This window comes from Pelosinus sp. IPA-1 (genome assembly GCF_030269905.1).
Taxonomy (GTDB): Bacteria; Bacillota; Negativicutes; order DSM-13327; family DSM-13327; genus Pelosinus.
Genome location: NZ_BSVC01000012.1, coordinates 1 through 57,671, shown reverse-complemented (window position 1 = coordinate 57,671; position 57,671 = coordinate 1). Strand labels below are relative to the sequence as shown.

Below are 57,671 nucleotides of genomic sequence, written 5' to 3'. Positions count from 1 at the left end.
TGGAACCGGTGAGACTTATATATATAAAGCCAGACGGCCAAATCAAAGAAGAACTGCTGACATGGAAAAAATATGATGCAAGCACAAAAATCCAATATGTGCATGATGACAGCAAATTGTTTCTCACCAATAACAGCTTTCCTTCCTTGGAGGAAATCCCCAGTGATGTACAATATATTCATTCAAGTTTATTATATTTTTTTCGAACAATCGCCGGGCAGAAAGTCGCTGTTTTGCACGTGCGGCAGTTTTATAATTGGGATACGAATGACCTAGACTCAACTTTTGAAAAAATACTTGCAGGACATCCGGAAATTTTAGTAATTGATCTGAAGGATTCTGCAGGAGGACAAACAAAGAACATGATAGCTTTGTCTTCTATATTAAATATACAAAAAGATTATCGCGTATATAAAGAAACCATCGCCGTAAAAACCGGTAATAAACATAGTCGCATGATTAATTTTTCAGAGGAGGTTGCGGAAAGCTACGACCTAGATTTTAAAAACATTTGGCGAGGTAAAACCATATTAAGAATAAATTCCATATGTGGAAGCTGCGGTGATCAGTTTGCCCGATGGTTTCAGCTAAACAAGCGGGGTCAGATAATCGGGTTTCCTTCAGCTGGACGCTGGGGAGATTGTAATACATACACCCTCAAGAATACAAAAACCAAAATTGACTTTCCCTTTGGAAATGAATATTCCTCCGAAGACAAAAGCATGGAAGGGATTGGTGTGAAGCCGGATGATATAACCGGTGACACACTTGATTCAGCGTTGGAAAAATTAATAGGAGATAATTGAGACAAAGAATCCTTGGCTGACGACATGTTGACCTAGAAAGAATTCTTATTTTGAACACCAGCTTCCTTTTTTTTGCATTGCTCATTGGCACCTAATGGTACAAAAGTCGCAAACAATAAGATTATTAGCGTCCGATAAATTACCATTATGTAAATAATAAAACCCAGGATTTTCGCTCCTTGGCGGTGTCCTGGGTTTTGTATGGGCAAATATACAGTTTATGCAAAGTTGATTTGTTAGGCTTATGCAAGAAAAAAGGCTTAATACGAATAAAATTCCATTTACTTTTCAGTACATGACACGGATGCTGATACTACCCCTACATGCAGAATCAGAGTAGTTTTAATTGAAATAATCTCTTAGCGTGCTATAATTTCCGAATTCTATCGTGACCCCAACAAACGCAAAAAGATGTTTTGTACAATGATTTTAAATTAAACTTATTTAATAGTGTTCAGTAAGTATACTTTGATGAACATATAAAAATCCCACTGTTTTACGTTCGATAAAGTCTGTAAAAGTATTTATAAACGTTCATTAATTATCAATGACATTTACGAACGAAAATAATACAATAGGCACAAGAAGTAAACAGTAGGGGGCGTACATAATGAATTTAGGATATGTAAGGGTAAGCAGTAAAGATCAAAACGAAGGGAGACAATTAGCCAAGATGCAAGAACTAGCAATTGAAGATAGATTCATATTTGTTGATAAGCAATCTGGTAAGGATTTTGACCGCCCCCAGTATCAAGCCATGAAGCAAGTCATTAGGGCGGGTGATGTGATCTATATTGATGCATTGGACAGGCTAGGGCGTGACTATGATGGCATATTAACAGAATGGAAACGTATTACAAGAGAATTGAACGCTGATATAGTTATATTAGAAAATGAAACATTGTTCGATTCAAGAAAGTTTAAGGCTATGGGCGATATTGGCAAGTTAATGGAAGATCAATTCTTGTCCATGCTGTCCTATGTGGCTGAACAAGAGCGGAAAAAGATCAAGCAACGTCAAGCCGAGGGGATAGCACTTGCTAAGTCAGAGTGTAGACCATACGGTAGACCGAGGGTAGAAGTAGATGAATCTTTCAAGGTTATATATAATAGCTGGAAGAATGGTGAGATAACGGCAGTCAAGGCAATGGAATTATCAGGATTAAAGAAAGTTACCTTCTATGCACGTGTTAAAGAGATTGAAGGTAGGGCGTAAATACTTAATTTCTAATGTATGAAATATATATGTTATTCCTAATCGAAAGTTAAATGGAAGTATGCCGTCCGATATTGGACGGCTCTTTTATTTTGTACCTATCTAAATTTCGTCCTATATGTACGGATAAAGAATGAGAAATTAATTTGCATTCGCTGGTTGATTTTATAGTTGCTATGGAATGTACGTTAGTGAAAGCTGATATACAGGAAACACACAATTTTAATTAGAGTTCCTCGGCTATGTCGGTTTTAATAATAATAATGGAGGTAATAATTTATGTATGAAGTTGATCAGTACACAGTGTCTTTATTGCATTTTGATGAAGGGTTGAAGGATGAGTGTGGGAAGGTCTGGAGTCCCTTCAATGGGGCTACAATCAGTACTGTACAGAGTAAGTTTGGAGGCGCTAGTCTATATTTAAATGGAACGGATCAATATTTGACGATGCCTAATAGTACAGATTTCGATTTTGGGACAGGAGATTTTACGATTGACTGGTGGGAGTATCGACCAGAAGCGTCACCAGGTCTTAGTGGTTTGTTTTCTCGTGGAAGTAGTATTGATAATTCTCCATTTAGGATTATCTCGGATAGAAGTTCTGGCAATGTTTCTTTTTGGGGTACAAGCAAAATGTCGATTTATAACAATAGTAGCTATGATATTGCACAAGGAGAATCATGTGGGACATGTGATCTTAATCAATGGAATCATATTGCTATTGCGAGAAAAGGAAATAATTTTTATACATTTAAAAATGGAGTAATTCAAACTACATTTACAAATAGTGGCGGATTTCCAGTTGTTAATGATGCGCCACTAATTGGGAAGGATGCATATCATGGCACTTACTTCGCTGGTTACATTGATGAGTTTCGTGTGTCGAAAGGAATAGCTCGGTGGACTTCCAATTTCACCCCTCCTAGTGCTATTAATGCACCAACTAATCTAACAGCAACAGCAGGCGACTCCCAAGTAAGTCTCTTGTGGGCTGCATTAGTTGGCGCAACTGGCTACAATGTAAAACGTTCAACAAACGCAGGTGGCCCATATACTACTATTGCGACCAAGGTAACAGATACAAAGTATGTAGATAATACAGTAACAAATGGCACTACCTACTACTATGTAGTTACTGCAGTTGATGCAAGTGGGAATGAAAGTGCTAATTCGAATGAGGCATCTGCAACCCCACAGGCTTCAAGTGGAAATGGCTTGTTACGGATTACCATGAGTGATTCTAGTGAAAGAGAATATAGGTTATCTAAAGCTGAAATTGAAAGTTTCATTAAATGGTGCGATCGTACGGTCAGTACTGGTAACACTGTCTATACGTTTGATGATACTATTGATCGTAGCAAGGAATATTTATTATTTGATAAGATTATTAGTTTTAAAGTGATAGCTATAAAAGACTAGTTTGCTAGCCGTCTTACCTTTCGAGGTGAGGCGGGTTTTTTTGTTTGGTTAAACGTACTACTTGATTAGTTAAATAGCGGAATAAACAAAAAAGGGGCATATTTGCCCTTTTATGATTTATTAGCTTTATAACTAGATATTAAAAATATAACACCTGTGATGGCCGGCATAGGTTAGCGACAAACTGAATGGTTTATTTGTGTATGTGGGTTATTGGGTTGTATTATCACAATAGCATTACAGGTATATGATCCATTGCCAGCAAAAGCTATAGGGATATGATTGGATTATTACATAGCCAGATATTTTAATAGTACAGGTAGTCATTTGATAGTTTATGAGTGGTTGGTTGCCTTTGTGATGCCAGATAATTAATGTCAGGCTTCTTTGTTATTGCTTAGAGAATTTTACGTCTACAGACTTTATAGAGATAGAGGAATAGAATAAATGCACTGCTCACTTAATAGGCAGCGCATTTATAGTTGAATCTTTATACACTCATGCAAGTTGCTATATTACAGATCGGCAAAGTGTATTTGTATCTGCTCCAACTTAAATTACTACAATGATCTTAATGTACAATAAACTGGAGTTATCGCTCCGACTTATGCACTCGCGCAAGTTGTTACGTTAAAACAACTGCTTGCGGTGCACGCTCAACCGCTCCAACTTATCTATTCGTGCAAGTTTTGTTACAGAGAATAATGGCAAGCCAGTATTTAATTGCTTTGTAGTATCATTTTGCGCGAAAGTATAATGTTGCCCCGCATTTCGCAGGGGTTTCTGGCGAGCGTTATCCAATAGCTAAAGTATTGGGTACTTCTACGCCTTACGGTTAAACGAGCAAACCGAAGAGTTTGTTTTGTGCGAACCTTTTAGTTTTTTTGCGATTGCGGTTCGCGGGTTTTTTAGATACTGGTTGAATACCAACGTCCTTAATTGTAGAAACAATAATTTCTGCAATGCCTTCTGTTGCAATGTTACGAGCAGCGTTATAGTCTGCATTAATTATCAGATGCTTTGTAGGCTCACCACACTTTAAACAAACTCCTGCTTCTTTTTGTTTTGCACTACAAGAAAAACAGTGATGTAAGTTACCATAGCCACAATTCGTACAGACGAAAGTTGCTTGACCAGATCGACTAGCTTTATCAATATGTCCACAGTCGCTACAGCGTTGCGAGGTATACTGAGGGTCTATTTTTCGAACTTCAATACCATATTCTGCTGCTTTATTAGTTACTTTTGTTTGCAAATCATAGTATGACCAGTTTTTAAGGAATTTACTTAAATTACTTATATCCGTAAGATCTTCCATTTGGATTATTCCGCATTTCATCTGCAAAGCTTCATCTACGATGTGTCTAGCATAACGCTGATTACAAGTATCTCTAAAATTTGCTTCTTTTTCACTGAGTACGTCTACAGGAAGAAGGCGTCTTGAAGTACCATGCCCACTACGTCCATTACCACAGTATTTACCTTGATTTTGAATATCTATTCTACGTTTTCTTACTCTACGCCTAAATTCTTCGATTTCACTGCCAACAATCCAGCCACGCTTATGAGAGCCACTAAAAGCCCAGTAGGCTGCTTTAGTAATACCAAGATCTACACCCATTATATTGGTTTTCTCAATATCGTAATAACCAACCTCGAAACTGTATGGAATGATAAAATACCACTTTCCTTTACGATCTATAGTAATCTGGGCTTCACCTTGTTTGTATTCGCCGCTAATGATTCGGTCTAATATGGTTTTTGTTGATTTATCATTAGCAGCAATGATGAATTGGTATCTAGTAGGCTTGTGGTTTTGACTACGTAATTGTGCATCTATGATGTAAGTAGCATCGGTATTTTGTACTTTGTAACTTTTATTATGCAAATGAACTGGTAGACCTTGTTTAAAAGTAGGGAGGGATATTCTGGAGTTCAAAATATCTTTAGCATGCTGAGACCATTTTTTCTTGGTTGATGTTTCTATCGCATTAAGGATGTGACCGGGAATGTCAGGGTACATAGCTTTCAATTGAGGGTAACAATACAATTTTGTAATTGGTTCTTCATTGTATTTTGCGATGGCATGGAGGTAACTTAGAAATTGAAGATCCCAAACTCAATGCGAAAATAGACTCTATGGCAGAGGAATGGCAGATCACGCCAGATGAAACCGTTAATTTGATAATAAAACTTAGCATTGGACAAGTGGTTGAAGATTATGCAAGGAGTAAAGCTATAATCGGTATTTAATAGGGGTGTATAGGCAGGAGGCAATGCTCCTGCTTTTTTATTTGTCTAAATCTAAAGGATAATATTACCTTTTTATAGAAATATTGATTATCCTGTAATTCATTTTAATGCTGCTTTGCTATAGGCACCATTACGATTTACTTAAGGTGGTCAAATATATGTAAATGACTATGGGAAAAGTGGCAAAATCAGTGTAGAGATAGGAATTTGGTTATAGTCAAAATGGGAAGGGGAGTTAACTTATATGAAAGAAGGAATGTATATTTTATTCAATAAAACAAAAGGGGTTATATATGGCAATAAAGCCATGGACATTAAGCAAATAGATGATATAGTTCATGATCGCAGAAGTAAAATTGAATGGCAAGTAATACCTTTTAAACCTATAGATTTGCAACATCCCGGTAATGGGGATTATTTAATTGCAAATAAATAAGACGCTGCAGGACCAGAGTCGCGAAAGAAATAGCAGAAAATGAGTGAGAATTTTTTAATGATAAACCGGAGGAAAGTACAATGAACCTAAAGCGTATCGTAATATTTTTTATTCTCCTGTTATTAGCAGTTATAGTAAATGGATGTGCTAATAATAAAGAAATGCCAACATCAAGTGAAAAAGGTTTCAACCCTGTTTATACTGTACTTGGTGAGAAAGATGTATCAACAGGATATGCAGTCAGAAGGATTATTCGTATTTCCGTACCACTAGGCTTAGAAAAGAAAGTTTTAGAGGACAACATTCAACATGCTGCCCGAGACGTTGAAAAAAGATATGCTAAAGCAGACAGGGGACTCGCAATTGATGTATATACTTTTACTGATGAGGATGTTAAGTTACTAAATCAAGGTGAATACGTTAATACAATTGCTGATTGTACTTATGCTCCAAATGGTGAATGGACAAACTCAAATATAAAATACTCTCCTTCAAACATGAAAGCTAACATTACAATTAAAGATGATTACTTCAAGAAACAAAAAAAATAACAATTAGGTATAGACAAAACGGATGACTTTGAAAGGAGAATATAAAAAAAGTATAAGACAAGGCTATTATCGTTTTTACGTATAAAAATCACCCTCCATATTTGCGTTTTAAGAGGTTTTATTATGTAGGTGCGATAGTTTGTGTTATTGTTTTAGTAGTATAAGGGATAATTGATAGCAGGGGGAGACCCTGCCTTTTTTATTTTTCCACAGGAAAATACAGAATCCTTGACGAAGTATAGTTGTAATTTGCATAGTATGCGGCAGTTGCATCCATTACTAAGGAGGAACACCATGACTGAAAAATTAATCAAAGAAGAATTAAATCAAGAATCAAAGCATAAAGCTATTAGCATTATAGTTGAGTCCTCAAAACTTTTTACTACTATTTCAATTGCACTTTTTGCTGCATTAATAGCTTTTGGCGCAAAAACTGAAAACATCCTAAGTACATGGATTAATAAGTTGAGTTTCGGTGTTTCGGCTATTTGTTTTTTCTTATGTGCAATATCCAGTATATGGTTAATAGATCGTTGCATACGGCAAACATATGATAATGAAATAAACATAGACCAGCCATTTTTTGCAAGATTACACAGTATATCTTTTTATTCATTTATGATAGGGCTAGGTTTAAGTATTATCCTTGCCGTAATGGTGCTTTATTAAAAATATACGGTAAAATAATTGAATCTGTTGGTATTATTATACTAATTGTTCCTAGGTCAGGAATGCTTGGAGGAGTGGCATCTAAGTTTTACCCGACAAAAACAGGGGAAATGATTTTAGAGTTTGTAAATCAGCATTATAATTTTCTTAAGGCGCAATAAAAAAGACCCTCACGTGGTCGATGAATAAAAGCTTCGCAGATATTGATTTTATTGGATTTATAAATTATGTCAACTGCGCCTTATCTTGCGCCTTAACGAAATAAAACAAGGCGCATTATAAATAGATAAAAAATAACATAAATAACTATAAACCCAATAGAATTAAGATTTTTCAGAGATACATAAACTGGATTAAATGTGCTTCTTCTGACTCTTAATCAGTAGGTTCGGGGTTCGATTCCCCGGTGTGTCACCAGTAAATTATAGCCTTCCAGCGATTTTCGTTGGAAGGCTTTTTTATGTTTTGGGATAGTTTGTTGGGATACTTTAATATATTTTATTCTTCCGGTAAGTATTGGCTGGGCACTTGCTGCATTAATTGCATCTATTAGTGGCGCGATAAGGCTAAAAAGGAAAGCGGAATTATTATTTGGGTTAGGGTTAGTCGGTCGGGCTAGCGATGGAGCAATATACTTCCTATAATGGAATTTTGTTTTCCTTTGCAAAAATTACTCCAATACAAGGGTATTGCCTATGGGTACTTTACCGCCTGGCGTTTAAAGAATCTAAAGAGACAAACCGTTTTTTTTAAGATAGGTCTATTATGTCTTCCGCTTGTTATGATGTTAGCTACTCAAACCTATGCCGGCGACTGGCACGGCAATGAAATAACAATTGTAAAATTAAACATTTAACATTCTTCTTATAAATTAAGACACAGCCTGCCCATGTTAGTATTGGAATAGGCTGTGTCTTCTAATTTATCCCTATTCCAAATCGAGGAACGAATATTCGATAAAATACTACAAAATAATCACAGTGCATTCATCTTGTAATGAAATGACACTGTGCTTTTTATTAGTTACCATCTGCGGAATGGGAAAAGCAGAAAAGAAATGACTTGCAAGAGAAATACAGGAGACGATTAAAAGAGAGAACGTCTCAACGAAAGAAGAATAGCATACCAGATTATTTGTTAATCTTATCAGCCTTATTTGATTTCGACGTGATCAATTTCTTCATAATCAATTTCGTACATTGAGTCATCACTATAAGCTGCGAAAGAAAGACACTTTGGAAGCTCTTCATCGCTTTCACATTCATCAATGTTTACGTATTTAATACCATCATTCGAAAGTTGTTGAGCCGTTTTTAAAAGTTCAGAAACTTTTATAGTAACGATCTTAATCACCTCCCTTTTAAGTAACACTTCGACAAAATCCAGAAATTTCCTATATGGAAATTAATCTCAAATAAATAAAATAAAAAACAGCTTACAACTACGGTAGGTATGTGGCACAACTTAGCGCACTTTATGGGTTTGGATATCAAATAGATCCTGAGGAAGAATCCCTTTTTGAAAAATCTCGGCAGTGGAGTGAGAAGACAGAAAAACTCATGCAGTGGGGGCGTGGTAAGTAGATTGGGCGGGATTATGATAGCGTAAAAGGAAAAAGCCCTCAAAAGAGGGCTAAAAGAAGGATAGATTATGGAATTTTGATATTATGCCTAGTTAATTGGAGAATATACGTGATTAGAGGGAATTAGGTAGAACTTACCTTTCTGCTTAAGATAAGGTAAGCGTGGACAAAATATTCTATTACACTTAGCACTGCGGCAGTGATAATAGCTCCGCTAATCGTAACGTATGAACTCTGTATGAAGCTTTGACTAAAATAAAGAAGAACTGCAGCTACAACAAAATCAGCTACGGTGCTTATCCAAAAAGTTCCTTCTCTAAGCACAAATAACTCCATAACATGAGCCATAAGAGCTAATACAATTCCCACTCCAATTGCCTGATATATAGTAGGGTAGTAGATCTGCGGTAGTAGTTGAGTGGCTAATACAATTAGTATAAGACAAGCAATTAATTTCATGATAAGTCCCGTCATAAAACCACACCTTTTTATTAGATAGAAAGAATAGATATTATGCATACGTATCTGCTTTCCACACGATTAGTATGTCCGTAGAAATTACGTATATTCACACACACTAATGAAGTTATGGAGGTATAAATCAAAACCATGAGGTGACGCGCATGACTCTTAATTATGAAAAGTGATTTAGTAGATACAAAAATTAGTGGAAGAAGTTAACTCTTTTTCGGATAAAAAAAGCTCTCAAAATGAGAGGAAAGAGGGAGAAACCATTGAAAAGTGGTAATATACCCATCTGTTTGAATTAAATACCAAGCTATGAAATAAAAAAAGGCCCTCTAAAAGAGAGCTGAGAGAAGAATGGGAAAGATTGGTTAGCGACGTGAGTATAACGTCAACATAATTATACCCAATAAGTAGGGGTTATATACATTAGAGCGTGAGGGAGGGGGGGAGTATGGCAGAGCCTGTACTAAGATGGCCTGGACGCAAATGTTATTTGCATTTAGAAGGGATGGATAAATTAAACAAGTATGTCTTAAACAGCATTCCTACTGTTGTTCCATAGGCAGTGGCTCCCAATAGGTGGACATAATAATCGCTTATTGGTCGTAGATCGATAAAACGGCCTTCGATAGTTGCCGTAAATATCATTTCAGAAAGAAACCAGAAAAAGAGACTTACAGCTGTACTTTTTACAACTAGGTAATCTCGCCCTATTATGTTAAGAGCGTAATAAAAAGCAATGCCAATGAAGCCGCCAATTATGCAATTAACTATTAACCCTATGATTTCTGTGGGTCTATTGATTGTAATAGTCAAACTAATTAACTGATATACACTATACTTACCAAAACCTAACAAAATCAAAGCTCGCGTTACAACCTCACCCGTTATTGTAGATGCTGCTCCGATAACGCATGCTACTAATGGTTTATCATATTTCAAAAAGCTCTCCCCTTTTGTCGAACTATTTCCGAAACGTGATATCACGCTCGTGTCGTCTACCAACTGCAATAAAAGGACGCCTGACATGCCAAGGCACTATCAGTATTCCCTAAAAATAGGGAGCAATACATAATGAGAATACAGCCTAAACAAAAAATAAAACCATTTACCGTATCCTAGTACGTGTAATATATGAGAATGGTAGGAGAGGTTATATTGGGGGAGGGGGGGGCTAATGGAATTCTTAGTGAGGTTTCCCATCTTTATAAAACCATTTATGGAATGAATACCAAATAAACCAACTGATTAGCCATAAAATATAAGAGTAATACCAATTGTAACCATTGTGATAAACAATCATGTTGGTATATTTTTCAGCCAAATATTCAATTCCTGTTAAAATCGTTGTCCAAAGAAGAGTCCATTTTATTCTAGACATAGGAGAGTATCTTACCCAAAACATAGCTAAGATTGGTACGATAATGACATTTGTGGTAAAAGAAATGTCTCGTACACCAGGTAAAACTCTAATGGGAAACTCCCACCATTCAAAATAATTTGCAACATAGCACACAATATTTGCATAGAAACTAGCAAACAGTCCAACAGGGATAAATCGTTTCAATTCTTTACGAGCAACTATCACTGCAATTATAGCAATAAGTATAGATATGTATTGTATTAATAAATCAATAGACATAACATCATCCTTTAGTTAGAGATACCCTTTAGACTATGCAGTTTGAATTAATTTAACCAAAAAAATATGGAAGGGTTATTATGAGAGGGCGGGATAAGGTTATGGTAATATCTAAAGAGCAACTAACTGAGATTCGTGGGCGGGTGGATAAGGTAGTACAAGGGTCATAAAAAATGGCCATGGCGAAACTATCGTATCCTATCCATATCATATATGAGGATGGTAGGGGGATGTTATTTTGGGGAGATACGAAGATATTCTTTATAACTGATAGGTAGATGTCCTATTGCCAGTGTGAATGCTGCTATAAACATGGGGGACGATTTAAGTAACCCTGCAGCCAAAAAGAAATAAAGAATGGGGGTAATTGCCATGGGGATTGGTATATGCCATAGTGGTAGGAATAAGAGCATATGATTCCGGCCTTTTTGGAAAAATCGGAACCAACCAGCATAATAGACCGTGAGTAATAACAGCATAGCAATTATATAAAAGCGGTTTGAAATATTATTCATTGTAATTGGATAAAACAGAGGAATAATGGTTACACCGAATCGTCCTATATTCTCAAAAACAGTTAGAATAACAGGTTCATTATCTTCTTGTAGTGGTATGTTGATTGGCGGGAAAAGTAACCACAATAGATTAGGAATAAGTATTATTATAGGGATAATCAAACTAGACGAGTAAAGCATGAAATCAAACATTTTAATCCCCTTTTATCAAGAAAATTCGTAAATATAGTATTCAAGGTTAACGTGTAAACTCCTGTAACGAAACAGTAAATTATAATCGATCTTAAGGTGCAAGAATTGAAAACTTTTAAAGGTTGATAGGTTTAATCTCCGCAGACATTGGAATGTATTTGTTTTGTAATGCCAGATTGTAGGACGGTCCGTTGCGCGAATCGATTAAGAGCATCATTAATGAGCTAGACAGGTTTGCCGATAATAGGGAAAACAGCCAAAGGCGAGAAACGGCAATCCGGCAGATTAATGAAATATTAGACTGGCGACGTATTTTAGTACCCGGGGCGCTCATAGGATGGATTATCGATGCGGAGGTGGCCGCCCCGTCCGTAAGATGCTGAAAGCGGCAGGAACACCTGATTTAGACAACGAGGAGGAATAGATAATGATAAAAGGTATTGACGTATCCCATCATAACGGTGTGGTCGATTGGCAGGCGGTGGCTGCTGCTGGAATTGAATTCGTGATCATCCGCAGCTCCTACGGTCTGCAATCAAAGGATGGAATGTTTGAACAGAATGTAACCGGCGCTAAAGCTGCCGGTCTGGAAGTTGGCGCTTATCACTACTCGTATGCATTGAGCGTCGAAGATGCAATACATGAAGCAAAAAATTGCCGGGAGGCAATAGACAGTACAGGACAGCTATTAGAATTACCAGTGTTCTTTGACATGGAAGATGCGGACGGCTATAAACGACGTAAAGGCTTTGCATTTAACCCGGTAGAAATTACAGCCATGTGCAAAACGTTTATTTGCAATATAGGTCTAGACTGCGGCATTTACGCCTCTTACTCCTGGCTGACTGATTATATTGACTGGCGTAGCATTGGTTGTGCCGTATGGAATGCCCAATGGAGCCGGAGTGACGATATTAAAGGTTATATGTGGCAATACACTGACAAAATGGAAATAAACGGGAAGTTATTTGATGGAAATATTAAGTATTAGTAGGGGTGAGCTAATGGAATTTGCATTTGTATCATGTCGTGCTACGACAGCAACCCATATCCTTTCCACCATATCCCCCTCATACTGAAAATATGCCGAAAATACGACTCTTAATCAGTAGGTTCGGGGTTCGATTCCCTGGTGTGTCACCAGTAAATTATAGCCCTCGCAGGTTTGCGAGGGCTTTTTTATGTCGGTAAACTATAAAATCACAGCAAAAAAGCGGGTGTATGAAACGCCCGCTATGGATGGATACGCTTATCTTAATGTAAACCTGTTATCTCTAGGGTGCCAGCCATGTCTACCAATGAATATTTGATTGCTAGCCATGTCATGGCCGTCTTTATTGACATCAAAAGTTAAGGTATCTCCTCCTCTTACTTTGAAATCTAATTCATCAATCCCGCGACCTGTGAAATGGAAGCGAATTGTATTACGGTCACGGTCTACTTTAACGAAATCACCATTTTCCAGATCTCTGTCGTCAATGTCGTAAAAACGTCCATCAGTTCGAATCACGCCAGAAAATACATGCTGATTACGAAAGTTAGTTGTTTTTACATGAAACTCGTCATTTCGATTATGCCAGACAGACAGGCTAGGGGGATTTTGTTGTGGACGGCCCTCGGAACGGTCACTCCAGGCAAAAGCGGTTCCTGATAAGGTAATCAGGAAACAGGTAAGTAATGCTAAGCAAGATAATTTTTTCATATGTAACATCTCCTCAGATCTTGATCTGATATTACTATATTACAAAATCTTGACAACAATATGACAATGGAAAGAATTAGATGAAATTATAAATATGGAGGATATCTAACTAATTGACAATGATTATCAAATAGGGTATAGTATAATCATTGAAGGATGTATTGCAATCACATCTAAGACCATGTCTGAGGAGAAAAACTCTAGGGCATGGTTTTGTTTTATTAGGCACATAGATACCAATTTTATTGGTGGAAATCCTTTGTTAATGGAGACTCTACGTTTAATTTTTCTATATGGTCTATAAGCTCTTTTAATATAATATCTTGATGAACTAAGTGATCCATAATTACTTTTATCTCTTCTTCTGCTTTTATGTTTATTTGGTAATCATGTTCTGCTGCCAACCGGTCTTTTTCATTCTGCCTGTTTTGACTCATCATTACTACTGGACCCGTGTACGCAGCTTGAAAACTTAGAACAAGATTAAGCAGTATGAAAGGATATGGATCCCAAGAATGAAAAAAATCTGCATCGCTAACTGCTTTATAAGTTAAATACACGTTTGTTGTCATCCAAATTACGATTACAACACTTTGATAAATAATAAAGGGCCAACTACCAACCACTTTAGCTAACCAATCAGCTATCCGCTGACCAGATGTCAATCGAGTGCGAAATTCTTTGTTTATATTTTTTATAACATGATCGTCATGCCGATAAGTTGCCGCTGGACCTTGGAGTTTAGAAGTTTTCATAAATCCTCCCTGTTCTGATTTTATCATATAACTCATATACCACAAATTACATTAGATTCCTGCAGTAGCTATGAGAAGTTGTTAGATGTATCGTGCATAAATAATAGACCTGTGTAAAGGCTCACAGTATCAAGGACGAGTTCGTTGACCTCTGCGAGGTGTGGATGATGAATATAAAATAAATAGGAAATAAGTATACATTGTTATTCTAGGTTATGTTGTGTCATAATAGGGTAATGCTAAGTATAACGATTTCTATTATATTTTTATGTAGTTATCTTAAAATAATAAGTGGACTATCAAAAATATTAATATTCTTATTTCGAATGGGGGGGGACATTACAATGTCAACATCTAAGGAATTAACGAATGAAAAATATCAGTCTATAAAGAAATTAGGGAAAATGTACTTATATTTATTGATTGCAACACGTTTAGTTTTTCTTATGGAACACGTACCCCATGTTGTAAATGCGCCGATTGGTAACGATGTAATTGATGTTTCTAAATATCTATTCCAATTAGTTATAGGGAATGAATTTGTAAAAAGAATTAGTATTTTATTTTTAGCTCTCTATAGTATGTTCGTAGCTGTAGAAAGTTTTTTAGTGTTGCGTACTTGGTTCATGTGGCTTTACTCCAAGGTTACTAGGAATAAGATGATTGAATAATAGATAACGGAAAAGAGTAAGAAGTGATATCTTTGCGATAAAGATATCACTTCTTATTTTTAAATTATTTATTTATAACGCTCAACGTAATTTCCCAAATTTCTCGCGCCTTTATTTATTTCTTCTAAGTTAGCTGCGATCTCTTGAGTAGATGCCGCCTGTTCTTGGCTAATTGAGCTAGTAGTTTCGATTGATTTATAGATATCGGAAACAGCCTTGCTCATTTCCTGTAATGTTAACTGTATTTTCTTTGTTGCTTCTTGCGATTGGTCAGCAAGTTTTCGAACTTCCTCGGCTACAACGGCAAATCCTCGGCCTTGTTCTCCTGCTCTAGCTGCTTCAATCGCCGCATTTAGTCCTAAAAGATTTGTTTGTTGGGCTATGTTACGTATAAAACCAATGACCTGAACTGTTTCTTCATTCCGTTTTATCAAATCACCTGCTAGCTGAATTGCTTTTTGCCCCGCACTTGCTAGTTCGCTTGCACTTTGAGCAACCTGCTCGACACTTGCTGAGGCTAATTCTGTTGAGTTCGCCAATTTTTCAACAGTATCAACTAATGTAAGACTATCATTTAAATCGATCCCAGAACTTAATGTTCCAATAACTTCCTTATTAACACCATAGATTGGAGTGAAGATAGTCTTTATAGTACGACCATACACTTCAGGAGGAATATCTGCAAAAGTATCTTTACCTGTGCTAATACAGTCTTCGATAGTACTAATTCCTTTGATGGGCTTACCAGCAGGTAAATCAAGCTCAAACTCTTTTGCACGGAAGTAGGATAAATATGCCGTTTTGTCCGTTAATCCAACAGCCATATCTTCCCGGACGATTTTGTTTAAGTAGGGAAGAACAATTTTAAAAGCCTCAAGTATTTCTTGATTGGTGAGTTGCTCCATTTTACTACCTCCTAACGATTTCAGATTATCAATTCTATATCAAAGAACAAAAAGCCTTTAAAAAAACAGTGAAAATTATCGAAATTTGTAATATTTTTATAATAAAATCCGAAAAAGTAAAAGGAAGACGGAGCTAAAGGATTTGTCCCTGTTGAAGGACATAAGGTGATTGCAAACTTGACAATCTAAATATTTAATAATACTATTTAAATAGCGACTTATTCTCAGGGCGGGGTGAAAATCCCCACCGGCGGTATCTCAGTTTTACTGAGGAGCCCGCGAGCGCTCTTCTATAGGAAGAGGTCAGCAGAACTGGTGAGAGGCCAGTGCCGACGGTATAGTCCGGATGAAAGAGAGTAAGGCAGTCAACCAAATTGATTCTCAGAAGGAATCAATTTTTTATTTATTTTAAAGTTGAACTGTCTTTTTCTGTGCCCTGATTCTGGTAAGTCCTACTAAATTATTAGGAGGAATATACTATGAATCAAACTTTACTAACTCATTTTGGAGACACTGACAAACGGGTGGAAAATGCTCTTGCTGCATTGCGCAGTGGTCGCGGAATCTTAGTTACCGACAATGAAGATCGGGAAAACGAAGGTGATATTTTTTTTGCAGCAGAGTCTCTGACAGACGAACAAATGGCAATGTTAATTAGTGAGGGCAGTGGAATTGTCTGTTTATGTTTGACTGAAGAAAGAGTGCAGGCATTAGAATTGCCGATGATGGTAGATGTTAATACAAGCAGTTTTGGAACACCTTTTACTATTTCTATTGAAGCTGCGACCGGGGTTACTACGGGTGTATCTGCTGCCGACAGGGTGACTACAGTGAAAGCAGCGATTGCGGATCCTGTAAGTCCAGAGCAACTGGTGCGTCCGGGCCATGTTTTCCCATTAAAGGCCAAGCAGGGCGGTGTACTGGAGCGACCTGGGCACACAGAGGCCAATGTAGATTTAATGCGACTTGCTGGGTTGAAGCCATATGGCGTATTGTGTGAATTGACAAATCATGATGGTACAATGGCAAGGTTACCTGAAATCATTGCATTTGCAAAGAAAAATAACATGCCAGTGGTTACGGTCGATGATGTAATTGCGTATCGAAAAGGTAGAAAAACATTTGCATCATAAAGTCTAGTCCAAACTTCGGACCTAGGATGAAAGATCTTACGGTTAATATATAATATAAACACCTGCAAAGCAGTTAGCTTTGCAGGTGTTTATATTATATATTATGTTGCAAGTTGTAATGATAGACAGAAAAAAATGCAGGAAAATGACAATTAATGTCGAAAAGTTGTAAAATAATTACAAGACAAAAAGGGGAAAAATAATGGATTTTTTTAAGAATATGAAAGTTAGTCTGAAGTTAGGTGCCTTAATTTTTATTGCCATTATATCGCTAGGAGTTATTGGGTATACAGGCTATCATTATCTTCAGAGGGCAAGTGTAGATATGAATTCTATGTTTGCAGATAACTTGGTACCAGTACAGCTTATCAATGAAAATCAAGCTCATATCAATAAGGTAAGTGCAGCAATAATTGAATTGATGATTACAACAGATAGCAAAAAAAATGAAGAGCTAAAAACACTTATAAGTGATCGAGCTAAAAAATTTAATGCAAATATAGCTGAAATTGAAAAAGCTAAATTAGACGATAAAGAGAAACAGAAATTAGAAGATCTCAAAGCAGCGATGAAAAAGTACAGAGAAGCTCGTACTACAGTAATTGATTTGGCAGCACAGAACAAGAATGCAGAAGCTTATGCATTGTACCTTTCAAGTGTAGCACCTTTAGAAACGATTGCTCTTAATAAATGTATGGATCTCTCCGAATATTCTATAGGAGTAGCAAGAAATATTAATAGTACGAATGAGGCTTCATTTAGAACATCAACTAAAATTAACATTGGAATCTTATTAATATTTACTACAATATTAGGCGTAAGCGGATTCTATATTACACGGTTGATCACTAAACCTTTACATGCTATGGTCTCATTTTGTGGGGGATTGTCTGCAGGTGATTTTCGTGATAAGCCTCGTACTTTTGTTAGAAAAGATGAATTTGGTCAATTGGCAGATTCTTTAGTAGATATGAAAAATAATCTCCGTATACTAATGAAGGATATTAACAGTTCTGCCGAACACCTAGCCGCTGCTTCTGAAGAATTAACAGCTAGTGCTGATCAATCAGCTCAAGCTGCTAATCAAGTTGCCGATTCTATTACTGAGGTAGCAACAGGTGCAGAACAACAACTAGAAGTAGCAAACAATACTTCCAACGTGGTGCAGCAAATGTCAGAAAGTATCCAACAAATTGCTGCCAATGCGAATGAAGTGGCAAGTCAAACAGCTCAAGCGGCTGATAAAGCAAAGGAAGGAAACAAATCAGTAAATAAAGCGGTAACTCAGATGGCGAATATCGAAGAAACTGTTACCTCCTCTGCTCAAGTAGTAGCCCAATTAGGAGAGCGTTCTAAGGAAATTGGACAAATTGTGGATACAATTTCAGGCATTGCCGGTCAAACGAATCTATTAGCTTTAAATGCAGCTATTGAAGCAGCCCGAGCTGGTGAACACGGGCGCGGCTTTGCTGTAGTTGCAGAAGAAGTTCGCAAACTTGCCGAGCAATCACAAGAAGCTGCTAAGCAAATAGCCACACTAATTAGCGAGATTCAAGGTGATACCGATAAGGCTGTTGTAGCTATGAATAATGGAACGCGAGAAGTTAAGCTTGGAGCAGAAGTAGTGAACGCCTCTGGAGTTGCTTTTCAAGAAATTGTAGTTATGATAAGTAACGGGTCGAGCCAAACGAAAGAAATTTCTGCGGCAATCGAACAAATCGCTACAGGCAGCCAACAAATTGTCGAATCGGTGAAGCAAATCAATCAATTAAGTAAAAATGCATCTGCCGAAGCACAAACTGTATCCGCTGCAACCGAAGAACAATCAGCATCTATGGAAGAAATCGCTTCCTCAAGCCAAGCGTTATCAAAACTTGCCATGGATCTTCAAGAATCTGTCAGCAAATTTCGAGTTTAATTATAGCAACTCTCGATTTTAACGAGTGTTGCCTTATTCTTAGGCTCTAAATAATTATTTGAGTGTTATAATAAGAAGACTTACTTATAGGAGTTGTTTTAAGGAAAACGTATCGGCGTAATGCTGATACGTTTTTTGTACATACTAAATGTGATAGAATAGCATCAGTCTTTGAAGATGTTTTTGTAGAAAAGGCACTAAATGATACATCAAAAGGTTGCATTCAAGGATTTGTGAAATTTGTAGGAGATTTAATTCCAGTACATGCTAGGGGGAGAAAATGTTGAAGAGCTTATTGGAAAGTAGAGCAACAGTGAATAAAAATTCGATTTCTTATGATTCTTATGAAACAATGGCGGAGTATTATTTTGAGTGTGTCGACACGAAACCATTTAACGCCTACTATGAAAGACCAGCGACTTTATCATTACTTCCCGATGTTGCAGGGAAGAAGGTGCTAGATGCTGGGTGTGCTGCAGGCTGGTATAGTAACTGGTTGCTTACTAAGGGAGCTAATGTAACAGCGATAGATTTTAGTCCCAAAATGATAGAAATGACAAAGAAAAGAGTTGGCGATAAGGCTGATATTATAAGAGCTGATCTCAATGAACCTCTAAATTTTATAAAAGATAAAACCATAGATATCATATTGTCATCTTTAACTCTTCACTATGTTCGAGATTGGAATCTTGTAATGGCTGAGTTCAATAGAGTATTAAAGCCATTAGGTTCTTTAATACTGTCTGTACATCATCCATTTATGGACTTTACATATTTTAATAGAGAAAATTACTTTTTAACAGAGATTATAGAAGATGAATGGGAAACGAATAAGGGGAAAGTAAAAGTTCAGTTTTACAGAAGACCTTTATCTAAAATAGTCTCGCCTGTATTAGACGCAGGATTTATCATTGAAAAGTTAATAGAACCTATGCCAACAGAAAAATTCAAAGAATTACATCCTAAAGCATACGAGAAGCTAACCCAGAAACCTCAATTTCTTTTTTTGCGAGCAAAGAAGAGTAAATGAATATTGTCACATGTAGCACTTTGGTTTGTTATTATGCTACAATATTTCCTTTGCATTGATGAAAGTGGAATTAAAACAATACTAAAGAACTTGTCTCTTCGACATAAGGACGAAAAAAAGTTTATTTAATGAAATAAACTTTATTCTAGAACGATAGTTCGACACAATTTGTAAGAGGTTATACATATAATGGATAATGTGCTGAAAATAAAGAAAGAATGAAGGGATTTTGTAGTGGAAAATTTATGGTGTAAGATAGAGTACTTGCGGCATGAAATGCACGTAATGGCACTCGAAAAAGGAATATCACATCCCGATGTGTTATTCGTTAGTCAAAGATTAGATGAAGCAATAAATGAATTATATAGAGTTGACTCCATTCAAAAAGCTGGATAAGTGAATGAGGGAAGTTCTTAAAAATAGGATAGGCTTTTTAAAAATGTATTGTGTCAGTATTTTTATTAATGTATAATGTGAAATTATACATTAAGGGAGTGGTATAAGTGATTTATCGTAAAGCTACATTTAAAGATGTAGAAAGTATGTATAATTTAGTTAACGCTTATGCTGGACAGGGTCTGATGTTAGGGCGTTCGCGTAATATGTTATATGAAACATTGCGAGATTTTATTTTGGCAGAAGATAATGGAGAAGTTGTTGGCATTGGGGCGTTGCATTTAGTATGGGATTCACTGGCGGAAATCAGAGCAATGGCAGTTGCCCCCCATGTTATTAAATCAGGTATCGGCCGTAATATTGTACAAGGTCTAATTGAAGAAGCGAAAGCTTTAGAAATTAAGACAATATTTACGTTAACATATCAGCCTAATTTTTTTATTAAACAAGGTTTTACCGAATTATCAAAAGACCAATTGCCACATAAAGTATGGAAAGAATGTATCAACTGTACTAAATTTCCTAACTGTGATGAAATTGCTCTAAAGATAGAAATATAACTAAATAGGGATGATTCAAGAATTTTATCATGGGCTTGACATAAGAAAGAAGGGCTTGCCTTATTGGTAATGTGATATAAAAGCAATGTTGATCAAAAGGGCATTACTCGCAAAGAGTGATGCCCTTTTAAAATAAGACGTATTAAGAATTAGAAAGTGATATTTGGAAAGACAAGTAGATGTTGTATAGCGTAAAATAAAAGCAAGCAGGTACTAGGGGAGCAGATGAGAAGTTGGGAGGTAAAACCATGAGAAGTATATTTTTCTATCAGACAGCCATTGGTAAGATTGGAATTATGGAAAACGGAAAGGCAATTACAAATGTAATTTTTCGAGAAGATAACGTTCCCAAGGACGCCATTGTAAAGGAAACCTCATTAATAAAGGAAGCCGGCCAGCAGCTAAATGATTATTTAGCAAGTAAACGTAGGTCATTCTCACTGCCTCTTGCCCCCGAAGGTACAGAATTTCAGCAAAAGGTGTGGAAAGCGTTGCAAGACATTCCCTGTGGTGAAATACGAAGCTATGGAGAAGTCGCAAAGCGGATTGGTCAGCCGAAAGCTGCTCGTGCCGTAGGCATGGCAAATAACAAAAATCCTATTTTGATATTTATTCCGTGCCACCGTGTAGTAGGGGCAAATGGAAAATTAGTCGGATATGCTGCAGGGCTGGACGTGAAAGAACATCTTTTGAAACTGGAGCGTTAAAATAAGGTTTTTTATGGTTCTATTGCTTCGATTTAATGAAATTTATCATTATAAGTAAGGTCGGTGACAATTATGGCACTAAGTAAAGAGGAAAAGTGGAATGCTGTCGTTCATTGTGACAGTTCCTATGATGGCGTGTTCTTATACGGTGTGAAAACAACGGGCATCTTTTGTCGGCCATCCTGTAAATCGAAAGAACCTAGGATAAATAATGTTGAGTTTTTTGACGAAATTGAGCAGGCTTACTCTTATGGTTTACGACCTTGCAAAAGATGCCGACCGGATTTGATTGAGTTTAATCCGATGTTAGTCCTAATAAAAAAAGCAAAAAATATTTTCGATACCTATTTTGCTGACCGAGAGAAGCTTTCAGCCGCAATAAAAGAGTTAGGTATTAGCCAGAATCATCTCATCTATTTGTTTCGTCAGCAATTTCATGTGACACCTACAGAATACATTAATCAATTGCGTGTACAAAAGGCAATGCAGTTGCTTATAAATACAGATATCAATATATTAAACATCGCATTACTATGTGGATTTGGTAGCCTCTCGAATTTCTATGAATTCTTCAAAAGACAGGCCAAGCTTACTCCGAGCAAATACCGGAAGCAAAGTAATGGTGATAAGGAATGATTATAAGCGCCAGCAGACGAACGGACATACCAGCATTTTATTCAGAATGGTTTATTAATCGTCTAAAAGCAGGTTTTGCTTATGTTAGAAATCCACGGAATCCAAATCGCATAATGAGCGTTTTGCTAAACACTGATGTGGTCGATTGTATTGTATTCTGGACCAAAAATCCCAAGCTAATGCTAAGTAAGTTAGAAACCATTGATAAAATGGGGTATCCCTATTATTTTCAGTTTACGATTACGCCATATGGGCATAAAGTAGAAAAAGGCCTGCCTAGGAAAACGGAGATTATGGAAACTTTTAAACAATTAAGTAATAAAATTGGAAAACACCGCGTTATTTGGCGCTATGACCCAGTAATCGTCAATGAAACGTTTTCAGTGCAGTATCATCTTGATGCTTTTGGGAAAATGATTGATATCTTGGGTGATTATACAAACAAGTGCATTATTAGTTTTGTCGATCTATACACCCAGGTCCTCCGAAATGCAGAAAATGTTGTGAGTTCTGAGGTAAACACGATAGATATGAATAAAATTTCTCAGGGGTTTTCTGACATTGCGAAAAAATACGATGTCTTGCTAGAAACCTGTGCTGAGGCCATCGATCTAAGTCCGTATGGTATTCATCGCGCATCTTGTATTGACCTAAATCTGATTGAGAATATCATAGGATATCCGATTCATGGGAAAAAAGACCCTAATCAGCGTCCGGTCTGTGGCTGCATCAGAAGTATTGATATTGGAGCCTATGACTGCTGCTCTCACGGCTGTGTATATTGTTATGCTACTACCAACGAACACATGATACGAAAAAATATGTATCTGCATGATCCTCACTCACCAATGTTAGTAGGTCATCCTCGTGGGGACGAAATCATGACAGTCAGAGAGGTAAATTCACTAAAACTTAGGCAATCGTCATTGTTTTAAATTATGTATATGTTTATTGCTTTATAATTAGATATAAGTTTAACAAGTATTCTCAAGGGAAATACCATTTAGCCAATTAAATAAGCTATAATCTGTGAAACAAATAAATTGGAACGATATATCAGTTGATAATAATGATAATTTCAAAGTAAAGAACAATTAACAAAATTTTCATGCAATATTGAAAAAAACCTATTGCAGTTTACTAGAAAATGGGTTACTATACAAATAATACAAGATTGAAACGTTACAAAACGGCTAAGTATTTCTTTTACTGCGTGATGAATGATTGAATTATTCTGATAAAATACTGCAAAAAAAGAGCTACTTGCTTTTTTTATGACAAATTATGAAACGTTTCAAAAATGCGGTTGTATGAGAGTTAGGTAGATCTGTTTTTGAAGGGGTGATGACGCACAACGGTTACTCAATAAACTATTTAAAAAATTAGGTGGTGAAATATTTGGCTGAATTAATAAAGATGGAGAATATTTATAAGACTTTTCCCGGAGTTAAGGCATTAACCGATGTAAGTTTTGATCTTAGAAAAGGTGAACTTCATGCGATGTTAGGTGAAAATGGTGCGGGGAAATCCACCCTAATGAAAATTCTAACTGGCGTATATACTTGTGATTCGGGAAAAATCATCTTTAAAGGTGAAGAAGTTAGTATAAGGAAACCAAAAGACGCACAAAGTTTGGGGATTAATATTATTCATCAGGAATTTAGTTTATTTCCTGATCTTAGTGTATCCAATAATATTTTTATCGGTCGTGAGCCTAGAAATGAAGTCTTTAACTTTGTAATAATGGAAAAAAAACTAAAACAAAAAACAAGAGAGATCTTGGAATCTCTTCACCTCAACATTGACCCTGATACTTTGGTTAAAGACCTTAGCGTAGCACAGCAGCAGATGGTAGAAATAGCACGTGTATTGTCCATGAATTCAGAAGTTGTGGTAATGGATGAACCAACAGCTGCTCTTACTGAAAAAGAAGTAGAAGAATTGTTTCGAGTTATAAAAGAACTTAAAAGCCGTGGAATTGGTATTGTATATATTTCCCACCGTTTAGAAGAATTAAAACATATAGCAGACAGAGTAACGGTAATGCGTGACGGTCGGTATATTAAGACTGTTGATTATGATGAATCATTACTCGAAGATTTGATAGCGTCAATGGTTGGTAGAAGCCTAGAAGATAAATTCCCGCCTCATCATAACGTCAGTAAAGGAAAAGTTATACTTGAAGTTGAGCATATGGCTAGTAAAACTATCCACGATATTAAAGATTTCAAACTATATGAGGGAGAAATCTTGGGGATATATGGGTTGGTGGGAGCTGGTCGCACGGAGTTTGCAAGAGCATTATTTGGTGCCGATGAAACTGCTACTATGACTGTTAAAATTCATGGAGAAAATGTAAAAATTAAAAGTCCTAGAGATGCCATAAAAAATGGGATTGGATATTTAACAGAAGATCGAAAAAGAGATGGCTTAGCATTAGGGTTATCGGTTGAGGATAATATGGTCTTAGCAAATATCCCTGAACTATGTAGGATGGGCGTAGTGAATGTTAAAGAATGCCGTGAAATAGCCGAACGCTACACCGCAGATCTTAAAATTAAAACTCCTAATCTTGAGCAAAAAGCCAAATTTTTAAGCGGTGGTAACCAGCAAAAAGTTATCTTGGCAAAATGGTTATGCCGTAAATCTCATGTATTAATTTTTGATGAACCTACAAGAGGAATTGATGTAGGTTCTAAATTTGAGGTTTATGAGCTTATGAATAAGCTTGTGGCATTAGGAGTAGGGGTCATAATGATTTCTAGTGAGTTACCTGAAGTATTGGGGATGAGTGATCGAATACTAGTCATGCGTGGTGGACGTATTACTGGTGAGGCAATAAGAGAAGTAGCTACCCAGGAAAAATTGTTGGCTCATGCTGTCCAGTAATAGGAAAGACATTGTTGGAAAGGGTGATAATGTGAGTGTAGATATAGTTAAAGTTCAGTCAGGGAAACAAACAGTATTTAATAAAAAATTATACAATGAGTTAGGCTCTTTTGCAGGATTATTATTATTAGGTTTTGTGTTTTCCATAGCAACAGATACATTTCTTACGGTAAATAATCTATTAACCGTGGCATTACAGACTGCAGCAGTCGCTATGCTGGCAATGGCAGAGACATATGTAATAATAACCGCAGGTATTGACCTTTCAATTGGTTCGATACTAGCTGTAGCTGGTATCGTTTGTGGTAAAACCTTATTAGCTGGTTTTGGAATACCGCTAAGCGTGCTAGCAGGAGTATTAGTTGGTGGTGTCTGCGGCCTGGCTAATGGATTAGCTATTACTAGATTGGGGATAGCACCTTTTATTGCGACGTTAGGCATGATGAGCATCGCCAGAGGGATTGCTTATGTAATAACAGACTCGTTACCTGTATCTGGACTGCCAGAAGATTTCTATTTTATAGGTGGTGGAACTATCCTAGGTATTATACCAGTACCTGTAGTAATAACCATTCTCATGGCATTATTATTTGGATTTATACTTAACAAAACGGCGTTCGGAAGATATATCTATGCATTAGGTAGTAATGAAGATGCAGCCAGATTATCGGGTGTTAATATTGCTAAAACATTGAATGGTGTATATATCGTATCAGGTTTATTATCGGGTTTGGTTGGTGTCATGTTAACAGCAAGACTCGTATCAGCACAGGCGCAAGCAGGTATTGGGTACGAACTTGATGCAATTGCTGCCGCAATTATCGGCGGTACAAGTCCTTTAGGGGGATCTGGGACAATTTTAGGAACGATGATCGGTGCCGGTATTATGGGGATTTTACGCAATGGACTTAATTTATTGAGTGTTAACGCTTTCTGGCAACAAATAGCGATTGGTTTGGTAATTATTGTTGCCGTGTATATTGATAAAATAAGAAGAAAATAAATTAGCGCTAATTTATATCGTAATAGTTGGAGGAATTCTCGTAATTTGAGAGGGGGAATAAAGGCACGTATAGGTCAGCTGTAGTCACTAAATCAAAGAGGGGGAGATTTGTTTGAAAAAAGTAGCTAGTATTTTCTTGGCAGTCTTAATGGTAGCCTTGTTATTAGTGGGTTGTGGAAAGTCAGATACGAAAGCTGCAGATGCTACGAAAGGTGCAGATGCTGGTGTGAAGAAGAAAGTTGCAGTGATTGTAAAGGGAACCGAACATGTATACTGGCAGTCTGTTAAAGTTGGTGCTGAAGCAGCAGCAAAAGCTGGCGGGGTTGAAATGACATTCACAGGTGCTCCGGGTGGGGAATCCGATATCAATGGTCAGGTTAATTTGATTGAGAATGCGATTAATCAGAAAGTTGCTGGTATCGTACTTGCTGCGTCAGATGCAAAAGCATTAGTACCTGTTACTGAAAAAGCGATTGCGGCAGGTATACCTGTAGTTATTATTGACTCAGGTCTTAATACAGATAAATATAAAAGCTTTCTTACAACCGATAATGTAGCTGCTTCTGCAGCAGTTGGCGAATCCTTGGCTAAAATGCTGGATGGCAAAGGAAAAGTAGCTATTGTAAACTTTGTACCAGGTGCTCAGACTGCCATTGAGCGTGAAAAAGGCTTTAGAGATGTTATGGCTAAATATCCTGGAATTACAGTATTGCCAACTCAATTCTATAGTTCTGACAAACAAAAAGCACTTTCTTTAACCCAGGACTTAATGACTGCAAATCCTGATTTAGCTGCAGTTTATGCTTGTAATGAGCCAGGTACAGTTGGTGTTGGTAGAGCATTAAAAGAAAAAAATAACAAAACAATTATTGAAGTTGGTTTTGATGCTTCTGATGATGTTATTCCACTTATAAAGGAAGGCTATTGTAAAGCAGCTGTAGTTCAGATGCCATACAATATGGGCTTTAAAGGTGTTCAAGCAATTGTTGATATATTAGCTGGTAAATCTGTTGAAAAGAAAGTAGATACTGGGTTTACCCTTGTTACTCCTGAAAATATGACTAGCCCAGAAAGTGAAAAAGCATTATATCCAACTGGTAAAAAATAATTCATTTATAGTACGTATGTACAATAAGTTAGTATAATTCATGCTAACTTATTGTACAAAAAATAAGTAATGCAGTTCATTCTAATATTAATATAGGCTATAGCTCCATAACGATCATTCGTTTAGTAAATCGAGATTATTTTAAACTAGTGATCATTTTTATTAGAATAATTATGAAACGTTTCATTACCTATATTTATATAGCTAAGAGTAGGAGTGGGTATTTTATGCTAAAAGGAATTCCAAAGATTATTTCACCCGAGCTGATGAAAGTATTAATGGAGATGGGACATAGCGATGAAATCGTTATAGCTGATGGTAATTTTCCGGCCGGTACTTGTGCTACTAACTCTTTGGTGAGATGTGATGGACATAATGTGCCAGAGATATTAGATGCGATCTTATCATTATTTCCTTTAGATCCTTATGTGGAAGCTCCTGTAGCACTTATGGAAGTTGTACCGGGTGACAATGTAAAACCCGTTATATGGGAGGACTACAAACTCATTATTGATAGACATGAAAAAGGTATCAAGATTGAAAATATTGAACGTTTTGCCTTCTATGAACGTGCGAAAAAAGCATATGTGATAGTGGCCACTAGTGAAGAGGCATTATATGCTAACGTCATTCTAAAAAAGGGTGTTGTAAAATAGTGAACACCGCAAGTTTAGATAAATTATTACTAGGTATAGACCTTGGGACATCAGCATGTAAGGTGTGTATATTTAATCTTGATGGCAGAGTAGTTGGGCAAGCAAGTAAGCCTTATCCAGTGTATTATCCAGCACCAGATTTTGTAGAACAAAATCCTGTGGAATGGTGGCAAGCTATTTGTGAGGCCATTAAAGAAGTATTGCATAAAGGCGCTATTCAACCTCATTCTATTGCTGGTATAGGTATTGATGGACAAAGCTGGTCCTGTTTACCAGTAGACCGTGAAGGAGAACCACTGCGAAATGCTATGATTTGGATGGATAGAAGGGCTGTGGTGCAATCACAAAAAACTGTAGATAAACTTGGTTTTAAGCGGATCTTTGCTGTAAGTGGCAATTCCTTTGATCCTACCTATATTACACCAAAAATTTTATGGCTGAAAGAAAATCAGCCACGTGTTTATGACAATACCTATAAATTTCTGCAAAGTAATGCCTATATAGCTTTTAAATTAACAGGTACAATGACGCAAGATTTATCACAAGGTTATGGTTTTCATGTTTTCAATGTGAAGACCGGTACTTATGACTCAGATTTATGTGAGGATATGGGAATCGAACTCTCAAAGCTTCCAGACATATTCAATTGTCATGATGTCATTGGTCATGTTACGAAGCAGGCAGCAGAGGCGACAGGTTTAGTAATGGGTATTCCGGTTGTGGCTGGTGGACTGGATGCTGCATGTGGGACTTTGGGCGCTGGAGTTATTGAATTTGGACAGACGCAAGAACAAGGTGGTCAGGCTGGTGGCATGAGTATCTGCTTAAACCAAGCGTTAGCTCATCCAAAACTTATATTAAGTAGTCATGTAATTCCAAATGCGTGGCTCTTGCAAGGGGGAACGGTGGGCGGTGGTAGTCTGAAATGGTTTAAGCAGGAGCTCGGAGCTTTTGAAGCCCTACAAGAGAAAACCACGGGAGAAAATGCTTTTGATCTACTGGTTAACCAAGCAGCAGGTATTAAGGATGGCTCAGAAGGGGTAATTTTCTTACCATATATGGCAGGAGAAAGATCACCAATTTGGGATAAAAATGCGAAAGGCATATTCTTTGGTCTTGGCTATGACAAGGGGAGAGGGCACATGGTGCGTTCTGTATTAGAAGGCTGCGCTTATGCGCTTCATCATAATTTAAAAGCAGCTGAAGAAGTTGGCGTTCAAGTTGATGAATTAATTGCTATGGGTGGAGCAGCTAATAGCCATTTATGGACACAAATTAAAGCCAATGTAACCGGAAAGGTGATAAAAGTACCATCATCGGATACTGCAACTACATTAGGAGTAGCTATGTTGGCGGGAGTGGGAACGGGACTATATAGAGATTTTAAAGAAGCAGTAGATCGCACTGTTAGTATTACTAGGGTTCATGAACCAGATATGAAGGCACATAGGGTGTATCAGAAATATTACGAAGTATATCGTGAAATATATGAAAATTTAAAAGATACTTTTGCAAAAGGTGAGGTTTAGCAATGAAAGCTGCAGTTTTACATGGAAAAGATGATTTGCGGTATGAAGAAGTTCCGATGCCCCAGTTAAGTGATGGGGAAGTTTTAATTAAGGTAAGGGCTACTGGTATTTGTGGTTCCGACATCTCAAGAGTCTTGGGTAATGCGGCTCATAGCTATCCAATTGTATTAGGACATGAGTTTTCAGGTGATGTGGTGGAAGTTGGTAAAGAAGTAACAGGGGTAAAAGTAGGGGATCGCGTTTCTGGAGCCCCCTTAGTGCCATGTATGAAATGTGATGATTGTGAGCAAGGCAATTATTCCCAGTGTAGAAAATATACATTTATTGGCTCAAGAATACAGGGCAGTTTTGCCGAGTATGTCAAACTGCCAGAAAAGCATGCGATAAAATTTGATCCGTCGATCAGTTACGAACAGGGGGCTTTTTTCGAACCGTCAACAGTAGCGTTACATGGTATTAATTGTGCGAGATATCATGGTGGAGAAGATGTAGCTATTCTTGGTGGAGGCACTATTGGTTTGTTTACAGCGCAATGGGCTAGAATCTATGGAGCCAAGAGAGTATTCGTTTTTGATATTGATGATGCTAGATTAGCTTTAGCTAAAAAATTAGGTGCGGATATAACGATGAATACCTTAGATAAGGAATTTAAAGAAACCATCAAAAAACTTACCCGTAATAAAGGTTTTGGTTTTGTATTTGAAACAGCAGGTGTCGATGTAACAATGAAGTTAGCTTTTGAGATAGCAGCTAATAAAGCTAGTGTTTGCTTTATTGGAACCCCAAGTAAGGAGTTGATCTTTACTCCAGCTCTATTTGAAAATATGAATCGTAAAGAGTTTACACTAACTGGTTCTTGGATGTCTTATAGTGCTCCATTTCCTGGCCAGGAGTGGCAGTTGACAGCTCATTATTTTGGCACAGGGGCATTGAAATTTGATGAAAGTCTAATTTATAAAAAACTGCCACTTAGTGAGAGTAAGAATGGCTTTGCTATGTATAAGACACCTGGACTCGTAAAAGGAAAAGTTATGTTTGTTAATGAGTAAGGAAGCTATTTTAAGAATAAACGTAGAGGGAGAGTGAATTGATTTATGGAAGAAAAAATATTGACTCATGTTGGTAGCGATAGTATTGATCCAAGTACAGTTCCCCAGAGAACACTATATACTGGTGCGAAAATTCCAGCAATCGGTATGGGGACATTCGGCTCGGACCGTTTCACGGCAGAGCAAATAGCAGCAGCTGTAAGAGGGGCTGCCGAAGTAGGATTTAGACTATTTGATTGTGCAGCTGTTTATGGAAATGAACATTTAATTGGCCAGGTTTTCCAAGATATTTTGGCGACAGGAATTAAGCGGGAAGAGTTATTTATTACCTCTAAAGTTTGGAATGATATGCATGATAACGTAATAGAGTCTTGCGAAAAGACACTCAAAGAGTTACAGCTTGACTATTTAGATTTATTTTTAGTACATTGGCCTTTTCCGAATTTCCATGCGCAAGGTTGCAGTGTGGATTCTCGTAGTCCTGATGCAACTGGATATATTCATGAAAATTATATGAAAACATGGAGACAGATGGAAGAACTAGTCGACAGAGGTTTAGTTAGGCATATTGGTACCTCTAATATGACAATTCCCAAATTAAAGTTAGTTCTGCGTGATGCTAGAATTAAGCCGGCAGCCAATGAAATGGAACTTCATCCATGCTTTCAGCAAAAAGAATTTTTTAAATTTATAATAGATAATAATATTGTACCAATCGGTTTTTGTCCCATTGGTTCTCCAACTCGCCCCGAGCGTGATAAAACAGCGGATGATGTAGTTGATATCCAGGACCCGATAATTGTTAGAATAGCCCAAGAACATAAGGTTCACCCAGCAGTTATTTGTGTAAAATGGGGAGTACAACGTGGGCAGATACCAATACCCTTTTCTATCCATCGCAATGAGTACGCTAGCAATCTTAAGGCAGCAGTAAGCGATTTGCTCACAGAGGAAGAGATGAAAGAAATTGAGGGTATTGATAAAAATTGTCGCCTAATTAAAGGGCAGGTATTTTTGTGGAAAGACGGTCAAACATGGGAAGATCTATGGGATATTACGGGCGAAATTACACCATTATAAATCAGCAGAGTAGTTAGCACCTGCTTTCAAAAAAACAATTGCAAATAGTGGCTCAAGCAAGTAAAATAGTAGAAGAACAATTGAAACGTTTCTATTGTGGATATCCTATAGTATATAGGGTTTTCTAGAAGCTTATTCAGATAAATTGTTTCATTGGAGTGAAGAGTGCTAATGTCAACAATAAAAGATGTTGCTAAATTATCTGGGACCTCTGTTGGTACTGTATCCAGATATTTAAACGGTTATAAAATAAAGTCTATTAACAGTGAAAAAATAGAAGATGCTATCCGGCATCTTAACTTTAGTATTAATTCTATTGCCAGAGGACTCAAGACCAGCAAAACTTTTACCGTCGGAATATTGATACCAAAGCTTGCCGATATATTTAGTACTCATATTATTGAGGGTATGGAGCGAGCATTTGACGAATTTGGTTATAGCATATTGGTTTGTGATTCCCGAAATTGTCTAGAAAAAGAAAAAGAGAAATTGAAATTATTTAAGGAAAAACTCGTCGATGGTATCATCTTGATGCCGGTAGAAGATTCTGGAGAACACATACAACAAATGCTAGAAGAAGGGATGCCAATTGTATTAATGGATCGTCTTATCACTAATTTAGCTTGCGATGGAGTTGTATCTGACAATGTAAATGGTGCTTATCAGGCAGTAGAAGCCATTATTAATCGAGGTCATCGCAAAATAGGTATGATAGCTGGGCCTAGAAATATCTATACTGCTAAAGAACGCCTTGAAGGATATTTGCGTGCTCTAAAAGATTACAATATTGAAGTAGATGATAATTTTATCTTTTATAGCGACTATACCAAAGAGGGCGGATATCAGGCTACCGCAAAACTTTATCAATTGAAAGAGTTACCTACGGTAATCTTTACTTCCAACTATGAAATGACCATCGGTGCCATTAAATTTCTAAATGAGCACAACGTCGCTATTGGTGAAGATATGTCTTTTTTTGGCTATGACCAAATGGAGTTATCGCAAATCATTGTGCCACCGATTTCTTTTGTTGTTCAGTCAATGGAGATGATTGGCAGGAAAGCTGCTGAAACATTAATTAGCAGAATGAAAGGTGACCAAACAGGATTTCCCCATGTAAATCGATTAAAAACAGAAATAATAGTAACTGATTCTGTAAAAAGGCTTTATTAGCGAGTCAGTATTTTTTTGAGAAAAATTGAAACGTTTCATTTACTGAGGTGTGAGTCTTCTTTATAAAATAAAGATGAAAATATGTAAATTTAAGAGGTGGAGTATATGGGATTAGTAACATCAACAAAGTATCTCCTACATGCTAGAGATAATAAGTATGCTATTTGTGCATTTAACATTCATAATCTAGAAACCTTAAAAGCCGTAACTAGTACTTCATTTGAAAGTAACTCTCCAGTTATTTTGCAAGCAACGCCAGGCACAGTACGGTTTGCTGGTGCAGATTACCTAGTGGCTATGGCTAAAACGGCTGCCGACAAATACAATATCCCGATTGTTATGCATTTAGATCATGGTGAAGATTACAATATGGTTCTGGAGTGTCTTAGAGCTGGCTTTACCTCCATCATGATTGATGGCTCCAAGCATCCTTATACCGAGAATATTTCTATTGTAAAAAAAGTGGTGGAACTTTCCCACGCCCTAGGGGTTCCCGTTGAAGCTGAGCTGGGGACAATTGGCGGTGTAGAAGATGATTTGAGTGTTATGGGGGATGGTGTGTATACCAATCCAGAAGTAGCCTTTGATTTTGTCGAGAAGACAGGAGTGGATTCTTTGGCAGTAGCAATTGGTACTTGCCACGGTTTGTATAAAAAGAAGCCACAATTGGATTATGTAAGGTTGGCAGAAATTCGCAAGTTAGTATCCATTCCTCTAGTATTGCATGGTGCTTCTGATTTACTTGATGAGAGCGTGAAAAAATGTATCGAATTAGGTATTAGTAAGGTCAATATCGCGACAGAACTTAAAATTGCATTTTCTGCTGCTGTGCAAACCGTATATCATGAAAAACCTGCCGAAAATGATCCTCGCAAACTTTTTACTCCAGCAATTGATGCGATGAAAGCAGTTGTTAAAAACAAAATTGATCTAGTTGGCTCAGCGGATAAAGTAACTAGGATTTCTCATTGAGCTTTTTATAAAACTTAAATTGTGGGAATATTTTAAATATAGAGGATGGGGGATATAGCGTTGGATACAAGAGAAAAACTTTTACGTGATCAAATATGCGACATGGGAAGAAGGATGTATCTAAAAGATATGGTAGCTGCGAATGATGGAAATATATCAGTTAAGTTAGGGGAAGATTCGTTTATTTGTACGCCAACTGGTGTATCGAAAGGCTTTATGACGCCAGAAATGCTCTGCAAAATTAATGGAAATGGAGAACTGATTGAAGACAACCCGCAAGGTTTGCGACCATCTTCTGAGATCAAAATGCATTTTAAAATATATGAGAAGCGAGGGGATATTAGCGCTGTAGTTCATGCCCATCCTTTACATGCGACTGCTCACGCTATATGTCATATACAATTGGATAAGCAGATTATGCCTGAAGCAACGATTGCACTTGGAATTGTTCCAATTGCAGAATATGGTGCACCATCCACAACTGAATTACCTGATTCTTTATTACCTTATTTAGAAGAGTATGATGCAGTATTACTTGCTAATCATGGTGCAGTTACTTATGGGGAAAATGTCGTAAGTGCTTATTATAAAATGGAGTCTTTAGAATTTTATGCAAAACTTTTGTATTTATCTAGTAATATAGGAACTCCTAAGGAATTATCGGCAGAAAAGGTAACACAGTTGCTAGAGCTAAGAGAAAAGGTATACAAGGTAGTAGGAAGACATCCAGGTAAAAAATGTTTAAAGAAATAAGTACTGATGGAGGGGAGTAAAGTGAGCAAAAATAGCTATGTAAGAATTGGTATTCGGCCAACAATTGATGGCAGGAAGAACGGAGTCAGAGAATCCTTAGAAGAACAAACAATGAATATGGCAAAGAGTGTAGCGAAGTTTCTAAGTGATAGCATAACCTATTCAGATGGGAAACCTGTAGAATGTATAGTTACTGACAGTTGCATCGGTGGCGTTAAAGAAGCTTCAGAAGCTGCAGAAAAGTTTAAACTTAATAATGTAGGACTTTCTATAACGGTAACGCCATGTTGGTGCTACGGGTCAGAAACGATGGATATGGACTCTAGAATCCCTCAGGCTGTATGGGGATTTAATGGTACAGAACGACCAGGTGCTGTTTATTTAGCAGCAGTATTAGCGGCATATGCACAAAAAGGAATTCCTGCTTTTGGGATATATGGGCAGCATGTGCAAGATTCTTCTGATACAACGATACCCCAGGATGTAAAAGACAAATTACTCCAATTTACTAAGGCTGGATTAGCTGTTGCATCGATTAAAGGGAAATCCTATTTATCGATGGGGTCTGTATCCATGGGAATTGCAGGTTCCATAGTAGATGCAGCCTTCTTTCAGGATTATTTAGGTATGCGCAATGAATATATTGATATGTCAGAATTCATACGTCGTATTGATAAAGAAATATATGATAAAGATGAATATAGAAGAGCTTTATCTTGGGTTAAAGAAAATTGCCAAGAAGGCCCGGACAACAACCCTAAAGACGTACAGCTTACTCGGGAGCAGAAAGATAAGGATTGGGAAACAATTGTAAAGATGACTCTAATTGGCAGAGATTTAATGGTAGGAAATCAGAAGTTACATGCTTTAGGATTTGGGGAAGAGGCTTTAGGACATAATGCGATTCTTTCAGGTTTCCAAGGACAACGACAATGGACTGACCATTTTCCTAATGGAGATTTTATGGAAACCATATTAAATTCCTCTTTCGATTGGAATGGTAAAAGAGCACCCTATTTGATAGCAACTGAAAATGATTCCTTAAATGGAGTGTCTATGTTGCTAGGCAATTTATTAACCAATACAGCTCAAATTTTTTCCGATGTACGTACTTATTGGAGTCCTGAATCAGTCAAACGTGTTACTGGCTATGACTTAGAAGGCTATGGTAAGAAGGGAATTATACATTTAATTAATTCAGGGTCGGCGGCTTTAGATGGTACTGGAAGAGAGATGCGAGAAAATAAGCCAGTAATTAAGCCTTATTGGGAGATTACAGATGATGAAGTATCAGCGTGTTTAAAAGCTACGCGATTTAGAACTGCCAATCTTGGATATTTTAGGGGTGGTGGATTCTCTACCCAATTTCTAACTCGAGGGGGTATGCCTTTAACGATGATTCGATTGAATATTGTTAAAGGGGTGGGGCCTGTATTGCAATTAGCTGAAGGCCATAGCGTTGAATTACCCAAAGAGGTACACGATAAAATTGATGATAGAACAGATCCAACATGGCCAACTACATGGTTTGCACCAATCATAACGGGTAAGGGAGCTTTTAAAGATGTTTATTCGGTTATGAATAATTGGGGGGCAAACCATGGAGCAATTAGTTATGGACATATAGGTGCAGAATTAATAACATTAGCTTCAATGCTAAGAATACCTGTTAATATGCATAATGTTTCTGAAGAGCGGATCTTTAGACCAAAAGTTTGGAATTCATTTGGTACGGAGAATTTAGAACAGGCTGATTATGCGGCATGTAGAACATTTGGTGCTCTGTATAGTTAAAATACTTGAGTTACTCCTTACCCATGATAAGTTCCCAAAAAGGGAGGGGATCGTGTGAAAAACCTAAATCTATTAGCTGTCGATTTGGGGGCTAGTAGTGGTAGATGCATAGTAGGAACGTTTGATGGAAACAAAATAAATCTAGAAGAAATACATCGATTTGACAATAATCCGATTACCCTTAGTCATACTCTATACTGGGATATGCCGCTAATTTTCGAAGAGATAAAGCAAGGTATGAGTAATGTACAAGAGGAAGTAGCATCTTTAGGAGTCGATACTTGGGGTGTTGATTTTGGAATAATAGATACAAGAGGTCGATTGGTAAGTAATCCTATTCATTATAGAGATGAGAGAACCAATCATATCCCAGAGATCTTGTATAAGAAGGTAACGGAGCAAGAATTATACAAAAAGACCGGTGTACAACCTATGCAAATCAACACCATTTTTCAGATATATTCCATGGTGTATCATCGTTCACCCTTATTAGATCACATAGATAAACTTTTATTTATGCCAGATTTGATTAATTATTTTTTAACGGGGATAAAAGCAACTGAATATTCAATTGCAAGTACTAGTTCCTTGTTAGATCCTTATGAACGCCAGTGGAATATAGAAATTTTAAAGAAACTGGGATTTAATGAAAAATGGTTTACACCGGAGATTGTTCCATCGGGGACTGTATTAGGTGCATTGTCTCCGAATATATTGGGGAATTCAAAATGCAATACAACAAAAGTAATTTCTACCGCATCTCATGATACGGCATCGGCAGTAGTTAGCGTTCCGATATCTCAGGAGTATTCAGCATACATTAGCTGTGGTACATGGTCTTTGATCGGGGTGGAAATTAAGGAGCCAATCATAGATGAATATACAAGTAAAGTGTTTTTCACGAATGAACGTGGAATTGATGATACAGTTCGGCTGTTAAAAAACATAACAGGACTATGGGTCTTGCAAGAGTGCAGAAAATATTGGAAAAGTAATGGTGAAGAGATTAGTTATCCTTTCATGGTTGAAATGGCAGAAAAAATTAAAGATAATAAGTCCTTCATTGACTTAAGTGACCATACATTTTTATCTCCAGGCAATATGCCTAATAAAATAAAAGACTATTGCCTAAGAACAAAGCAACATATTCCTAATAATAAAGCGGAAATGATAAGGTGTATTATTGAAAGTTTAGCCTGTACTTATAAAAAGATGGTCGATGAACTAGAAACTGCAATCAAACATCCTATATCCGTTATCCACATTGTTGGCGGTGGTGCCCAAAATTCCTTATTATGTGAAATCACAGCGAATCTAACGAGAAAAACTGTTATCGCAGGACCGGTCGAGGCTAGTTCTATGGGAAATATATTAACACAAATGAAAGCACTAGGAGAGGCTAAGGGGTTGTCAGAACTGAGACAAATCGTGAAAAATTCATGCACGATAATAGAGTATAACCCAAAAGATAAGGAGTATTGGGAAGATGTCTATTATAAATTTTCATTGGTGTAGTCGTAGAATTCTATGCTGCTGTAGATGATACAAATGAGAGGACTACTAATTATTAGTAGTCCTCATTTTTAATAAGTAAACAAGACTTAATAAAAAATAAGTGTTGGGGTGAAGAATTTGATACTAACCGTTACTTTAAATTTAGCAATTGATAAAACGTATGCTGTAGATCACTTTTCACTCACACAAGTGAATCGTGCAAGAGAAATTACCGCCCTTCCTGGTGGTAAAGGGATAAATGTTGCTAGGGTGGCGAGTGTTCTTGGTGAGGAAGTAGTAGCTACAGGCTTTGTTGGAGGATATAACGGCAGATATATTGGCAAAAGCTTAAGTGAACAAGCTATCCAGTGTGATCTTCAAGAAATTAGGGAAGAATCTAGGCTATGCATTAATATATTAAGCAATCATGCAAGTACAGAGATATTAGAAAATGGGCCCAAGATTAGACCGGAAGAATTGATGGCATTCTTAGAAAAGTTTGATGGTCTTTCTCGAAAGGCTAAAGTTGTCGCTATGTCAGGTAGCATTCCTAGAGGGGTTCCCCCTACTATTTATAAACAAATGATTGAAATAGCTGATAGAAACGGGGCTTATTCCATATTAGACAGTAGTGGTGATTCTTTTAGTGAGGGCTTAGCGGGTAAGCCCTATATGGTAAAGCCTAATAAAGAAGAGTTAGAAAAGGTACTTGAGTATTCACTGGATACAGATGGTAAGCTCTGTGCTACCATTCAACACTATTTGCATGAGGGTATTCAATTGTTTGTTTTATCTATGGGTTCACGAGGCGCGCTAGTAGGTTATCAAGGTGAAGTATTTCAAGTAATTCCGCCTCATATCGATGCAATAAATCCTGTTGGTTGTGGTGATGCCCTTGTTGCTGGATTTGCCGTAGGGATAGCGCGGAAGATGGAAATAAAGGAAATGATCAAATTAGCTACGGCTACTGCGGCATCGAATGCTTTGCATCATGGCGCAGGAATGATTGAAAAAATTGAAGTGGAAGCTTTCATAAAACAAGTAAAAATTAATAAATTGATGTAATACTATTTGGCCAGTTAATGAAAGCCACAGCATTTGGACTTTCAAAGAGTGTTTTTATTATTAGAGAACATTATAGTGAAAGATAATAGAATTTACGGGTTTTTTTGGATATAATACCATTAATTAAACTGATAAGATTGTTTTGCAATGGGAATCTTAAATGCTAGTACATTGCAAAGGAGGAAATTAAGAATGAGTATAGATACTTTAATTCAAGAAGATTTACTTAACTTTCGCCGTGAATTGCTTACTAGTTTTAAAGAACAGCACCCACATATTTTTTCAATAATGGATCATATGCTATCAGGCCGTAAAAATATGGTGGGACTACAAGTGACAGAAGACGGGAATATTGTTGGCACATACACGTTGATGATGGATGGGGTTCACGTTGTTGAGGCTAAAAGCGGAACATTGGATTCTGCTTTTCATCATCCATTGCTAGGTGTCGTAAAACCTTATATAGTGATTGAACGCCATGCGATCGAAACCTTAGTTAAAGATGATCGGATTAAGACAGAAATATTTAGCTCGATTGCTAAATATCTACCTGATATTACGATCAGATTCTTACGTTAAATTTAAAATAACAATAACGGAGAGCCCTTTGGGCTCTTTTTCTTTTTTATAGGTTAATCTTTACAAATATTTAAAATGAATGTATTGTAGTGGTAATACATTGATAATGGAGGTTTACACCGTTGGATACTAATGATTTGAAAATTGTTAAACGAATTATGGAACATGCTCGTACAACGTGGGCAGAACTTGGAACGCTTCTCGGATTGTCCGGCCCTGCTGCGGCTGATCGGGTTCGTAAGTTAGAGGAAATGGGGATAATAAAAGGTTACTCAGCGTTGATAGACCCTGAAAAGATAGGTTGTGGCTTAGGAGCTTTAATATCTGTCACATTGGATAAACCTGAAAATAGAACAGCATTCCTGGATTTAGTTAATAAGTCTCCCGAGATTATGGAGTGCCATCACATAGCTGGTGCGGAAGATTATATTATTAAAGTGCGTTGTTCAGGTACTCGTGATCTAGAACGATTAATTAGTGAAGAAATAAAGTCTTTGCCAGGGGCCAAAACGCGAACCACGATAATACTGTCAACCATTAAAGAAACTCCAATATTACCTATAAAAATGTAAGGGGGGCTTACAGTGAAATGGATCTGTTTTTCTTTACTAAAGGAGTACTACTTGGGTTTTCGATAGCCGCACCAGTAGGACCTATCGGAGTTCTTTGTATTAGGCGAACATTAGCAAATGGTTTGCTAAATGGTTTCCTTTCGGGATTAGGTGCCGCAACGGCTGATGGTATTTATGGTTTAATCGCTGCCTTTGGCGTAACGGTTATTTCCACCTTTTTACTAGATAATCAAGTCTATTTACATTTGATTGGTGGACTGTTTTTACTTCGTCTTGGTTATATAACGTTCCAAACTACTCCAGTGGAAATAGCCTCAAAGGAAGAAGATAAAAATCGCTTAGGTTCCTATGCCTCTGCCTTTTTCTTAACATTGACAAATCCAATGACGATCATGTCTTTTGTGGCAGTTTTCTCAGGATTGGGGGTAGCAACAACTGGTGGGGATTATATGTTAGCAGCGTTGTTAGTTCTTGGCGTTTTTGTTGGTTCGATGCTTTGGTGGTTGATATTAAGTGGAACAGTGAATGTACTTCGTGGGAAATTTGATTCTCAAAGACTTAAGTGGATTAATCAAGTTTCAGGTTTCGTAATAGCTTGCTTTGGCATTGCAAGCCTGATGAGTTACCCTTTTTATATTTTCATGTAAAATCTGACTATGTAGTCATATTTTTGTCACATTTCCAGATTATAATGAAAATAGAAAATAAAGGAGGGTTCTCCCATGAACAATATAGTAAAAAAAGGAATTATTTGCTCAATGATAGGTATTATGCAATTAGGCATAGGCACAGCAGTAATAGAGGCATCACCAAGGCATGAAGGTAGACATTATGAAGAACGATATGAACATCATAATGAGGACCGAGACCACTGGGATAACCGAGATCATCGGATACAGGAAGAAAGAGCCCGTCATGAAAGAGAAATGGTACGTCGTGAGCACGAGGAAGAATGGCAATGGCATGAGCGTCAACAACGTGAAAAAGAGCACCATGAAGAAGTAATGAGAACGATTGGCGGCTTAGCATTGTTGTACCTTATTACCAATAGTTAAAGTTTAAATTCCCTAAGTTTAATCAACTTAGGGAATTTTTATATGTCTAATTAAAGTGTTTTAATGGAGATACTATTATAAAGGAGGTGCTTCAATGGTTAAAACTGGCAAGGTAACAAATGTTGAAAATAAAGAAAATAAAACATTTGTGGATGTTGACTTCATGGACAATACAAAAGCAACTGTGGTTTTACCCTCTACGGACAGTAAGAAATATAAAAATAAATATGTCATTTGTGGTATTGATTCCGATGAGAATACCAATATAATTGAAATTGTAGACGATGGTCCATCACCAGTCTAGGTGACTTAAGTAGTCGTCTTATCCTTAATGAGGTGAGACGGCTTATTTTGGGGGTTTTCGCAATAACGTAGGGAAGGTTATGAGGTAAGGTATTTTGGTAATCCTGAGTCAATTATGGTATAATAGCCAAAATAATGTAAAAATGAGGGGTTATCATGAAGAAAGCAATTATTGAGATGGATAAGGGGAATATTGTAATTGAATTATTTGACAAGGAAGCACCAAACACTGTGGCTAATTTTGAAAAGTTAATTGCCAAAGGTTTTTATGACGGGCTTACATTTCATAGAGTAATTAAAGGTTTTGTGGCACAAGGTGGTTGCCCAAAAGGAAATGGTACTGGTGGGCCTGGATATGAGATTCCTTGTGAGACAAAGGGGAATCCTCATAAGAATGATAGGGGCGCATTGTCTATGGCTCATGCTGGTCCTAATACAGGCGGCAGCCAGTTTTTCATTGTTTATGAGCCACAACCTCATTTAGATGGTGTTCATACTGTTTTTGGTAAAGTTATTGAAGGTATGGATGTCGTGGATCAAATTAAAAAAGGCGATAAAATGAATAAGGTTACAGTAGAACAAGGGTAAGCTCACGCGATAATTTGTATACGCCTTGCCATTTGAACTTTTTATTCACCATGTAGGCCCTCGCAGGTTATGCGAGGGCTTTTTTAGATTAAATAGAATATTTAGTGCTGCCCCTAGAAGCAGGGTATGGGTGGTAAGGTTTTACGTTTATTAAAGTAAGCAGTTGGTTAGGATATAGTAGGGTGAGGATCTTTCAAAAAAAAAACTAAAACTTTTAATTTATAATAGGGTGATAAATGTAATTCAGACAGAAAGGAGCATATTATGAAAAATTTACTAAGACGCTTACTGCACAATATATTGAGTATCATTACAACCTTTATTCTGATGGCTTCCCCCGTAGCAGCAATCATATATATTTCTGAACCGATAGACGGGAGCAATGACACAATAAGAAACGTTTCTATGGAGCAGGAAGAACCTTTTCTTGCAAAATCAGATTGGATTGAGAAAAAAGTTAAGGAATGGGAACCTGATTTACTTGATGACCCAATCATAATGACCCTATCTAAAGCAAGAGAGGGAAATAAAAACTTAAAAATTAATCCAATAAAAAATGCTCTTTCATGGGGGAGTGAGTGATGAATCCAAACAAGTAGCCTAATCTAATATACGTATCAGTGGCAATTAAGGAGGGGTTTTATGAGAATTTTGGTAGTTGAGGATGATAGTATACTAAGGGAGGCTGTAGTTACGCTTTTAAAAGAGGAAGGGTATAACGTAGATGAAGCTACGACAGGCGATGAAGGTTTATTTATGGCGGAACAAAGTATCTATGATCTTCTAGTACTTGATATTATGCTGCCCGAGGTGAATGGATTAGACATAGTTAAAAGCCTTAGAAATAATGGGAATGAAACGCCAATTTTGTTACTTACAGCAAGGGACAGTGTAGACGATCGTGTCATTGGCCTAGAGACTGGTGCTGACGACTACTTAGTAAAACCTTTTGCGATCAGAGAACTTTTGGCTCGAATAAAAGCACTTATCCGGCGCAAGAGTAGTGTTGGATTTGAAGGTGAATTAGTATTTGGGGAAATATTGCTAAAGAGTAAAGTGCGGGATGGTTTTGTAGGGGAACAATCCTTAGGATTAACTGCCAAGGAGTATGAAGTCTTAGAATTTTTCATCTTAAATAAGGAACAAATTCTTACTAAGGACCAGATATTTGATCGGATCTGGGGGTTTGATTCCGAAACTACGATTGGTATTGTTGACCTATATATTCATTATTTGAGAAAAAAGTTGGCCTCCTACGGATTAGATACGATTATTCAAACGGTACGTGGTTCTGGATTTATGCTTAAGGAGAAGTAGAAGATGTTTAAAAAAACACTTCGTAAGTTAACTGCTTTAAATTCACTAGTATTTTTGCTCATCTTTATTACCCTTACTTCAATTATTTATGGCTATTTGTCCTTTCGGCTTTATGATAAAGTGGATGATGCTATGAGGTTTCAAGCTTCTTCTGTGCGAATCGAAAATGGTCGAGTCTTACAGCCGAGGGGACGTCCTATATTAGATCCAAGAATCTTTCTGATTTTGCGTGATGAGGAAGGACATATTGTCAATCTAACACCCTTTAGAACAGAAGAGAGTAGTAATCTTATTGCAATCGCTTCTCAATTTAGTACAGGAGAAATGCAAACAATCGAATATGAGAACCATGTATATCGTGGATTGATTGTACCTTACCCTAATGATAAGACTTTGAGCCCAAAAGAAGAATTTAAGATCAAAGAGGTAGTCGCGATTAGCATTGTTGACTCTGAGGTTGGGTTACTTAATAATCTTCTCTGGATTATTATTGGGGGACTAATAGCTGGTATGCTTATCATTGTCCTAGCTGGTCATCTCTTAGCGAGGCGGGCGATGATACCAATTGAAGCTGCATGGGAAAAGCAGCAGCAGTTTGTTGCCGATGCTTCTCACGAATTACGTTCACCAATCACGGGAATTTATAGCAACGCTGAGCTTATGCTAAGACACCCAGAATGTACTATTGCACAAGAAAGTTATCGAATTAATAATATTATGAAGGAATCGGCACGTATGACCAAACTAATAGGAAGTTTGTTAACCCTGGCAAGATCGGATGCGAACAAATCGGAACTGCGTTTAGGTCTAATTAATGTTAGTGACTTGATACAAATTGTAATCGAACATTTTAGATCATTAGATAACTTAAATAAAATTAGTCTTTCCATTCATATTGAACCTAATTTAGAGCTTATTGCGGACCAGGAGCGTATTCATCAATTAATCGTTATATTACTAGACAATGCCTTTAAGTATACACCGCAGGGAGGAACTATTTTCGTGGCTGCTTGTAAAGTGAACAAAGATATTGTCTTTTCTGTGCAGGATACTGGATGTGGAATTTCTAAGAACAATTTACCCCGAGTGTTTGATCGTTTTTTTCGCGGGGATAAGGCCAGGTCTCGAGATAAAGGGGGAACAGGCCTTGGGCTGGCAATTGCAAAATGGATTGTTGAGAAACATAGAGGGGAGATAAAGGTTGAAAGTCAGTTAGGAGTGGGTACTAAGTTTACCGTATCAATCCCAATTAACAAAGTATCAAAAGAGAGTTAAGCCATCTTTTCTTTAAATCAAAAGTTATTCTAAAACTTAGACTTCATAATACAGATGTGGTCTTCACTACAAAAGATAAAGAAAAGGTGGTTACTATAATGAATAAAAATAAAAAATGGATGTTGGCAATTAGTGTTGCAACAATGCTTACCGCAAATAATTTAGTTATGGCTGCTTCTGCTCCAGATAAAGAAGAGAACATAAGATTGAATCATTCAACTGCATCTGCTCAAAGTGATTTTACTAAAAAAGAAGGCATGAAAGATCATCACAGAGATAATATGGCGTTACTTCAATTCTTAAAATTAGATGCCCAAACCTTTGAAACAGCAAGGAAAGATGGTAAGTCTTTAGTTACGATTGCAAAAGAACACGGCATTTCTGAACAAGAACTAAAAGACTTTATGGTTGAGCAAATGACCAAGCATATGGAAGAAAGAGCAAAAGAAGGTAAATTACCTGAGAACAAAAAATCATATACTAGAGCCGATATCGAAAAACGTGTATCAGATATGATGAATGGTAAGGGGAATATGCACCACAGTCATGGACAAAAGCACCATGCTGGCTTTGATAAAACTAAATTATTGGAACTGTTGAAAATGAGTGATGAGAGTCTAAAAAATGAAATGAACGCTGGTAAGACCTTGGTGGAGATCGCCAAAGAACATGGTGTGTCAGAAGAGATGCTTAAGACAACCCTGGCTGAACAAATGCTTGAGCGTATTGAAAAAGGTGTGAAGGCAGGGCGAATTTCACCTGATAAAGCCGAGCAAATGAAAGCGAACATTGAAAAGCATGTATCCGATATGATGAACGGTAAGAGGCCGATGCATTCTGAACACAACAAAGAAAAAAACAATTATTAAATTGCAATCTATCAATTATAGATTAGCAATTTAGAGGAAAGTATAAATTAGGTGTAGAGCTATTATTCACAACGTGAGTAATAGCTCTACTTGTATAACCTCTTACGATAAAATATTAATATAGTTAATATGTCGTTTTTTTTATTAGTAGTATGTGAGCAAGCAGCAAGAGTTTTAGGCAGGAAAAAAATGGAGTCATGACGAAGAGATAGTTATCATACCTTGGTTTAAGGAGCTCCGTTTATAAAAAGGAGGAATATACTGTGAAAATTATAGGAATAACTAATGTAGAGAAGTTTTTAGAAGTCCTTGATAAGTGTCAAGGGAAGATTGAATTAGTAACTTCAGAAGGTGATCGGTTAAATTTAAAATCAAAACTGTGTCAGTATTTAGCATTATCAAAAATATTTAGTGAAGCAAAAATCGATGAAATTGAAATTGTTGCTTCAGAACCAGAAGATACTAAAATATTGTTAGAGTATTTAATCAGAGGGTAAAGTTAGCCCGGAAGGTTTAAGTTAAAGTAATATGTTTTTTTCGGCTTTAAATAGAATGATATTTAAATCAAAAAGGCTAAAGGACAGTTTAACTGCCCTTTAGCCTTTTTGAAAGATAAAGAATGACAAAGAGTTTTTAAAAATAAGAGGTAAGGAGAATATCATGTTATCGGAACAGGCTTGGATTGCTTTGATTTTGTTTGTAATATGTTATGCAGTGATTATTTCGGAAAAAGTTCACAGGACAAAAGTTGCTCTTATAGGTGCTATTTTTATTTTATTACTTAAAATTATGTCACAAGAAGAAGCCATAAAGATGATTGATTTCAATACGATTGGTCTTTTAGTTGGTATGATGATCATTGTGTCCATAACCAGTAAAACAGGGTTGTTTCAATATATGGCATTGAAGTCTGCTAAGTTGGTAAATGGTAATCCATTGAAAATTCTCGTCGTCTTTTTTTGCCTGACAGCGGCTTGCTCTGCACTTTTGGATAATGTTACGACAGTACTCTTATTTACTAGCGTTACTTTTGCGATTAGCGATATGCTGCAGATCAATCCGATTCCTTTTCTTATTGCAGAAATATTAGCATCCAATATTGGAGGGACTGCTACTTTAATTGGTGATCCACCCAATATTATGATTGGCAGTGCTACAGGGCTCGGGTTTAATGATTTTGCAATCAATCTCATACCACCGATAGTAATGATAAGTATTGTAACTTGTTTGGCTCTTTATTGGCTATATCGGAAGGATATGGAGATTTGTCCTAATCAAAAACAACGCATTATGACCTTAGAAGAATCTTCATTTCTAGTAAATATCCCTTTAATGAAAAAATGTATTGCCGTTTTATGTCTGACGATTGGTGGATTTGTATTGCATCAAACTCTTCATTTGGACTCCGCCACTGTGGCAATGGCAGGGGCAGCAATTCTACTGCTGGTAGGAGGCCTTGAACCAGAAGACGTTTTTAAGGAAATAGAATGGAACACCATTTTCTTCTTTATAGGCTTGTTCATTTTAGTAGGTGGGCTTGAGATTACAGGAATTATTAGGATGGTAGCACATTGGGCAATGAATGTTACCCAGGGAAATACTATTTTGATGCACGTTCTAATTCTTTGGCTCTCTGCTATCGGTTCTGCTTTTGTCGACAACATTCCCTTTGTGGCTACCATGATTCCTTTAATAAAATCAATGGGAGAAATTGGTCATATAGATGTTACATCCCTATGGTGGACCTTGTCGTTAGGGGCCTGTCTTGGTGGGAATGGTACTTTAATCGGTGCTTCTGCTAATGTAGTGGTATCAAGTCTAGCTGCTGCCCATGGTAGGCCAATATCTTTTATTGGCTACATGAAGATTGCCTTTCCATTGATGATACTATCTATAATAATTTCTAATATTTATATTTACTTTGTTTACTTATAAAGAAGACTTGATTCAGATGGAGTTTTAACTCCATCTGAATCTTAGCCTTTCTTATCCAGGGACTTAGCCGCTCTTAACTCCCACTTATATAAGTGAGCCTTGGATTCGAAAATCCTTAGAGCGAACTTACTTCGAGTTTTACAGACCGTTATCCTAACTAGAGGGCAGGATATTACAGGCTATTAACGAGATAAGTGAGCCTTGGATTCGAAATCCTTAGAGCGAACTTACTTCGAGTTTACAGACTGTTATCCTAACCAGAGGTCAGGATACTACAGGCTGTTAACGAGATAAGTGAGCCTTGGATTCGAAAATCCTTAGAGCGAACTTACTTCGAGTTTACAGACTGTTATCCTAACCAGAGGTCAGGATACTACAGGCTGTTAACGAGATAAGTGAGCCTTGGATTCGAAAATCTTTAGAGCGAACTTACTTCGAGTTTACAGACTGTTATCCTAACTAGAGGGCAGGATATTACAGGCTGTTAACGAGATAAGTGAGCCTTGGATTCGAAAATCCTTAGAGCGAACTTACTTCGAGTTTACAGACTGTTATCTTAACTAGAGGGCAGGATATTACAGGCTGTTAACGAGATGAAGATGGGAGTCTTAGAGCGGTTTAGTCATCGGATAAACTATACGACAAAAAGACTAAAAAAAGGCTATTTCTGCCTTGTATTTTGGTCTTTTTCTTTTTAATTTTTAAAATTCTCCCCCTAAAGACACAAATATTTAAATTATAATTAAAACTATGAAAACATTACCATAAAATTACAAATTATGCATATCGTTATATTGTAATATGTTGGTAGATAGGTGAATTTTGGAGGGTAAGATATTGTGTCAGGGGCAATTAAAGAGTACATCCGTAATTTAAAATCAACAGAGGAACAGTTAGAAAAAATTATCGCTAATAATCCAGTTAAGGAATGTAGTTTTCCAGACCAGGTAAGTGTATTTGATAAGCAACACAGGTACTTATTTGTCAATGGATTTGGAGCACGTTATATCGGCTTAAAACCTTCTGATATGGAAGGAAAGGAACGTAGAGAAATAGGGCTACCTCATAATGAGCAATTAGAACAGGACCTTGCAACTGTTTTCTCAATGGGACAACCAGTGGAAAATGAGTTAAAGGATCCTCAATTAACAAGTTATGGAATCAGCTATTTTGAGTATTATCTCTATCCTCTATATAGTTCTGCGGGAATTGTGGAGGCAGTTTTATGCACAGTTAGAGATATTACAATACGAAAGTTGTCTCAATTAAGCGCTGTACAATCGGCTCGGGATTTTAATCAACTCATTGATCTTTGTCCTTTTGCGGTTATTATGGTAGATGAACTTGGTAATTTTAAAAATGGTAATCAAGCCTATATTGATTTATTTTTCCCTGGATTTACAAAAGAAAAATTAATCGGTTCAAACCCTGAGTTTCGTACAGCCCATATTGGTACTCAGTGGAAAGAGAGTCCTTTGCAAAAAGCGTTGCGCGGAATCGCGGTGAGGAATGTCTCTAACGATATAATGAATAAGCAAATGTTGATTAACGCGATTCCAATAAGAGATATGGAAGGGCGAAATAGGGGGGCACTAGCGATATTTCATGATATTACAGAATATGAACAAATGCGTCATGCATTATACAAAATGGATAGATTGAATCTCATCGGGGAAATGGCGACTGGCGTAGCACATGAAATACGCAATCCAATGACAGTAATTAAGGGATATTTGCAATATTTAGGATCTAAAGTACCAGCTAGTTTAAATGAACAATTTGATATTGTTTTAGGAGAATTAATTCGCATTGAAAGCATTATTACGGATTTTCTTTCTCTAGCAGGAAACACAAAGATTGAACGAAATAAGCACAACATTAATACTATAATTAGGCAAGCATTTCCTCTTGTGGCAACGGATGCAACCAAGAATAATGTGGTAGTAGATCTATGTTTAGCGGAAAATCTCCCTGATCAATTATTAAGCGAGAAAGAAATTAAGCAAGTACTTTTTAATCTAACCCGTAATGGAATTGAATCAATGGATGATAGCGGTATGTTGACAATTCGGACGACTTTAGTTGACGAACAAATTGTAGTAACGATTTCTGATACAGGTAGTGGCATAGCAAAGGAAAAGTTAGAGAAAATATTCAATCCTTTCTATACAACAAAGGATAATGGGACTGGTTTGGGCTTAGCAATTTGTGAAAGCATCATTAATAAGCATAATGGTAGTATTGAGGTGCAGTCCGAAGAAGGGCGAGGTAGTACTTTTATAATATCCTTTACTCACTCTCAGGACTTCTAATTCTAACTAGGATGCGAATTTGGGTAATTTGTGTATTAGTGCAATTTAAGAATGTAGTTGAATTAAGGCTATCGATGTAATTCGATATTATGATATACTAAAGAATATGTATCTAAAAAATAATGTATCATGGAGAGGAGTAAGTGCGCGAGTTAGCGCCAATAAGAATGAATTTCGTAGCAATTGATTTTGAAACGGCCAATGCGAGTCGTTCTAGTGTATGTAGCATGGCTGCGGTAACAGTGGAAAATGGACAAATCGTCCGATCAGCTTACTCTTTAATACGCCCGCCAGTTCTTAAATTTGACTATCGTAATATACAGGTGCATGGCATTCACCCAGAAGATGTAGTGAATAAACCAACTTTTGATCAATTGTGGGAACGGATTCGTCCGCATCTTGAAAATAAAATTGTGATTGCCCATAATGCAACTTTTGATATTAGCGTGCTACGAGGTATCCTGAGGGAATATTCATTGCCTATGCCATTTTTTAAACATAGTTGTACAGTTCAAATTGCGAAAAAAACATGGCCTGGTGGAGAGAACTATAAGCTTAATACATTAGCTCAGCGTTTTCAGATTGACTTTGATCATCATAATGCTCTGCATGATGCACGAACTTGTGCTAAAATTGCTCTGCTAGCGGGGCAAGAGTTAAAAGCTGACAATTTTCTACAGATGATGCATTTGTTGAAGCTTCCTGTAAAAGATTTTGCCTAAGTAGTATCGATATAGTATTTTTTCACTAATCTTGACAAAGACTGTATACTATAGGTATAGTATGGTATATATATTAAAAGCGATGATAGGAAGGAGTACGTTATTGCCGCCGATTAGAGAGGAGATCCTTGGCTGAAAGATCTCTCGGAATGGGGTAGCGGAAGGTAGTCCTGGAGCTATTGCATTGAACTTATAGTAGGTGCAGTCGGTTATGCCCCGTTATGGTATTGGAGTTCGAGTAAGTATTATTTCTCTTTACTCGAAGAAACAAGGTGGTACCACGAAAGTATGCTCTTTCGTCCTTTTATAGGATGAAGGAGCTTTTTTATTTTTCAAAAAGTAGGAGGAGTTAATTTTGACAGAAAAAAATATTCCAACAGTATATGACCCTCAGGCGGTAGAAGCAAAATGGTATAAATATTGGGAAGATAATGGTTTCTTTCATCAGGAAGTAAATAAGGGGAAAAAACCTTTTAGTATTGTTATTCCGCCTCCTAATGTAACGGGGCAATTACATATGGGGCATGCTTTAGATAATGCATTACAAGATATTTTAATTCGTTTTCGCCGTATGCAAGGCTACAATACATTGTGGATGCCAGGAACAGACCATGCAGGTATTGCTACCCAAATTAAAGTAGAAGAGATGTTAGCAAAGGAAGGCATTTCTCGTTATGATATGGGGCGGGAAAAGTTTATTGAAAAGGTTTGGGAATGGAAAGAACAGTATGGCGACAGAATTATTAAACAACTGAAAAGTTTGGGTGCTTCTTGTGATTGGCAGCGAGAGCGTTTTACCATGGACGAAGGTTGTTCCAAGGCTGTACGGGAAGTTTTTGTTTCTTTATATGAAAAAGGCCTTATTTATCAGGGAAATCGGATCACTAATTGGTGTCCACGCTGCAATACTGCTTTAAGTGATATTGAAGTAGAACATGAAGAAAAGCCAGGTCATTTATACCATGTTCGTTACCCAGTAGAGGGGAGTGAAGGTGAGTATTTGACAGTAGCTACTACGCGGCCAGAAACTATTTTGGGAGATACCGCAGTAGCAGTTAATCCGGAAGATGCCAGATATAGCCATTTGATTGGAAAAAATCTAATTCTGCCGTTAGTAGGAAGATTAATTCCCGTAATTGCCGATGAATACGTTGATCAGGCTTTTGGTACAGGTGCGGTTAAGATTACTCCTTCTCATGACCCTAACGATTTTGAAATGGGATTACGTCATAAATTACCGCAAATTGTAGTAATTGATAACGATGGAAAAATGTCAGAAGGCACGGGTAAATATGCAGGACTTGATCGTTATGAGTGCCGTAAAGTATTAGTCAAGGATTTAGATGAGAAAGAGTATTTGGTGAAAATTGATGACCATATGCATGCAGTAGGTCATTGCCAACGTTGTACCACAGTTGTAGAACCTTTGGTATCTAAGCAATGGTTTGTTAAAATGCAGTCGCTAGCTGAACCAGCCATTGAAACTGTGACTTCAGGTGAAATTCAATTTGTTCCCGAACGATTTACAAAAACGTACATTAATTGGATGAGCAATATACGGGACTGGTGTATTTCAAGGCAAATTTGGTGGGGACATCGTATTCCCGCTTGGTATTGCGAATGTGGTGAAACTATTGTAGCAAGGGAAGAAGTTAATGTATGTCCAAAGTGCGGCAGTCATAAAATTGAACAAGATGAGGATGTACTAGATACCTGGTTTAGTTCCGGCTTGTGGCCTTTTTCCACTATGGGCTGGCCAGAAGATACCGAGGAATTAGAACAATTTTATCCTACTAGTGTATTGGTAACAGGATATGATATTATTTTCTTCTGGGTAGCTAGAATGATCATGATGGGATTAGAGTTTAAGAAGGAAATTCCTTTTAAACATGTTTTTATTCATGGTTTGGTTCGGGACTCCCAAGGACGGAAAATGAGTAAATCCTTAGGGAATGGGATTGATCCATTAGAAGTTATTGATAAAAATGGTGCAGATACTTTGCGGTTTACCTTAGTGACTGGTAATACGCCAGGAAATGATATGCGCTTTTACTGGGAAAGAGTAGAGTCAAGTCGTAACTTTGCCAATAAATTATGGAATGCTTCCCGTTTCGTGCTAATGAATTTGGAAGATGTAGATAGTGTTGATACATTAGCCAATTATGGAGTAAGGGCAAAGCAGGAAGACAACTTTACCTTAGCAGATAAGTGGATTTTAAGTCGTTATGCAAAGACTGTGAATGAAGTGACACGTAATTTAGAACGATTTGAATTAGGAGAAGCAGCTCGTCTGCTATATGAGTTTATTTGGAATGAGTATTGCGATTGGTATATTGAAATGGCAAAAGCAAGATTATACAATAAAGAAGAATCTACAGCGCGTGCAACTGCCCAATATGTCCTATGGTATGTACTTGAAAATACACTAAAACTATTACATCCTTTTATGCCTTTTATTACAGAAACCATCTGGCAGCACTTGCCGCATGAAGGGCAAAGTATTATGGTAGCTGATTGGCCAATGGACAGTTCAACATTGATTAATGACGATGTAGAAACTCAAATGAATACTATTATGGAAACCATTAAGTCCATTCGAAATATGCGTGCCGAGGTCAATGTGCCACCAGGGAAAAAGAGTGAGGTTATTTTGCAAATTGTTGCGAAAGAGCTGCAAGAAGTTTTTGCAAAGAACTTGTCATATTTGAAAACGTTAGCTGCTGCAGAACCTATTCAATTATTAGATGATGCAGAAGCTAAACCTGAAAATGCCATGACCGCTGTGGTAAGTGGTGTTGAAATCTATTTGCCTCTCAAAGGGTTAATTGATGTAGAAAAAGAATCAGCTCGCTTGAATAAAGAATTGGCTACATTGGACAAAGAAATTGCTCGCATTGAGGGGAAATTATCCAATGAAGGGTTTGTCGCCAAAGCGCCAGCTGAGGTCATCGCCAAGGAGAAAGCAAAGGCAGGCGAATACCAAGAAAAACAAACAGCCATTCGTGAAAGACTAGCTTATTTGGCTACGTTATAGATTCTAAACGATAAAAATTTATAATAAAGCAATATTAGAATCACAAAGGCACAATGCCGCTGCGGCGGCACACAAAGTAGGTATGAGGGAAGTTTATGATAGTTCCCTTTGTGTCCTTTGTGTCTTTGTGGTTCAATTTCTTTTTTATTAGAAGGGTGTGACAAGTGTGACATATGAAGAATCCCTAAGTTATTTAGCGAATTTAAATAAGTTTGGCATTAATCTGGGGTTAGCGCGAATTGAAAAGTTGTTGGAGTTAATGGATCATCCAGAAAAAAAGTTTAAAAGTATTCATGTGGCGGGAACAAATGGTAAAGGTTCAACAACTGCCATGCTAGCTTCTATTTTAAACAACGGAGGCATAAAAACGGGCATGTATACTTCTCCCCATTTAGCAGAATATACGGAGCGGATGATTGTGGATGGACAAGAGGCATCACCAGAGGAATTTGCCCAAGCAATTGCGTATACAAGCCAATTTGTGGATAGAATAGTATTACAAGGTTTCGATCATCCAACAGAGTTTGAAGTATTAACAGCAGCAGCATTTTACTATTTTGCATCGTGTGAAGTAGAGTATGCTGTCATTGAAGTGGGTTTAGGTGGATTGCTTGACTCGACCAATGTTATTATGCCAATTTTATCTGTCATTACAAATGTTACATTAGATCATATAGATAAGTGTGGTAGCACGATAGAAGAAATTGCGCATCATAAATCCGGTATTATTAAGCAAGGAGTCCCCGTAGTTACAGCAGCTAAAGGGCAAGCCTTAGAGGTGATAATAAAAACTGCTCAGGAGAAATCCACTGCATGTTATGTAAATGGGCAAGACTTTTCTGGGACTTTTCTCGGAATGGAGGAACATTATCAAAAAGTAGGAGTAAAGCTTAAAGAGCAAGAGGAAATTGGAAACTTTGCTGTCAATCTTTTAGGTGCTCACCAAGTTGATAATTGTGCAGTTGCGGTTATGACAGCAGTGATCCTAGGGAAAAGTGAAAAAAGAATTGATTTACCAGCAATTGAAAAAGGTTTATGCCAAGTTTGTTGGCCTGGAAGATTTGAAATCGTATCGAAAAGCCCAACGATTATTATTGATGGAGCTCATAATCCAGATGGAGCAAGAGCGCTGCGTGAAAATTTAGATCAATTTTATGGACATAAAGAAATTGTATTCTTATTGGGAATTTTACAAGATAAAGATGTGAAAACAATTGTTACAACCCTAATATGTCCTGAGGATAAGGTGGTTGTAGTAGCTCCTATCTCCCAGAGGGCGGGTAAGCCAGAGGATGTTGCCCGGGAAATACAAGCGGCTTATATAGAAGTAGCTCACTCTATTAATGAAGGTTTGCAAAAAGCCAAATTATTAGCTGGAGAGGGCAATGTAATCTGCATTGCAGGCTCGTTGTACTTAATTGGTGAGGCTAGGAAAATAATATGTAAGTAGACAAATGATTTGTTCTTGGTTATAATAAAAAATGGCATTGAATTTGGCATTTGTAAATAGTATTGTATTGAAAGAAAATATTAAATAGCAAATGCTATTAGACAGGTGAAATTGTGTATATAACATATAGAACGACCCAAACACAGTATTTTTTAGAATATATAATTGAGCACTGCATTCTGGCGGTGACCTTTTTTTTGCCGCTGTCACTGAAGATCAGCAGTGGTTTTTTAGGCCTTGGTGCACTGGTATGGCTAGGAAAAATGGCTGTAATGCGCAGGATGGATTTTAAGGCAACTCCTTTTGATTTTGGGATAGCTTTGTTAGTTGTATTATCTGCGGCTTCTATATGGGCTTCACCGGACCGAGGATTTAGTTTTTATAATTACTATAATTTAATGGGAAGATACATATTGATTTACTATTTAGCTGTCAATAACATTCGCTCTCGAGGCCAAGTGAAACGATTGATATGGAGTCTGTTAGCATCAGCCTTAGTAGTTTCCTTATATGGATTTTATCAGTACTTCTTTGGCGCAACGGTTTCAGCCGTTGAGTGGGTAGATGGAGCACAATTTCCTGATCTTAAAATGAGAGTATTTTCTACCTTAGAAAATCCTAATTTATTAGCTGGTTTTTTAGTAACTATGATGGCCATCGCTGCAGGTATGGGATATAAAGCGGCTACGCTCAATAGTAAGGTGATCCTGGCTGCGTTGGTTATTCTATTTGGTGGGTGTTTAGTTCTTACCTATTCACGGGGTGCTTGGCTCAGTGTATTAGCAATCATTGGCATGTATGGCATGTTGTGTAATCGTAAAATCTTTTGGTTGCTGCTGGTAGTACCTATTGTTGGATTTTTTGCTCATGATGCCTTATTAGAGCGGATTATGTCCATAACAAATCCTACAGATACCTCATCTACTTTGCGGATTGCCTTATGGGAAAGCACCATTGCAATGATAATGGATAAACCTTTTTTCGGTATCGGTTGGGGTGCTTATTGGATGGTATATCCTGACTATGACTTTTTCATAAATAATGCGAATACTAAAATTTTTCACGCACATAATATGTACTTAAATATTGCTGCTGAGATTGGTATTCCAGGTTTGTTTGCTTTTTTAGTTATGATGTATGGACACTTTCGTTTAGCTTTGTCCTCGATAAAAGAAGCAGCATATCATTCATCAGGTGTTATGCTGGGGATAGTAGGAGCGATTTGTGGCCTTATTGTAAATGGATTTACAGACTATGTACTGTTTAATATACAATTATCTATGTTGTTTTGGTTGTTAAATGCGCTGATTGTTGTTGTTTGGCAACAGAATCAGCAGCGTTATGATCAAGGTCATTCTTTAAGAAAAGTAATATAAGGATGTTTTCAAAAATAGAGCCTTGGGCTCTATTTTTTTGCTATTGCGGAAAAGAAAGTCTTTGAGAATGCGGTTTATGCCTTAGCTGCATAATAGTAATAATTAAAAAATATAATAAAATTTGAATAATTTTTAATTTTGAAGCAGGATTTTTGGCCTTATGTGAGAAATTGTACATACTAGAGAAAAGAATATTATCTGACTATGTGACTATGATTTTTTCATAAATAATGCGAATACTAAAATTTTTCACACACATAATATATACTCAATTTGCGCTGGTGTTATTGCAATAAAATCAGCAGCGTTATGATCAAGGTTATTCTTTAAGAAAAGTAATATAAAGATGTTTCAAAAAATAGAGCGATTGCGCTCTATTTTTGCTATTGGGGAAAAGAAAGTATTTAAGAATGCAGTTTATGCCTTAATTGCATATTAAGATAAAATGCAGGAAAAAAAAGAGAAAATTGGTATGATTAGTAAAAAAACATAGATAATAATTAAAAAAATAAAATAAAATTTGAATAATCTCTAATTCTGAGGCAGGATTTTCTGGTTTATGTGAGAAATTGTACATACTAGAGAAAAGAGAAAAAAATGTTATTAGCAGCGCTTGCCACTGACATTAGAGGAGGCTTTTGAGTGAGAGATATTAAGGATAAGAATGCCATTTCTAAGGCTACTATAGACCGTTTACCATTGTATTTTCGTACTCTTAGACTTAGCCAGGAAGAGGGTATGGAGATTATTTCTTCAGAAGAGTTGGGACAACGTTTAGGTGTAACTCCTGAACAAATTCGTAAAGATCTGGCATCTTTTGGTCAATTTGGTAAAAAGGGTGTTGGGTATTATGTTAGTGAACTCATTCGCAATATTGGAGAAATACTAGGGCTAGATTATAATTGGCATATTGCCGTAATTGGTGTTGGACATTTAGGCTGGGCATTAGCTAATTATCGTAATTTTGACTCACTAGGTTTCAATTTAGTTGCTATGTTTGATATTGACCCCAATAAAATTGGGCAATGTATAAAAGGTACAGAGGTCTTTCATTTAGACCGTTTAAAAGAGGTGATGGAGGAGAAAATAATTCATATTGGCATCATTGCCGTACCAGAAGCGTATGCCCAAGGAGTAGCAGATCAGTTAGTTGCGAATGGGATACGTGGGATATGGAACTTTGCGCCAAGGAAAATAAGGGTGCCTGATAGTGTCCGAATTATCAATGAGGACTTGTCAGTCGGATTAAGTAGTTTGTCTTTCTACTTAGCAAGGCAGCTACCAACGAATTAATCACTCAAATGTTTGGAGGAAAGTATTAAAATGATTGATATCAAAGATCGTGTGCGTAACAAAGCGCTTCATGCAAAAATTGTAAGCGCAGAGCAAGCTGCGACAGTTATTAAGCCGGGAATGAATATCGGAACTAGTGGATTTACACCATCTGGTTACCCAAAAGCTGTACCAATGGCTCTAGCTGAAAGAATCAAAAAGGATCATTTTCAAATCAACCTTTGGACTGGTGCGTCAGTCGGTAAAGAGCTCGATGGCGCATTA

The 57,671-nt window shown here is 37.0% G+C and carries 57 protein-coding genes, 1 tRNA gene, 1 pseudogene, 1 riboswitch and 1 other annotated feature (1 of these 61 running past the window's edge); of the genes and pseudogenes, 50 read left to right on the top strand and 9 right to left on the bottom strand.

Annotation, left to right across the window (positions count from 1 at the left end; genetic code table 11):
* From QSJ81_RS23275 to QSJ81_RS23265, 3 genes are all read left to right on the top strand, one after another.
* On the top strand, positions 1 to 806 hold the 3' portion of the coding sequence (locus QSJ81_RS23275) for a S41 family peptidase (protein ID WP_285719734.1). 583 nt of this gene lie to the left of the window's left edge; 806 of the gene's 1,389 nt are visible here — the last part of the coding sequence; its start codon lies off the left edge, out of view; it ends in the stop codon at positions 804 to 806.
* 610 nt (positions 807 to 1,416) lie between these two features.
* Positions 1,417 to 2,022: a recombinase family protein gene (locus tag QSJ81_RS23270; RefSeq protein ID WP_285719733.1), complete on the top strand. Its 606-nt coding sequence runs from the start codon at positions 1,417 to 1,419 to the stop codon at positions 2,020 to 2,022.
* A 279-nt stretch (positions 2,023 to 2,301) separates the two neighbouring features.
* Complete coding sequence (locus tag QSJ81_RS23265) at positions 2,302 to 3,441, top strand: LamG-like jellyroll fold domain-containing protein (protein WP_285719732.1); 1,140 nt, start codon at positions 2,302 to 2,304, stop codon at positions 3,439 to 3,441.
* Between the two features lie 835 nt (positions 3,442 to 4,276).
* On the opposite strand, the gene QSJ81_RS23260 is transcribed toward QSJ81_RS23265, so the two are convergent.
* A complete protein-coding gene (locus QSJ81_RS23260; protein WP_285719770.1) occupies positions 4,277 to 5,464 on the bottom strand; it encodes an RNA-guided endonuclease InsQ/TnpB family protein in 1,188 nt (395 codons plus the stop codon).
* A 53-nt stretch (positions 5,465 to 5,517) separates the two neighbouring features.
* On the opposite strand from QSJ81_RS23260, the gene QSJ81_RS23255 reads away from it, so the two are divergent.
* From QSJ81_RS23255 to QSJ81_RS23235, 5 genes are all read left to right on the top strand, one after another.
* The gene (locus tag QSJ81_RS23255) at positions 5,518 to 5,694 is read left to right on the top strand and encodes a hypothetical protein (RefSeq protein ID WP_285719731.1); all 177 of its coding nucleotides are present in this window, start codon (positions 5,518 to 5,520) and stop codon (positions 5,692 to 5,694) included.
* Between the two features lie 244 nt (positions 5,695 to 5,938).
* Positions 5,939 to 6,130, top strand: a complete 192-nt coding sequence (locus QSJ81_RS23250) for a hypothetical protein (RefSeq protein ID WP_285719730.1) — start codon at positions 5,939 to 5,941, stop codon at positions 6,128 to 6,130.
* Positions 6,131 to 6,210: 80 nt separating this feature from the next.
* Positions 6,211 to 6,681, top strand: coding sequence for a hypothetical protein (locus QSJ81_RS23245; protein ID WP_285719729.1), 471 nt, complete (start codon positions 6,211 to 6,213; stop codon positions 6,679 to 6,681).
* Positions 6,682 to 6,975: 294 nt separating this feature from the next.
* Positions 6,976 to 7,350 (top strand): hypothetical protein, encoded by a 375-nt coding sequence (locus QSJ81_RS23240; protein WP_285719728.1) that lies wholly within the window; start codon positions 6,976 to 6,978, stop codon positions 7,348 to 7,350.
* 338 nt (positions 7,351 to 7,688) lie between these two features.
* Positions 7,689 to 7,767, top strand: a tRNA-OTHER gene (locus QSJ81_RS23235).
* A 735-nt stretch (positions 7,768 to 8,502) separates the two neighbouring features.
* On the opposite strand, the gene QSJ81_RS23230 is transcribed toward QSJ81_RS23235, so the two are convergent.
* The 5 genes from QSJ81_RS23230 to QSJ81_RS23210 all read right to left on the bottom strand — a co-directional run bounded on the left by QSJ81_RS23230 (position 8,503) and on the right by QSJ81_RS23210 (position 11,749).
* The gene (locus QSJ81_RS23230) at positions 8,503 to 8,703 is read right to left on the bottom strand and encodes a hypothetical protein (RefSeq protein WP_285719727.1); all 201 of its coding nucleotides are present in this window, start codon (positions 8,701 to 8,703) and stop codon (positions 8,503 to 8,505) included.
* Between the two features lie 352 nt (positions 8,704 to 9,055).
* Complete coding sequence (locus QSJ81_RS23225; RefSeq protein ID WP_285719726.1) at positions 9,056 to 9,406, bottom strand: DUF2512 family protein; 351 nt, start codon at positions 9,404 to 9,406, stop codon at positions 9,056 to 9,058.
* A gap of 483 nt (positions 9,407 to 9,889) precedes the next feature.
* On the bottom strand, positions 9,890 to 10,342 hold the full coding sequence (locus QSJ81_RS23220) for a hypothetical protein (RefSeq protein WP_285719725.1): 453 nt from the start codon (positions 10,340 to 10,342) through the stop codon (positions 9,890 to 9,892).
* Positions 10,343 to 10,586: 244 nt separating this feature from the next.
* A complete protein-coding gene (locus QSJ81_RS23215; RefSeq protein ID WP_285719724.1) occupies positions 10,587 to 11,042 on the bottom strand; it encodes a CBO0543 family protein in 456 nt (151 codons plus the stop codon).
* A gap of 233 nt (positions 11,043 to 11,275) precedes the next feature.
* Positions 11,276 to 11,749, bottom strand: coding sequence for a hypothetical protein (locus QSJ81_RS23210; RefSeq protein ID WP_285719723.1), 474 nt, complete (start codon positions 11,747 to 11,749; stop codon positions 11,276 to 11,278).
* Positions 11,750 to 12,176: 427 nt separating this feature from the next.
* Between QSJ81_RS23210 and QSJ81_RS23205 the strand changes: the two genes are divergently transcribed.
* On the top strand, positions 12,177 to 12,740 hold the full coding sequence (locus tag QSJ81_RS23205; protein ID WP_285719722.1) for a GH25 family lysozyme: 564 nt from the start codon (positions 12,177 to 12,179) through the stop codon (positions 12,738 to 12,740).
* Positions 12,741 to 12,998: 258 nt separating this feature from the next.
* Here QSJ81_RS23205 and QSJ81_RS23200 read toward each other — a convergent pair whose 3' ends face one another.
* On the bottom strand, positions 12,999 to 13,451 hold the full coding sequence (locus tag QSJ81_RS23200) for a hypothetical protein (RefSeq protein ID WP_285719721.1): 453 nt from the start codon (positions 13,449 to 13,451) through the stop codon (positions 12,999 to 13,001).
* A 242-nt stretch (positions 13,452 to 13,693) separates the two neighbouring features.
* Positions 13,694 to 14,206 carry a DUF1003 domain-containing protein gene (locus tag QSJ81_RS23195; protein WP_285719720.1) on the bottom strand — a complete coding sequence of 171 codons (513 nt, stop codon included), beginning with the start codon at positions 14,204 to 14,206 and terminating at the stop codon, positions 13,694 to 13,696.
* 344 nt (positions 14,207 to 14,550) lie between these two features.
* On the opposite strand from QSJ81_RS23195, the gene QSJ81_RS23190 reads away from it, so the two are divergent.
* A complete protein-coding gene (locus QSJ81_RS23190) occupies positions 14,551 to 14,877 on the top strand; it encodes a hypothetical protein (RefSeq protein ID WP_285719719.1) in 327 nt (108 codons plus the stop codon).
* Positions 14,878 to 14,945: 68 nt separating this feature from the next.
* Here QSJ81_RS23190 and QSJ81_RS23185 read toward each other — a convergent pair whose 3' ends face one another.
* Entirely contained in the window at positions 14,946 to 15,782 is an 837-nt protein-coding gene (locus tag QSJ81_RS23185; RefSeq protein ID WP_285719718.1) for a methyl-accepting chemotaxis protein, read from the bottom strand.
* A 216-nt stretch (positions 15,783 to 15,998) separates the two neighbouring features.
* Positions 15,999 to 16,144, top strand: a riboswitch (FMN riboswitch).
* 117 nt (positions 16,145 to 16,261) lie between these two features.
* Here QSJ81_RS23185 and ribB point away from each other — a divergent pair.
* The 40 genes and pseudogenes from ribB to QSJ81_RS22985 form a co-directional block, all read left to right on the top strand.
* Complete coding sequence (gene ribB, locus QSJ81_RS23180) at positions 16,262 to 16,915, top strand: 3,4-dihydroxy-2-butanone-4-phosphate synthase (RefSeq protein ID WP_285719717.1); 654 nt, start codon at positions 16,262 to 16,264, stop codon at positions 16,913 to 16,915.
* 202 nt (positions 16,916 to 17,117) lie between these two features.
* On the top strand, positions 17,118 to 18,833 hold the full coding sequence (locus QSJ81_RS23175; RefSeq protein WP_285719716.1) for a methyl-accepting chemotaxis protein: 1,716 nt from the start codon (positions 17,118 to 17,120) through the stop codon (positions 18,831 to 18,833).
* Between the two features lie 280 nt (positions 18,834 to 19,113).
* Positions 19,114 to 19,863, top strand: coding sequence for a class I SAM-dependent methyltransferase (locus QSJ81_RS23170; RefSeq protein ID WP_285719715.1), 750 nt, complete (start codon positions 19,114 to 19,116; stop codon positions 19,861 to 19,863).
* 234 nt (positions 19,864 to 20,097) lie between these two features.
* Positions 20,098 to 20,259 carry a Spo0E family sporulation regulatory protein-aspartic acid phosphatase gene (locus QSJ81_RS23165; protein WP_285719714.1) on the top strand — a complete coding sequence of 54 codons (162 nt, stop codon included), beginning with the start codon at positions 20,098 to 20,100 and terminating at the stop codon, positions 20,257 to 20,259.
* 107 nt (positions 20,260 to 20,366) lie between these two features.
* Entirely contained in the window at positions 20,367 to 20,819 is a 453-nt protein-coding gene (locus QSJ81_RS23160) for an N-acetyltransferase (RefSeq protein ID WP_285719713.1), read from the top strand.
* 248 nt (positions 20,820 to 21,067) lie between these two features.
* On the top strand, positions 21,068 to 21,526 hold the full coding sequence (locus QSJ81_RS23155) for a methylated-DNA--[protein]-cysteine S-methyltransferase (RefSeq protein ID WP_285719712.1): 459 nt from the start codon (positions 21,068 to 21,070) through the stop codon (positions 21,524 to 21,526).
* 72 nt (positions 21,527 to 21,598) lie between these two features.
* The gene (locus tag QSJ81_RS23150; protein ID WP_285719711.1) at positions 21,599 to 22,162 is read left to right on the top strand and encodes a bifunctional transcriptional activator/DNA repair enzyme AdaA; all 564 of its coding nucleotides are present in this window, start codon (positions 21,599 to 21,601) and stop codon (positions 22,160 to 22,162) included.
* Positions 22,159 to 23,097, top strand: coding sequence for a DUF1848 domain-containing protein (locus QSJ81_RS23145; protein WP_285719710.1), 939 nt, complete (start codon positions 22,159 to 22,161; stop codon positions 23,095 to 23,097). The genes QSJ81_RS23150 and QSJ81_RS23145 overlap by 4 nt, the downstream gene beginning before the upstream one ends.
* A gap of 463 nt (positions 23,098 to 23,560) precedes the next feature.
* Positions 23,561 to 25,051, top strand: coding sequence for a sugar ABC transporter ATP-binding protein (locus tag QSJ81_RS23140; RefSeq protein ID WP_038672052.1), 1,491 nt, complete (start codon positions 23,561 to 23,563; stop codon positions 25,049 to 25,051).
* Between the two features lie 31 nt (positions 25,052 to 25,082).
* Positions 25,083 to 26,054 carry an ABC transporter permease gene (locus QSJ81_RS23135; RefSeq protein WP_285719709.1) on the top strand — a complete coding sequence of 324 codons (972 nt, stop codon included), beginning with the start codon at positions 25,083 to 25,085 and terminating at the stop codon, positions 26,052 to 26,054.
* A 112-nt stretch (positions 26,055 to 26,166) separates the two neighbouring features.
* Positions 26,167 to 27,162, top strand: a complete 996-nt coding sequence (locus tag QSJ81_RS23130; RefSeq protein ID WP_285719708.1) for an ABC transporter substrate-binding protein — start codon at positions 26,167 to 26,169, stop codon at positions 27,160 to 27,162.
* Positions 27,163 to 27,389: 227 nt separating this feature from the next.
* The gene (locus QSJ81_RS23125; RefSeq protein WP_285719707.1) at positions 27,390 to 27,818 is read left to right on the top strand and encodes an RbsD/FucU family protein; all 429 of its coding nucleotides are present in this window, start codon (positions 27,390 to 27,392) and stop codon (positions 27,816 to 27,818) included.
* On the top strand, positions 27,818 to 29,347 hold the full coding sequence (locus QSJ81_RS23120) for a xylulokinase (protein ID WP_285719706.1): 1,530 nt from the start codon (positions 27,818 to 27,820) through the stop codon (positions 29,345 to 29,347). The genes QSJ81_RS23125 and QSJ81_RS23120 overlap by 1 nt, the downstream gene beginning before the upstream one ends.
* A gap of 2 nt (positions 29,348 to 29,349) precedes the next feature.
* The gene (locus tag QSJ81_RS23115; protein WP_285719705.1) at positions 29,350 to 30,396 is read left to right on the top strand and encodes a galactitol-1-phosphate 5-dehydrogenase; all 1,047 of its coding nucleotides are present in this window, start codon (positions 29,350 to 29,352) and stop codon (positions 30,394 to 30,396) included.
* 45 nt (positions 30,397 to 30,441) lie between these two features.
* Positions 30,442 to 31,476 carry an aldo/keto reductase gene (locus QSJ81_RS23110; protein ID WP_285719704.1) on the top strand — a complete coding sequence of 345 codons (1,035 nt, stop codon included), beginning with the start codon at positions 30,442 to 30,444 and terminating at the stop codon, positions 31,474 to 31,476.
* 171 nt (positions 31,477 to 31,647) lie between these two features.
* Entirely contained in the window at positions 31,648 to 32,649 is a 1,002-nt protein-coding gene (locus tag QSJ81_RS23105) for a LacI family DNA-binding transcriptional regulator (RefSeq protein WP_285719703.1), read from the top strand.
* A gap of 105 nt (positions 32,650 to 32,754) precedes the next feature.
* Positions 32,755 to 33,621, top strand: coding sequence for a tagatose-bisphosphate aldolase subunit GatY (gene gatY / locus QSJ81_RS23100; protein ID WP_285719702.1), 867 nt, complete (start codon positions 32,755 to 32,757; stop codon positions 33,619 to 33,621).
* Positions 33,622 to 33,681: 60 nt separating this feature from the next.
* The gene (locus QSJ81_RS23095) at positions 33,682 to 34,374 is read left to right on the top strand and encodes a class II aldolase/adducin family protein (protein WP_285719701.1); all 693 of its coding nucleotides are present in this window, start codon (positions 33,682 to 33,684) and stop codon (positions 34,372 to 34,374) included.
* 21 nt (positions 34,375 to 34,395) lie between these two features.
* A complete protein-coding gene (locus tag QSJ81_RS23090) occupies positions 34,396 to 36,168 on the top strand; it encodes an L-fucose isomerase (RefSeq protein WP_285719700.1) in 1,773 nt (590 codons plus the stop codon).
* 54 nt (positions 36,169 to 36,222) lie between these two features.
* The gene (locus tag QSJ81_RS23085; RefSeq protein ID WP_285719699.1) at positions 36,223 to 37,683 is read left to right on the top strand and encodes a rhamnulokinase; all 1,461 of its coding nucleotides are present in this window, start codon (positions 36,223 to 36,225) and stop codon (positions 37,681 to 37,683) included.
* Positions 37,684 to 37,800: 117 nt separating this feature from the next.
* Positions 37,801 to 38,727 carry a 1-phosphofructokinase family hexose kinase gene (locus QSJ81_RS23080; RefSeq protein ID WP_285719698.1) on the top strand — a complete coding sequence of 309 codons (927 nt, stop codon included), beginning with the start codon at positions 37,801 to 37,803 and terminating at the stop codon, positions 38,725 to 38,727.
* Positions 38,728 to 38,919: 192 nt separating this feature from the next.
* Complete coding sequence (locus QSJ81_RS23075) at positions 38,920 to 39,306, top strand: hypothetical protein (RefSeq protein WP_285719697.1); 387 nt, start codon at positions 38,920 to 38,922, stop codon at positions 39,304 to 39,306.
* 122 nt (positions 39,307 to 39,428) lie between these two features.
* Positions 39,429 to 39,878, top strand: coding sequence for an Lrp/AsnC family transcriptional regulator (locus QSJ81_RS23070; protein WP_285719696.1), 450 nt, complete (start codon positions 39,429 to 39,431; stop codon positions 39,876 to 39,878).
* 17 nt (positions 39,879 to 39,895) lie between these two features.
* The gene (locus tag QSJ81_RS23065; protein WP_285719695.1) at positions 39,896 to 40,525 is read left to right on the top strand and encodes a LysE family translocator; all 630 of its coding nucleotides are present in this window, start codon (positions 39,896 to 39,898) and stop codon (positions 40,523 to 40,525) included.
* A 75-nt stretch (positions 40,526 to 40,600) separates the two neighbouring features.
* Positions 40,601 to 40,933: a hypothetical protein gene (locus tag QSJ81_RS23060; protein ID WP_285719694.1), complete on the top strand. Its 333-nt coding sequence runs from the start codon at positions 40,601 to 40,603 to the stop codon at positions 40,931 to 40,933.
* Between the two features lie 94 nt (positions 40,934 to 41,027).
* A complete protein-coding gene (locus QSJ81_RS23055) occupies positions 41,028 to 41,237 on the top strand; it encodes a hypothetical protein (RefSeq protein WP_285719693.1) in 210 nt (69 codons plus the stop codon).
* A gap of 155 nt (positions 41,238 to 41,392) precedes the next feature.
* Complete coding sequence (locus QSJ81_RS23050) at positions 41,393 to 41,824, top strand: peptidylprolyl isomerase (RefSeq protein WP_285719692.1); 432 nt, start codon at positions 41,393 to 41,395, stop codon at positions 41,822 to 41,824.
* A gap of 264 nt (positions 41,825 to 42,088) precedes the next feature.
* Entirely contained in the window at positions 42,089 to 42,406 is a 318-nt protein-coding gene (locus QSJ81_RS23045; protein WP_285719691.1) for a hypothetical protein, read from the top strand.
* 60 nt (positions 42,407 to 42,466) lie between these two features.
* Positions 42,467 to 43,141, top strand: coding sequence for a response regulator transcription factor (locus tag QSJ81_RS23040; protein WP_285719690.1), 675 nt, complete (start codon positions 42,467 to 42,469; stop codon positions 43,139 to 43,141).
* A gap of 3 nt (positions 43,142 to 43,144) precedes the next feature.
* Positions 43,145 to 44,416 (top strand): sensor histidine kinase, encoded by a 1,272-nt coding sequence (locus QSJ81_RS23035; RefSeq protein ID WP_285719689.1) that lies wholly within the window; start codon positions 43,145 to 43,147, stop codon positions 44,414 to 44,416.
* A gap of 98 nt (positions 44,417 to 44,514) precedes the next feature.
* A complete protein-coding gene (locus tag QSJ81_RS23030) occupies positions 44,515 to 45,285 on the top strand; it encodes a DUF2680 domain-containing protein (RefSeq protein ID WP_285719688.1) in 771 nt (256 codons plus the stop codon).
* A 263-nt stretch (positions 45,286 to 45,548) separates the two neighbouring features.
* A complete protein-coding gene (locus QSJ81_RS23025) occupies positions 45,549 to 45,782 on the top strand; it encodes a polya polymerase (protein WP_285719687.1) in 234 nt (77 codons plus the stop codon).
* Positions 45,783 to 45,945: 163 nt separating this feature from the next.
* A complete protein-coding gene (locus tag QSJ81_RS23020) occupies positions 45,946 to 47,220 on the top strand; it encodes an ArsB/NhaD family transporter (RefSeq protein WP_285719686.1) in 1,275 nt (424 codons plus the stop codon).
* An 839-nt stretch (positions 47,221 to 48,059) separates the two neighbouring features.
* Entirely contained in the window at positions 48,060 to 49,532 is a 1,473-nt protein-coding gene (locus QSJ81_RS23015; protein ID WP_285719685.1) for an ATP-binding protein, read from the top strand.
* A 143-nt stretch (positions 49,533 to 49,675) separates the two neighbouring features.
* Positions 49,676 to 50,254, top strand: a complete 579-nt coding sequence (locus QSJ81_RS23010) for a 3'-5' exonuclease (protein WP_285719684.1) — start codon at positions 49,676 to 49,678, stop codon at positions 50,252 to 50,254.
* A gap of 73 nt (positions 50,255 to 50,327) precedes the next feature.
* Positions 50,328 to 50,561: a binding site (T-box leader), on the top strand.
* Between the two features lie 48 nt (positions 50,562 to 50,609).
* A complete protein-coding gene (locus QSJ81_RS23005) occupies positions 50,610 to 53,288 on the top strand; it encodes a valine--tRNA ligase (RefSeq protein WP_285719683.1) in 2,679 nt (892 codons plus the stop codon).
* 166 nt (positions 53,289 to 53,454) lie between these two features.
* Positions 53,455 to 54,738 carry a bifunctional folylpolyglutamate synthase/dihydrofolate synthase gene (locus tag QSJ81_RS23000; RefSeq protein WP_285719682.1) on the top strand — a complete coding sequence of 428 codons (1,284 nt, stop codon included), beginning with the start codon at positions 53,455 to 53,457 and terminating at the stop codon, positions 54,736 to 54,738.
* A 113-nt stretch (positions 54,739 to 54,851) separates the two neighbouring features.
* Positions 54,852 to 56,114, top strand: coding sequence for an O-antigen ligase family protein (locus tag QSJ81_RS22995; RefSeq protein WP_285719681.1), 1,263 nt, complete (start codon positions 54,852 to 54,854; stop codon positions 56,112 to 56,114).
* A gap of 642 nt (positions 56,115 to 56,756) precedes the next feature.
* Positions 56,757 to 57,407: a redox-sensing transcriptional repressor Rex gene (locus QSJ81_RS22990; RefSeq protein ID WP_285719680.1), complete on the top strand. Its 651-nt coding sequence runs from the start codon at positions 56,757 to 56,759 to the stop codon at positions 57,405 to 57,407.
* Positions 57,408 to 57,437: 30 nt separating this feature from the next.
* Positions 57,438 to 57,671, top strand: a pseudogene (locus QSJ81_RS22985) (acetyl-CoA hydrolase); the annotation flags it as partial.

Coding starts and splice junctions, on each gene's coding strand:
- QSJ81_RS23270 (WP_285719733.1), top strand. CDS start 1,417: ATGAATTTAGGATATGTAAGGGTAAGCAGTAAAGATCAAAACGAAGGG.
- QSJ81_RS23265 (WP_285719732.1), top strand. CDS start 2,302: ATGTATGAAGTTGATCAGTACACAGTGTCTTTATTGCATTTTGATGAA.
- QSJ81_RS23260 (WP_285719770.1), bottom strand. CDS start 5,464: ATGTACCCTGACATTCCCGGTCACATCCTTAATGCGATAGAAACATCA.
- QSJ81_RS23250 (WP_285719730.1), top strand. CDS start 5,939: ATGAAAGAAGGAATGTATATTTTATTCAATAAAACAAAAGGGGTTATA.
- QSJ81_RS23245 (WP_285719729.1), top strand. CDS start 6,211: ATGAACCTAAAGCGTATCGTAATATTTTTTATTCTCCTGTTATTAGCA.
- QSJ81_RS23240 (WP_285719728.1), top strand. CDS start 6,976: ATGACTGAAAAATTAATCAAAGAAGAATTAAATCAAGAATCAAAGCAT.
- QSJ81_RS23225 (WP_285719726.1), bottom strand. CDS start 9,406: ATGACGGGACTTATCATGAAATTAATTGCTTGTCTTATACTAATTGTA.
- QSJ81_RS23215 (WP_285719724.1), bottom strand. CDS start 11,042: ATGTCTATTGATTTATTAATACAATACATATCTATACTTATTGCTATA.
- QSJ81_RS23210 (WP_285719723.1), bottom strand. CDS start 11,749: ATGTTTGATTTCATGCTTTACTCGTCTAGTTTGATTATCCCTATAATA.
- QSJ81_RS23205 (WP_285719722.1), top strand. CDS start 12,177: ATGATAAAAGGTATTGACGTATCCCATCATAACGGTGTGGTCGATTGG.
- QSJ81_RS23200 (WP_285719721.1), bottom strand. CDS start 13,451: ATGAAAAAATTATCTTGCTTAGCATTACTTACCTGTTTCCTGATTACC.
- QSJ81_RS23195 (WP_285719720.1), bottom strand. CDS start 14,206: ATGAAAACTTCTAAACTCCAAGGTCCAGCGGCAACTTATCGGCATGAC.
- QSJ81_RS23190 (WP_285719719.1), top strand. CDS start 14,551: ATGTCAACATCTAAGGAATTAACGAATGAAAAATATCAGTCTATAAAG.
- QSJ81_RS23185 (WP_285719718.1), bottom strand. CDS start 15,782: ATGGAGCAACTCACCAATCAAGAAATACTTGAGGCTTTTAAAATTGTT.
- ribB (WP_285719717.1), top strand. CDS start 16,262: ATGAATCAAACTTTACTAACTCATTTTGGAGACACTGACAAACGGGTG.
- QSJ81_RS23175 (WP_285719716.1), top strand. CDS start 17,118: ATGGATTTTTTTAAGAATATGAAAGTTAGTCTGAAGTTAGGTGCCTTA.
- QSJ81_RS23170 (WP_285719715.1), top strand. CDS start 19,114: ATGTTGAAGAGCTTATTGGAAAGTAGAGCAACAGTGAATAAAAATTCG.
- QSJ81_RS23155 (WP_285719712.1), top strand. CDS start 21,068: ATGAGAAGTATATTTTTCTATCAGACAGCCATTGGTAAGATTGGAATT.
- QSJ81_RS23150 (WP_285719711.1), top strand. CDS start 21,599: ATGGCACTAAGTAAAGAGGAAAAGTGGAATGCTGTCGTTCATTGTGAC.
- QSJ81_RS23145 (WP_285719710.1), top strand. CDS start 22,159: ATGATTATAAGCGCCAGCAGACGAACGGACATACCAGCATTTTATTCA.
- QSJ81_RS23125 (WP_285719707.1), top strand. CDS start 27,390: ATGCTAAAAGGAATTCCAAAGATTATTTCACCCGAGCTGATGAAAGTA.
- QSJ81_RS23115 (WP_285719705.1), top strand. CDS start 29,350: ATGAAAGCTGCAGTTTTACATGGAAAAGATGATTTGCGGTATGAAGAA.
- QSJ81_RS23110 (WP_285719704.1), top strand. CDS start 30,442: ATGGAAGAAAAAATATTGACTCATGTTGGTAGCGATAGTATTGATCCA.
- QSJ81_RS23105 (WP_285719703.1), top strand. CDS start 31,648: ATGTCAACAATAAAAGATGTTGCTAAATTATCTGGGACCTCTGTTGGT.
- gatY (WP_285719702.1), top strand. CDS start 32,755: ATGGGATTAGTAACATCAACAAAGTATCTCCTACATGCTAGAGATAAT.
- QSJ81_RS23075 (WP_285719697.1), top strand. CDS start 38,920: ATGAGTATAGATACTTTAATTCAAGAAGATTTACTTAACTTTCGCCGT.
- QSJ81_RS23065 (WP_285719695.1), top strand. CDS start 39,896: ATGGATCTGTTTTTCTTTACTAAAGGAGTACTACTTGGGTTTTCGATA.
- QSJ81_RS23060 (WP_285719694.1), top strand. CDS start 40,601: ATGAACAATATAGTAAAAAAAGGAATTATTTGCTCAATGATAGGTATT.
- QSJ81_RS23055 (WP_285719693.1), top strand. CDS start 41,028: ATGGTTAAAACTGGCAAGGTAACAAATGTTGAAAATAAAGAAAATAAA.
- QSJ81_RS23050 (WP_285719692.1), top strand. CDS start 41,393: ATGAAGAAAGCAATTATTGAGATGGATAAGGGGAATATTGTAATTGAA.
- QSJ81_RS23045 (WP_285719691.1), top strand. CDS start 42,089: ATGAAAAATTTACTAAGACGCTTACTGCACAATATATTGAGTATCATT.
- QSJ81_RS23040 (WP_285719690.1), top strand. CDS start 42,467: ATGAGAATTTTGGTAGTTGAGGATGATAGTATACTAAGGGAGGCTGTA.
- QSJ81_RS23035 (WP_285719689.1), top strand. CDS start 43,145: ATGTTTAAAAAAACACTTCGTAAGTTAACTGCTTTAAATTCACTAGTA.
- QSJ81_RS23030 (WP_285719688.1), top strand. CDS start 44,515: ATGAATAAAAATAAAAAATGGATGTTGGCAATTAGTGTTGCAACAATG.
- QSJ81_RS23020 (WP_285719686.1), top strand. CDS start 45,946: ATGTTATCGGAACAGGCTTGGATTGCTTTGATTTTGTTTGTAATATGT.